This window comes from Chitinophaga sp. 22308 (genome assembly GCF_052045305.1).
GTDB lineage: Bacteria > Bacteroidota > Bacteroidia > Chitinophagales > Chitinophagaceae > Chitinophaga > Chitinophaga varians_A.
Genome location: NZ_JBQEOP010000003.1, coordinates 293,185 through 350,502 on the forward strand (window position 1 = coordinate 293,185; position 57,318 = coordinate 350,502).

The 57,318-nt window shown below is 49.3% G+C and carries 56 protein-coding genes and 1 tRNA gene (2 of these 57 cut by a window edge); 33 read left to right on the forward strand and 24 right to left on the reverse strand.

Annotation, left to right across the window (positions count from 1 at the left end):
• The 6 genes from eno to ACTJJS_RS12895 form a co-directional block, all read left to right on the forward strand.
• Positions 1-992, forward strand: partial view of a phosphopyruvate hydratase gene (gene eno / locus ACTJJS_RS12870; protein ID WP_168871266.1) — the 3' portion only. 298 nt of this gene lie to the left of the window's left edge; 992 of the gene's 1,290 nt are visible here — the last part of the coding sequence; its start codon lies beyond the left edge, outside the window; the stop codon is at positions 990-992.
• A gap of 65 nt (positions 993-1,057) precedes the next feature.
• The gene (locus ACTJJS_RS12875) at positions 1,058-1,369 is read left to right on the forward strand and encodes an FtsB family cell division protein (protein ID WP_343744788.1); all 312 of its coding nucleotides are present in this window, start codon (positions 1,058-1,060) and stop codon (positions 1,367-1,369) included.
• Positions 1,370-1,478: 109 nt separating this feature from the next.
• Entirely contained in the window at positions 1,479-1,691 is a 213-nt protein-coding gene (locus ACTJJS_RS12880) for a hypothetical protein (protein ID WP_168871264.1), read from the forward strand.
• A gap of 90 nt (positions 1,692-1,781) precedes the next feature.
• Entirely contained in the window at positions 1,782-2,429 is a 648-nt protein-coding gene (nth, locus tag ACTJJS_RS12885; RefSeq protein ID WP_440663961.1) for an endonuclease III, read from the forward strand.
• 34 nt (positions 2,430-2,463) lie between these two features.
• Positions 2,464-3,183, forward strand: a complete 720-nt coding sequence (locus ACTJJS_RS12890; RefSeq protein ID WP_440663962.1) for a YqjF family protein — start codon at positions 2,464-2,466, stop codon at positions 3,181-3,183.
• A 116-nt stretch (positions 3,184-3,299) separates the two neighbouring features.
• The gene (locus ACTJJS_RS12895; protein WP_168871261.1) at positions 3,300-4,505 is read left to right on the forward strand and encodes a nucleoside permease; all 1,206 of its coding nucleotides are present in this window, start codon (positions 3,300-3,302) and stop codon (positions 4,503-4,505) included.
• 141 nt (positions 4,506-4,646) lie between these two features.
• Here the strand turns inward: ACTJJS_RS12895 and ACTJJS_RS12900 are convergent, their stop codons facing one another.
• Together ACTJJS_RS12900 and ACTJJS_RS12905 are read right to left on the reverse strand one after the other, a co-directional pair.
• Complete coding sequence (locus tag ACTJJS_RS12900; protein WP_168871260.1) at positions 4,647-5,237, reverse strand: DUF6134 family protein; 591 nt, start codon at positions 5,235-5,237, stop codon at positions 4,647-4,649.
• A 182-nt stretch (positions 5,238-5,419) separates the two neighbouring features.
• The gene (locus ACTJJS_RS12905; protein ID WP_440663964.1) at positions 5,420-7,267 is read right to left on the reverse strand and encodes a 2-oxoacid:acceptor oxidoreductase subunit alpha; all 1,848 of its coding nucleotides are present in this window, start codon (positions 7,265-7,267) and stop codon (positions 5,420-5,422) included.
• Positions 7,268-7,566: 299 nt separating this feature from the next.
• On the opposite strand from ACTJJS_RS12905, the gene ACTJJS_RS12910 reads away from it, so the two are divergent.
• The 3 genes from ACTJJS_RS12910 (at position 7,567) to ACTJJS_RS12920 (ending at position 9,748) form a co-directional block, all read left to right on the forward strand.
• Positions 7,567-8,307, forward strand: coding sequence for a Bax inhibitor-1/YccA family protein (locus ACTJJS_RS12910; RefSeq protein ID WP_440663965.1), 741 nt, complete (start codon positions 7,567-7,569; stop codon positions 8,305-8,307).
• Between the two features lie 228 nt (positions 8,308-8,535).
• Positions 8,536-8,853: a carboxypeptidase-like regulatory domain-containing protein gene (locus ACTJJS_RS12915; protein ID WP_168871258.1), complete on the forward strand. Its 318-nt coding sequence runs from the start codon at positions 8,536-8,538 to the stop codon at positions 8,851-8,853.
• A gap of 145 nt (positions 8,854-8,998) precedes the next feature.
• Positions 8,999-9,748, forward strand: a complete 750-nt coding sequence (locus ACTJJS_RS12920; protein ID WP_440663966.1) for a head GIN domain-containing protein — start codon at positions 8,999-9,001, stop codon at positions 9,746-9,748.
• Positions 9,749-9,984: 236 nt separating this feature from the next.
• Here the strand turns inward: ACTJJS_RS12920 and ACTJJS_RS12925 are convergent, their stop codons facing one another.
• From ACTJJS_RS12925 to ACTJJS_RS12950, 6 genes are all read right to left on the reverse strand, one after another.
• Positions 9,985-11,331, reverse strand: coding sequence for a 2'-5' RNA ligase family protein (locus tag ACTJJS_RS12925; protein WP_440663967.1), 1,347 nt, complete (start codon positions 11,329-11,331; stop codon positions 9,985-9,987).
• Positions 11,332-11,340: 9 nt separating this feature from the next.
• Positions 11,341-12,609 carry a kynureninase gene (kynU, locus tag ACTJJS_RS12930; RefSeq protein WP_168871256.1) on the reverse strand — a complete coding sequence of 423 codons (1,269 nt, stop codon included), beginning with the start codon at positions 12,607-12,609 and terminating at the stop codon, positions 11,341-11,343.
• 408 nt (positions 12,610-13,017) lie between these two features.
• Entirely contained in the window at positions 13,018-16,578 is a 3,561-nt protein-coding gene (locus tag ACTJJS_RS12935) for an efflux RND transporter permease subunit (RefSeq protein ID WP_440663968.1), read from the reverse strand.
• 30 nt (positions 16,579-16,608) lie between these two features.
• On the reverse strand, positions 16,609-17,718 hold the full coding sequence (locus tag ACTJJS_RS12940; RefSeq protein WP_440663969.1) for an efflux RND transporter periplasmic adaptor subunit: 1,110 nt from the start codon (positions 17,716-17,718) through the stop codon (positions 16,609-16,611).
• A gap of 37 nt (positions 17,719-17,755) precedes the next feature.
• Positions 17,756-19,117 (reverse strand): TolC family protein, encoded by a 1,362-nt coding sequence (locus ACTJJS_RS12945; protein ID WP_168871253.1) that lies wholly within the window; start codon positions 19,115-19,117, stop codon positions 17,756-17,758.
• A gap of 4 nt (positions 19,118-19,121) precedes the next feature.
• On the reverse strand, positions 19,122-19,733 hold the full coding sequence (locus tag ACTJJS_RS12950; protein WP_440663970.1) for a TetR/AcrR family transcriptional regulator: 612 nt from the start codon (positions 19,731-19,733) through the stop codon (positions 19,122-19,124).
• Positions 19,734-19,961: 228 nt separating this feature from the next.
• On the opposite strand from ACTJJS_RS12950, the gene ACTJJS_RS12955 reads away from it, so the two are divergent.
• From ACTJJS_RS12955 to ACTJJS_RS13000, 10 genes are all read left to right on the forward strand, one after another.
• Positions 19,962-20,570, forward strand: a complete 609-nt coding sequence (locus tag ACTJJS_RS12955; RefSeq protein ID WP_168871251.1) for a DUF502 domain-containing protein — start codon at positions 19,962-19,964, stop codon at positions 20,568-20,570.
• Positions 20,571-20,676: 106 nt separating this feature from the next.
• Complete coding sequence (locus ACTJJS_RS12960) at positions 20,677-21,663, forward strand: zinc dependent phospholipase C family protein (protein WP_440663971.1); 987 nt, start codon at positions 20,677-20,679, stop codon at positions 21,661-21,663.
• 192 nt (positions 21,664-21,855) lie between these two features.
• Positions 21,856-22,926: a 3-phosphoserine/phosphohydroxythreonine transaminase gene (gene serC, locus ACTJJS_RS12965; RefSeq protein ID WP_168871249.1), complete on the forward strand. Its 1,071-nt coding sequence runs from the start codon at positions 21,856-21,858 to the stop codon at positions 22,924-22,926.
• Positions 22,927-23,050: 124 nt separating this feature from the next.
• Positions 23,051-24,295 (forward strand): DUF1015 domain-containing protein, encoded by a 1,245-nt coding sequence (locus ACTJJS_RS12970; protein WP_440663973.1) that lies wholly within the window; start codon positions 23,051-23,053, stop codon positions 24,293-24,295.
• A 299-nt stretch (positions 24,296-24,594) separates the two neighbouring features.
• Positions 24,595-25,674, forward strand: coding sequence for a tetratricopeptide repeat protein (locus tag ACTJJS_RS12975; protein ID WP_440663975.1), 1,080 nt, complete (start codon positions 24,595-24,597; stop codon positions 25,672-25,674).
• Positions 25,675-25,814: 140 nt separating this feature from the next.
• Complete coding sequence (gene paaN / locus ACTJJS_RS12980; RefSeq protein ID WP_440663976.1) at positions 25,815-27,470, forward strand: phenylacetic acid degradation protein PaaN; 1,656 nt, start codon at positions 25,815-25,817, stop codon at positions 27,468-27,470.
• 65 nt (positions 27,471-27,535) lie between these two features.
• Positions 27,536-28,198, forward strand: coding sequence for a YceI family protein (locus ACTJJS_RS12985; protein ID WP_440663978.1), 663 nt, complete (start codon positions 27,536-27,538; stop codon positions 28,196-28,198).
• Positions 28,199-28,282: 84 nt separating this feature from the next.
• Entirely contained in the window at positions 28,283-28,537 is a 255-nt protein-coding gene (locus tag ACTJJS_RS12990) for a 2TM domain-containing protein (protein WP_168871244.1), read from the forward strand.
• 31 nt (positions 28,538-28,568) lie between these two features.
• Entirely contained in the window at positions 28,569-30,383 is a 1,815-nt protein-coding gene (locus ACTJJS_RS12995; protein WP_440663980.1) for an AMP-dependent synthetase/ligase, read from the forward strand.
• 57 nt (positions 30,384-30,440) lie between these two features.
• Positions 30,441-30,512, forward strand: a tRNA-Arg gene (locus tag ACTJJS_RS13000).
• Positions 30,513-30,635: 123 nt separating this feature from the next.
• On the opposite strand, the gene ACTJJS_RS13005 is transcribed toward ACTJJS_RS13000, so the two are convergent.
• Entirely contained in the window at positions 30,636-30,833 is a 198-nt protein-coding gene (locus ACTJJS_RS13005) for a hypothetical protein (RefSeq protein ID WP_440663982.1), read from the reverse strand.
• A gap of 113 nt (positions 30,834-30,946) precedes the next feature.
• Positions 30,947-31,651 (reverse strand): hypothetical protein, encoded by a 705-nt coding sequence (locus ACTJJS_RS13010; protein WP_440663983.1) that lies wholly within the window; start codon positions 31,649-31,651, stop codon positions 30,947-30,949.
• A 152-nt stretch (positions 31,652-31,803) separates the two neighbouring features.
• On the opposite strand from ACTJJS_RS13010, the gene ACTJJS_RS13015 reads away from it, so the two are divergent.
• Entirely contained in the window at positions 31,804-32,385 is a 582-nt protein-coding gene (locus ACTJJS_RS13015) for a hypothetical protein (protein WP_440663985.1), read from the forward strand.
• A gap of 217 nt (positions 32,386-32,602) precedes the next feature.
• Positions 32,603-33,061: a 2'-5' RNA ligase family protein gene (locus ACTJJS_RS13020; protein WP_440663987.1), complete on the forward strand. Its 459-nt coding sequence runs from the start codon at positions 32,603-32,605 to the stop codon at positions 33,059-33,061.
• Here ACTJJS_RS13020 and ACTJJS_RS13025 read toward each other — a convergent pair.
• On the reverse strand, positions 33,051-33,746 hold the full coding sequence (locus ACTJJS_RS13025; protein WP_440663989.1) for a hypothetical protein: 696 nt from the start codon (positions 33,744-33,746) through the stop codon (positions 33,051-33,053). The genes ACTJJS_RS13020 and ACTJJS_RS13025 overlap by 11 nt on opposite strands.
• A 4-nt stretch (positions 33,747-33,750) precedes the next feature.
• On the reverse strand, positions 33,751-34,722 hold the full coding sequence (locus tag ACTJJS_RS13030; RefSeq protein ID WP_440663991.1) for a hypothetical protein: 972 nt from the start codon (positions 34,720-34,722) through the stop codon (positions 33,751-33,753).
• A 68-nt stretch (positions 34,723-34,790) separates the two neighbouring features.
• On the opposite strand from ACTJJS_RS13030, the gene ACTJJS_RS13035 reads away from it, so the two are divergent.
• The 3 genes from ACTJJS_RS13035 (at position 34,791) to ACTJJS_RS13045 (ending at position 37,772) form a co-directional block, all read left to right on the forward strand.
• Positions 34,791-35,510, forward strand: a complete 720-nt coding sequence (locus tag ACTJJS_RS13035) for a hypothetical protein (protein ID WP_440663992.1) — start codon at positions 34,791-34,793, stop codon at positions 35,508-35,510.
• 92 nt (positions 35,511-35,602) lie between these two features.
• On the forward strand, positions 35,603-37,198 hold the full coding sequence (locus ACTJJS_RS13040) for a Na+/H+ antiporter (protein ID WP_440663994.1): 1,596 nt from the start codon (positions 35,603-35,605) through the stop codon (positions 37,196-37,198).
• Between the two features lie 10 nt (positions 37,199-37,208).
• On the forward strand, positions 37,209-37,772 hold the full coding sequence (locus ACTJJS_RS13045; RefSeq protein ID WP_440663996.1) for a hypothetical protein: 564 nt from the start codon (positions 37,209-37,211) through the stop codon (positions 37,770-37,772).
• A gap of 272 nt (positions 37,773-38,044) precedes the next feature.
• Here the strand turns inward: ACTJJS_RS13045 and ACTJJS_RS13050 are convergent, their stop codons facing one another.
• On the reverse strand, positions 38,045-38,443 hold the full coding sequence (locus tag ACTJJS_RS13050; RefSeq protein WP_440663998.1) for a DoxX family membrane protein: 399 nt from the start codon (positions 38,441-38,443) through the stop codon (positions 38,045-38,047).
• Positions 38,444-38,526: 83 nt separating this feature from the next.
• On the opposite strand from ACTJJS_RS13050, the gene ACTJJS_RS13055 reads away from it, so the two are divergent.
• Complete coding sequence (locus ACTJJS_RS13055; RefSeq protein WP_343744764.1) at positions 38,527-39,378, forward strand: AraC family transcriptional regulator; 852 nt, start codon at positions 38,527-38,529, stop codon at positions 39,376-39,378.
• Positions 39,379-39,433: 55 nt separating this feature from the next.
• Here the strand turns inward: ACTJJS_RS13055 and ACTJJS_RS13060 are convergent, their stop codons facing one another.
• Positions 39,434-39,718 carry a hypothetical protein gene (locus ACTJJS_RS13060; protein ID WP_168871231.1) on the reverse strand — a complete coding sequence of 95 codons (285 nt, stop codon included), beginning with the start codon at positions 39,716-39,718 and terminating at the stop codon, positions 39,434-39,436.
• Between the two features lie 128 nt (positions 39,719-39,846).
• Here ACTJJS_RS13060 and ACTJJS_RS13065 point away from each other — a divergent pair, with 128 nt between their 5' ends.
• Positions 39,847-40,434 carry an SMI1/KNR4 family protein gene (locus ACTJJS_RS13065; protein ID WP_440664000.1) on the forward strand — a complete coding sequence of 196 codons (588 nt, stop codon included), beginning with the start codon at positions 39,847-39,849 and terminating at the stop codon, positions 40,432-40,434.
• On the opposite strand, the gene ACTJJS_RS13070 is transcribed toward ACTJJS_RS13065, so the two are convergent.
• Positions 40,422-41,420, reverse strand: a complete 999-nt coding sequence (locus ACTJJS_RS13070) for an AraC family transcriptional regulator (protein WP_440664002.1) — start codon at positions 41,418-41,420, stop codon at positions 40,422-40,424. The two genes, ACTJJS_RS13065 and ACTJJS_RS13070, sit on opposite strands and share 13 nt — an antisense overlap.
• Before the next feature lie 151 nt (positions 41,421-41,571).
• On the opposite strand from ACTJJS_RS13070, the gene ACTJJS_RS13075 reads away from it, so the two are divergent.
• Complete coding sequence (locus tag ACTJJS_RS13075; RefSeq protein ID WP_440664004.1) at positions 41,572-41,967, forward strand: nuclear transport factor 2 family protein; 396 nt, start codon at positions 41,572-41,574, stop codon at positions 41,965-41,967.
• A gap of 108 nt (positions 41,968-42,075) precedes the next feature.
• Here the strand turns inward: ACTJJS_RS13075 and ACTJJS_RS13080 are convergent, their stop codons facing one another.
• A complete protein-coding gene (locus ACTJJS_RS13080) occupies positions 42,076-42,678 on the reverse strand; it encodes a hypothetical protein (RefSeq protein ID WP_440664006.1) in 603 nt (200 codons plus the stop codon).
• A gap of 203 nt (positions 42,679-42,881) precedes the next feature.
• On the opposite strand from ACTJJS_RS13080, the gene ACTJJS_RS13085 reads away from it, so the two are divergent.
• The gene (locus ACTJJS_RS13085; RefSeq protein ID WP_440664007.1) at positions 42,882-43,187 is read left to right on the forward strand and encodes a hypothetical protein; all 306 of its coding nucleotides are present in this window, start codon (positions 42,882-42,884) and stop codon (positions 43,185-43,187) included.
• A gap of 97 nt (positions 43,188-43,284) precedes the next feature.
• On the opposite strand, the gene ACTJJS_RS13090 is transcribed toward ACTJJS_RS13085, so the two are convergent.
• From ACTJJS_RS13090 to ACTJJS_RS13125, 8 genes are all read right to left on the reverse strand, one after another.
• Complete coding sequence (locus ACTJJS_RS13090; RefSeq protein WP_168871225.1) at positions 43,285-44,505, reverse strand: ABC transporter permease; 1,221 nt, start codon at positions 44,503-44,505, stop codon at positions 43,285-43,287.
• Between the two features lie 9 nt (positions 44,506-44,514).
• Positions 44,515-45,261, reverse strand: coding sequence for an ABC transporter ATP-binding protein (locus ACTJJS_RS13095; protein ID WP_168871224.1), 747 nt, complete (start codon positions 45,259-45,261; stop codon positions 44,515-44,517).
• Positions 45,258-46,490 (reverse strand): efflux RND transporter periplasmic adaptor subunit, encoded by a 1,233-nt coding sequence (locus ACTJJS_RS13100; protein WP_440664010.1) that lies wholly within the window; start codon positions 46,488-46,490, stop codon positions 45,258-45,260. The genes ACTJJS_RS13095 and ACTJJS_RS13100 overlap by 4 nt, the downstream gene beginning before the upstream one ends.
• A gap of 13 nt (positions 46,491-46,503) precedes the next feature.
• The gene (locus ACTJJS_RS13105) at positions 46,504-47,781 is read right to left on the reverse strand and encodes a TolC family protein (RefSeq protein WP_440664012.1); all 1,278 of its coding nucleotides are present in this window, start codon (positions 47,779-47,781) and stop codon (positions 46,504-46,506) included.
• A gap of 214 nt (positions 47,782-47,995) precedes the next feature.
• Positions 47,996-48,457: a DUF983 domain-containing protein gene (locus ACTJJS_RS13110; RefSeq protein ID WP_440664014.1), complete on the reverse strand. Its 462-nt coding sequence runs from the start codon at positions 48,455-48,457 to the stop codon at positions 47,996-47,998.
• Between the two features lie 18 nt (positions 48,458-48,475).
• Entirely contained in the window at positions 48,476-49,354 is an 879-nt protein-coding gene (locus tag ACTJJS_RS13115) for an AraC family transcriptional regulator (protein WP_440664016.1), read from the reverse strand.
• Between the two features lie 343 nt (positions 49,355-49,697).
• Positions 49,698-52,091 (reverse strand): alpha/beta hydrolase family protein, encoded by a 2,394-nt coding sequence (locus ACTJJS_RS13120; protein WP_440664018.1) that lies wholly within the window; start codon positions 52,089-52,091, stop codon positions 49,698-49,700.
• Between the two features lie 88 nt (positions 52,092-52,179).
• Positions 52,180-52,869, reverse strand: coding sequence for a sterol desaturase family protein (locus tag ACTJJS_RS13125; protein WP_440664020.1), 690 nt, complete (start codon positions 52,867-52,869; stop codon positions 52,180-52,182).
• A gap of 78 nt (positions 52,870-52,947) precedes the next feature.
• Here ACTJJS_RS13125 and ACTJJS_RS13130 point away from each other — a divergent pair, with 78 nt between their 5' ends.
• The 5 genes from ACTJJS_RS13130 to ACTJJS_RS13150 form a co-directional block, all read left to right on the forward strand.
• Positions 52,948-53,622 carry a FadR/GntR family transcriptional regulator gene (locus ACTJJS_RS13130; RefSeq protein ID WP_168871219.1) on the forward strand — a complete coding sequence of 225 codons (675 nt, stop codon included), beginning with the start codon at positions 52,948-52,950 and terminating at the stop codon, positions 53,620-53,622.
• 86 nt (positions 53,623-53,708) lie between these two features.
• Positions 53,709-54,935, forward strand: coding sequence for an MFS transporter (locus ACTJJS_RS13135; protein WP_343744762.1), 1,227 nt, complete (start codon positions 53,709-53,711; stop codon positions 54,933-54,935).
• Between the two features lie 85 nt (positions 54,936-55,020).
• Positions 55,021-55,917 (forward strand): EamA family transporter, encoded by an 897-nt coding sequence (locus ACTJJS_RS13140; protein WP_440664022.1) that lies wholly within the window; start codon positions 55,021-55,023, stop codon positions 55,915-55,917.
• A gap of 72 nt (positions 55,918-55,989) precedes the next feature.
• Entirely contained in the window at positions 55,990-56,640 is a 651-nt protein-coding gene (locus ACTJJS_RS13145; RefSeq protein ID WP_168871216.1) for a tetratricopeptide repeat protein, read from the forward strand.
• A gap of 98 nt (positions 56,641-56,738) precedes the next feature.
• Positions 56,739-57,318, forward strand: the 5' end (the start) of a protein-coding gene (locus ACTJJS_RS13150; protein ID WP_440664025.1) for a TonB-dependent receptor. It continues 1,361 nt past the right edge of the window; only the first 580 of its 1,941 coding nucleotides appear in the window; the start codon lies at positions 56,739-56,741; its stop codon lies off the right edge, out of view.

Sequence of the window (57,318 nt, forward strand, 5' to 3'; positions counted from 1 at the left end):
CCCCTAATAAAGCCAAACTGGGCGCTAACGCCACCCTGGCTGTGAGCATGGCCGTAGCCAAAGCAGCAGCAGAAGAATGCAACCAGCCCCTGTACCGCTACCTGGGCGGCGTAAACGCCTTCACTCTGCCAATTCCCCTGATGAACATCATCAACGGTGGCGCACACGCTGACAATAAAATTGATTTCCAGGAGTTTATGATCGTTCCGATCGGCGCTTCCACTTTCTCTGAAGGTCTCCGCTGGGGCGTGGAAGTATTCCACAAACTGAAATCTGTACTGAAAGGCAAAGGCTACAGCACCAACGTAGGTGACGAAGGCGGTTTCGCTCCTGAAATCCAGAGCAACGAAGAAGCAATCGAAACTGTACTGGAAGCTATCAAAGCAGCAGGTTACACTCCGGGCGAACAAATCGCTATCGCCCTGGATGCCGCCAGCAGCGAGATGTACAACGAAGAAACCAAAAAATACAAGTTCTATAAGAGCTCCCAGAAAGAAATCACCAGCGATGAAATGGTGGCTTACTGGACTGAATGGTGCAGCAAATACCCTATCGTTTCTATCGAAGACGGTATGGCAGAAGACGACTGGGACGGCTGGAAAAAACTGACCGAGTCAGTAGGCAGCCGCGTACAGCTGGTAGGTGACGACCTGTTCGTGACCAACGTAAAACGCCTGAAAGAAGGTATCGACAAAAACATCGGCAACAGCATCCTGATCAAAGTAAACCAGATCGGTACTGTTACAGAAACCATCGATGCAGTGAACATGGCCCACAAAGCCGGTTATACTTCCATCATGAGCCACCGTTCCGGCGAAACTGAAGATACGACCATCGCTGACCTCGCAGTAGCACTGAACTGCGGCCAGATCAAAACCGGTTCTGCCTCCCGCACCGACCGTATGGCCAAATACAACCAGCTGCTCCGCATCGAGGAAGAACTGGGCGAAGTAGCGATCTATCCTACCAACGCCATCAGCGTGAAAAAATAATAAACCATTTTATTTAGGGATTTTTTGCATCGCCTCCGTGATGCAAAAAATCCCTAAATTGCATTATGTCTTTTCTTAAATCCATAAAACTGCCGCGCTACATAAAGAACAAATTCTTTATTACAGGCCTTGCTTTCGTTATATGGATCGCCTTTCTGGACAAGACCAACCTGATGTACCAGTACCAGTTCCAGTCTGAAGTCAACAAGCTGGAAAACCAGAAAGAGTTTTTTATCAAAGAGATCAAACAAACCAAAGAAGAACAGCAGGAGCTGCTGTCCAGCCCTGAGAAACTGGAGAAATTCGCCCGTGAGAAATACTTTATGAAGAAAGACAATGAAGACCTGTTCATTATCAGCCCCGCCCCCCAGCAGTAATTGTTTCTGATCTCCCCGTAATCATAAAATTTTATCTTAAATTAACAATACATTGCACCCTTCTGTCGTTATAAAGTAGGATACGATTCTCTTAACAAATCTATATTGCATGAGTAATTTTACACTATCTCCCCTCTCCACCTTGTGTCTTGTTACTGCTAGCGATCTCAAACGTTCACAACAGGAAGTATCATTGACCCGGGAAGAGCAGGCTTGCTTCGAGGACACCAAAGCCGTCCTCGACACTGTCCGTTTTTCTCCCAGGGCCGCCACACTCCGGTTGATCTTTGACTACGCTGCCAGTAAACCGGAGAAACCATAACCCGGTACACACCCTGAGACCTTACATACCTGTCGATTGTGCTGCAACTTCCACGTGCGGTTATCGACCCATTTTTCCTATTTTTACGGCATGACCAAAAAAGAGCGTTTTGCATTCGTTATCAGCTATTTCGAGCAACATGCACCTCATGCCGAAACAGAACTGATTTATGACAATCCTTACCAGCTGCTGGTAGCCGTAATCCTCTCCGCCCAATGTACCGACAAACGGGTGAATATGACCACTCCTGCCATATTTGACCGCTATCCGGACCTTGAAGCGCTGAGTAAAGCCACTTTCGACGACCTGTTCCCGCTCATCCGCAGTATCAGTTATCCTAACAATAAAACCAAACACCTGATCGGGATGGCACAGATGGTCATGGACGACTTCAACGGAGAAATACCCAGCACGGTACCAGAGCTGATAAAACTGCCCGGCGTGGGGCGTAAAACAGCCAATGTGATCACCTCGGTGGTGCATCAGCAACCCAATATGGCAGTAGACACCCATGTATTCAGGGTATCAGCCCGCATAGGCCTCACCACCAATGCCAAAACACCACTGCAAACCGAACTGCAGCTGCTAAAATATATCCCGAAGGAAAAAGTATATATTGCCCATCACTGGCTGATATTGCATGGCCGTTATATCTGTGTGGCCCGTAATCCCAAATGCGGGGAATGCGGTCTGCGCCCGGCCTGTAAATATTACCAGCAAATCACCAAGGCACAATAAACAGCTGCCGTATATTCAGTCCTAAATCGTTTGTATGCGCCCATTCCTTACTGCCAGCTGGCGTAACCTGCTCATGCTCAATTTCGCCGCGGATGCCAACACGCTCCGGCCCTATCTCCCGGCCCATACCGAGCCGGACACCTGGAACAATATTCACTATGTAAGTCTCGTCGGCTTCCTGTTCCAGGACACGAAAGTCAAAGGCATCGGTTTTCCCGGCCATCGCACATTTGAAGAGGTAAACCTTCGCTTTTACGTGCGTTATAAAGACCAGGGCCAGTGGAAACGCGGCGTGGTATTTATCCGTGAACTGGTGCCCAAGCCGCTGATCACCCTGGTGGCCAATACCCTCTATAAAGAAAACTACGCTACCCACAGGATGAGCCACCGCTGGGAGCAACCTGACACTGATACCCTCCACGTCCGGTACGAATGGGATGTAGCCGGTCAGACCAACTTCCTGAAGGCCACCGCGTTTGCCACGCCGCAGCCACTGGTGGAAGGCAGTGAGGCCGCCTTTATCACGGAACACTACTGGGGCTACACCCGCCTGGACCATCAGACTACGGGCGAGTACGAAGTGGCGCACCCGAAATGGGACCTTCACCCTGTGATTGATTACGACTACCGCTGCCACGCTTCCCGGCTCTACGGCCCGGCCTTCGCCCCTGTACTGGAACAGGCGCCGGTATCCGCTCTGCTGGCCAATGGTTCGCCGATCGCCGTCATGCATGGCCGGAAACTGCGGTCCTGAACTGCCGGAAACCCCGTTCGTTTTTTTCTTCCATCATAAATTTTGAAGCGATTTATAATAATTTGCTATCTTAAGCAGTTCATTCAGATGCAATTAAATAAAGCTAAAAAAACGTTATGAAATCAGCCGTAAGAGTACAATTGTCCTTCATGATGTTCCTCGAATTCTTTATCTGGGGAGCATGGTTTGTGACATTAGGTACGTTCGTGTTAAAAAATCTGCAGGACACCAATGCCAACCAGGTGAGCGTTGCGTTCCTCACCCAATCTATTGGGGCGGTTATTGCGCCTTTTATCGTGGGTATTATTGCGGACCGTTTTATTTCCGCCCAGGTGATCCTGGGTGCCATTCACCTGATCGGTGCAGCGCTGTTATGGACCTGCTCCGGCATGACCAGCTTTGACAGCTTCTATCCTGTATTGTTGGTGTACATGATTCTGTATATGCCTACGCTGGCACTGGTAAACTCCATCTCCTTCCGGCAGATGAGCGATCCCAGCAAAGACTTTTCCACGATCCGTGTGTTCGGCACTATTGGCTGGATCATAGCCGGCCTGCTGATCGGCTGGCTCAACTGGGAGAAGAACAACACGCTGGGCCTCACTTTCAAGATGGCCGCCGGCGCCTCCCTGCTGCTGGGCCTTTTCAGCTTTACGCTGCCTAAAACACCTCCGTTGAAAAAAGGCACACAGATTTCCGTGAAAGAAATCCTCGGACTGGATGCTATCCGGATGCTGAAGAACCGCTCTTACCTGCTGTTTTTCATCGCCTCCATTGCTATCTGTATTCCGTTGGCGTTTTACTACAACTTCACCAATCCGTTCCTGAACGAGATCGGTATGACAGCTGCTGCCGGCAAGCAGTCCCTTGGCCAGATGTCTGAATTTTTCTTCATGCTGGTGATGCCGCTTTTCTTCTCCCGTCTGGGTGTTAAAAAGATGCTCGCACTGGGTATGCTGGCATGGGTACTGCGTTACGTGCTGTTTGCCTACGGTAATGTGGACTCCAACTACTGGATGCTGATTGTGGGTATTGTGCTGCATGGTATCTGTTACGACTTCTTCTTCGTTACCGGTCAGATCTACACCGATAAACTGGCAGGAGAAGAATTCAAGAGCTCCGCACAGGGCTTCGTCACGCTGGCCACCTATGGTGTGGGCATGCTGATCGGTTTCCTGATCTCCGGTCCTATCGTAGAGTCTTATAAAACTGCCGGCGGTCACAACTGGCAGGGTGTCTGGCTGATTCCTGCCGGTATCGCTGCTGCTGTACTGGTATTGTTCATGCTGCTCTTCCAGGACAAAACGGAAAAAACCGCCTGATTTTTCAGATACTATCATCGGAACAAAAAAATGCAGCGAGGCAAGGCTTCGCTGCATTTTTTTTACCATAGTCGTTGAACTGGAAATATGGCAGGGTAAAGAAGGCGTCGGATTTCGTTGAATGATAAAATACCCAGATAATCAAATTGTCTTAATGAACAGCGCTCTGCCAAAAGTATGGTTCACTTCCACTTCCGTCAATACTCCATTGGAATACTTATAGATATTCTTTTTCCCTTCCGGCAGTACCAGCTCATACTGCCCGCTTCCCAGGGGGTGCAGCGGCAGGAATTTCCCCAGTGCTTCAGAGAAAATGCGGGACACCTGTTTCGGTTCTGAGAAATAAAGATCAGCCACACAATGGGCTATTTCCGTATTATCTATCACCGAACGGGCGCCATTGAGCATCACCGTATAGTCGTTTCCGTTACGACGCGTGGTCGTTTCCTTGTCCTCCCCTTTTTTACCCGCCACGCGGGTGGATTTGGCGAGGGTGAGCACGTTATTATCGTACTCATTGAGGATGTCGCTGTTGATCTTCGCCAATAGCGTCTGGATACGGGTTTTAATTGTGATACTCTTGGCAGATCCACTTACTTTACGTTGTGCTTCGATAGTACCCACCGCATGATTGGCGATCCGGACTTCAAAAGTGGTCGTCTGGGCATGTACCGGGAGGTAGAATACAGCTACCGCTACAACGCATAACAATACACGAAAAAGGCATTTCATAAATAGAGACTTAAACCAAAAAATTAACATCAGAGGGGAGGTAGCTGTAATAGTCCCCTTATTGAAAATACAAAAAATCCCTGAAGTTTGACGCCTGCCCTGTCCTGTTCATACAGCAGGGGCGCAGTGGAGATATTTTCCGCTGCGCCCCTGGCCTATATAACGTATTAATGTATGTTTTCTTATAACATTTCCTTAATGCGGGTAATCAATTCCCCTTTGGTGATGGGCACGCCCATGATTTTATGGTATCCCTGTGCATCAATCAGGTATTGGTCACGGATGATTTTGATCAGCTGACCGTTGTTGATTTCCGGTATCAGTACTTTATCGTAGCTGTGGAGGATTTCACCCAGATTTTTAGGGAACGGGCGCATATGGCGGATGTGGGCATGGGCCACCTGATGGCCTTCAGCCAGCAGGTCCAGCACAGCACTTTTAATGGCGCCGAAGGTGGAGCCCCAGCCGAGCACCAGTACTTTTCCTTTTTCCGGGCCGACTTCAATTTTTTGTGGCGGAATATGGTCTGCGATCTTATCTACCTTTTCCTGGCGGATTTTCACCATGAGCTGGTGGTTTTCAGGATCGTAGCTAACGTTACCGGTGATATTCTGTTTTTCAAGGCCGCCGATGCGGTGTTCCAGGCCAGGGGTGCCGGGCACGGCCCAGGGGCGTACCAGATTCTCATCGCGGTGGTAGGGCAGGAAATTCTCCTCTCCTTCTTCCAGCTGTTTTTTGAATTTCACTTCGATGGCCGGAAGGTCAGCGCTTTTCGGGAAACGCCATGGCTCTGCACCGTTGGCGATGTAGCCGTCGCTGAGGAAGATCACAGGCGTCATGTGCTGTACCGAGATTTTGAAGGCTTCAAAAATGGCATCGAAGCAGTCCGCCGGCGTGGAAGCAGAGATGATCGGCATCGGACATTCACCATTACGGCCATAATAAGCCTGCAACAGGTCTGATTGTTCCGTTTTGGTAGGCAGGCCGGTAGAAGGTCCTCCACGCTGGATATCAATGATCAGCAGCGGGATTTCGAGCATTACCGCCAGGCCCATGGCTTCGCCTTTCAGGGCCATACCGGGACCGGAAGTGGTGGTTACGCCCATGTGGCCGCCATAGGAGGCGCCAATGGCAGATGTGATGCCCGCTATCTCGTCTTCCGCCTGGAAGGTGCGGATACCGAAATTCTTGAAGCGGCTCAGTTCATGCAGGATATCAGAAGCCGGCGTGATGGGATAGGTGCCCAGGAACATCGGCAGATTGGCTTTTTGAGAGGCAGCTACCAGGCCGTAGGCCAGCGCCGTGTTACCGGTAATGCTGCGGTAAGTGCCTGGCTCCATGCGGGCCTTCTCCACGCGGTAGCGGGTGGTGAAGGCTTCCACGGTATCAGCGAAGTTATAACCAGCATGCAGCACTTTCAGGTTACTTTCCAGGATTTCCGGTTTTTTGCCGAATTTCTCTTTGAGGAAAGCCTCTGTATTGTCCATGTTACGGTCGTACAGCCAGTAAAGGAAGCCCAGCACAAACATGTTTTTGGCGCGGTCTTTCTCTTTCATGCCCAGCGTGGAGTCTTTCAGGGCCTCACGGGTCATCTTGGTGACGTCCATGGTATGAAGCTGGTAGTTGGCCAGAGAGCCGTCTTCCAGCGGATTGATGCCTTCGGGGTAATTGGCCAGCCGGAGGTTTTTAGCATCGAAGCCATCAGTGTTGGCGATGATGATGCCTCCTTTTTTGAGTCCTTTCAGGTTCGCTTTGAGCGCGGCGGCGTTCATGGCCACCAGCACGTCGCAGGCGTCGCCCGGGGTAAATATCCTGTTCGAAGAAAAATGAAGCTGGAAACCGCTCACACCTGGCAGGGTGCCCTGTGGGGCCCGTATTTCGGCCGGAAAGTCCGGGAACGTGCTCAGGTCATTGCCGATCAACGCGGTGTTATTGGAAAACTGGCTACCTGTCAACTGCATCCCGTCTCCACTGTCGCCTGCAAATTTTATCACTACATCATCCAGTTGTTGAATCGAAGTATTAGACATCTATTATTCTTTTAAGGTATCTTAGTATAAGGTATTCTGTATAAAGGTGTAAATTTAGGCAATCGGCGGATGTTATTGGCCAAACCTGCGCAAAATCATGTTTATCTCCCTACAAAAGTACACAAATCCAGTAGACTATTGCCGCCGAAAACGGCCATTCACATTACTTCTTGTTATGGGTGATAACTATAGGTTATTGGCCAATAAATGCTAATTTTAATACAAATTCAGCGGTAACGGGCGCTGGATGTCAAATCAAATCGTATTTTTATTCCGTTAATAATTTTAAACTGTATTTTATGGCATTGTTTCAATCGAACAACCCTGTACTCAAAGAAAGTATTTTCAACAAGGCTGCCCATGCTGATGGTTCTACCATGACCATCCGTGGCACTATTAACAAGATGGCTTTTCTGCTGATCATGCTGATGGCGGCGGCAGTTTTTTCTTATGGTCAATTTTTAAAAGGCAGCTCCAACGTGCTTCCGTTAGTATTCGGCGGCGCCATTGGTGGTTTCATACTGGCACTGGTTATTATCTTCAAGAAAGAGTGGTCCGGTTACCTGGCCCCGGCCTATGCGCTGGCGGAAGGTCTTTTCCTGGGTGGTATCTCTGCAATGTTTAACGCGCAGTGGCAGGGCATCGTGTTGCAGGCTGTAGGTCTCACTTTCGGTACCTTCATCGCTATGCTGGTATTGTACCGTACCGGTGTGATCCGCGCTACGGAGCGTTTCAAATCCATCATCATCACCGCTACCCTTGGCATCGGTATCTTTTACCTGATTGCGATGGTACTGCGTTTATTCCATATCGATATGCCCCTGATCCACAGCAGCGGCACCTTCGGCATTGTGTTCTCCCTGATCGTGGTAGCTATCGCGGCGCTGAACTTGATCCTGGACTTCGATATGATCGAGCAGGGCGCAGCTATGGGCGCACCTAAATATTTCGAGTGGTATGGTTCATTCGGCCTGCTGGTGACCCTGGTGTGGTTGTACCTCGAAATCCTGCGCTTGCTGAGTAAATTAAACAGAAGATAAACGATCGTTTTTCATCTTATAACAAAAGTCTTCCGGTGTACCGGAAGACTTTTTTGTTTTGTTAATGTCTTCCAAAAGATTTGTTAAAGCGATTTCGCCCGCGGTTTTATGGCACCGTGTTTGCAAAACTACCATCAAGTTCTTTACATCAAAAAAGCGATAGCAAATATGCTGACACCTTTACTTTAACCATAGAGTCTTTATTGTCTAACTGTTAAATCGTGTGCTATGAAAAAATTGAAAGTAACTATGTTGGCATTGGCGGCAGTAGCGTTTGGAAGCTTTGCTTTCAAAGGAATTGATGGTGGTACCATCGCGGGTAAAGTAACACCTGCGGACGGCGCTACTGAAGCACTGGCTATCACTGGAACAGATACGTTAAAATCACCCATTAATGATGGTGCCTTTAACTTTCAAAATGCCAAATCAGGGACCTATACGGTAATTGTGGGCGCGAAAGCACCTTTTAAACCAGCCACCATTACCGAAGTAAAAGTAGAAGATGGAAAGTCTACTGATTTAGGAGAAATCAAATTGACAAATTAATCAAGAGCAATAGTTGGTTTTCATAGGGGTTAATCAAAAGCCGGTTCCGTACGTCTGTACGGCCGGCTTATTTTTTTTAGGTACCTAGTAGGGGTAATTGTTTCTTCAGCCGTCATTTTTGCATAGCCCCCTAAAAATGACTTTTATGAAGAAACAAGCAATCATCACCTACACCAGTCTCAGTGTGAGCTGGTTATTACTGATGCTGGCGATCTTTACCCTTATCCTGAGCAGTTGTGCCAGGGACCAGATAGCCGGATCAGGCAATATCGTTGCGGAAACCCGCAACACCTCTCCTTTTTCAGAGGTGGAAATATCCGGTCCGTTTGAAGTGCATCTAATCCAGGACAGTACGGCTGCTGTTGAGATCAAGGCAGAAGACAATGTCATTGCCGCTGTTGAGACCAATACCAGCAACAATACGCTTTTCATCCGGTTGCGGAACCGCGTCAAGCTGTGGCGTCATATGCCTATCCAGGTATATGTACACAGCCGTAGTTACCAACGCATCAACTTTGCCGGTTCCGGCTACCTTGATAATAAGGACACCTTACGGAGTTCTAATTTTTCGTATCAGATCAATGGCAGCGGCAATGCGGCATTGGCGCTTGCCGTGCAGGAGCTGCATACACGCATTAATGGCTCGGGCAGTCTCGATATCAAGGGAACGGCTATTTCCCTCAGTAGTGACATTAACGGCAGCGGCAGGGTCCGGGCGCTGGACCTGGACACGCAGCGGGCCGATATTACTATCAGGGCTTCGGGCGATCATTCTATCAGTGTCCGGGATGCTTTGACGGTAGGCATTTACGGCAGCGGCGATGTAGTTTACGCCGGCAATCCACAGAAAGTACAAACCGATATTAAAGGATCAGGTAAGGTAAAAAAGATCTGATTCGTATAACCTGCACTGTTATACTGTTTAAATGCACAGTATATACAACAGAAGGGTCTCTGCAGCTGTAGCGGAGGCCCTTTTTTATTTACTCATTTTGATATTTCGTTGTTTACATATTGGGGGTTCAGGGCAGTGGGTATTGCATTATTGAACAAGCTGAATTCCGGGCAAAAAATTAGCCATTTGGGAATCCCCAAATGGCTAAATATCTAAATAACTAAATTTCTAAATGATTATGCGCCGCCCAGTTTGCATTTCTGCAGCACTTCCCAGGATTTGCCGTTATGACGCAGGAAGTAGAGGTTGTTTACTTTGAAAGTAGCCTCATATTCCTTGTTTTCATATTCAGGCCATGCCTTGTTGAACTGCTCATCGTCCAGGTCTTTGAAGGCCACGGTCACGTGAGGTGTGAATCCGGTACGTGCCAGCATGGTGCTGAAGCCAAATTCCTTACGCAGGAAGTTGATCAGCTGACGATGCATGGTAGCCATGGTTTCGCTTTTTTCCACGTTGATGAACAGGACGCGGTTTTGTTTGTTCGGGAAGGTACCGAAACCTTTCAGGGACACTTCGAAAGGAGCCTGTGTTTTTGCGAATTCCGTCAGTTCATCGCAGAAGGCTTTTTCCAGTGCCGGATCGGCTGTAAAAGGTACCTGCAGGGTGATATGCGGCAATACTTTCAATGCGTACATTGGTCCGTATTGTTCAGCAAATTCCTGTTTTATTTTGATGATTTCCTTACCTACTTCTGCAGTTGGCAGCAGTGCGATAAAGTATATCTTATTATCAGGTTTGGGTTCGAAGCGTCTGTTTTGGCCTCCGGGACGTGGTCTTCCACCACCGCCGCGGTTAAAGCCGCCACCACCGCCACCGCGGTTGTAGCCACCGCCACCACCGCCACGGTTGTAGCCTCCACCGCCGCCGCCACGGTCGTATCCACCGCCGCCGCCACCGCGATTGTAGCCGCCACCACCGCCGCCACGGTCGTAACCACCACCGCCACCGCGGTTGTAGCCTCCACCGCCGCCGCCACGGTCGTAACCGCCGCCGCCGCCACCGCGATCGTAGCCGCCGCCACCGCCGCGATCGTAACCACCACCGCCACCGCGGTTATAGCCACCACCACCGCCGCCGCGGTCGTAACCACCGCCACCGCCACGGTCATATCCACCGCCGCCGCGATCGTAACCACCACCGCTGCCACGGTCATATCCGCCGCCGCCGCGATCGTAACCACCACCGCCGCCGCCACGGTCGTAACCGCCGCCGCCACGATTGTAGCCGCCACCTTCACCGCCGCGGTCATATCCACCGCCACGGTCGTAGCCGCCGCCACCTTCACGATTGTAACCACCGCCATCGCGGTTGTAATCTGTACGGGGGCGATACCCACCCTCGCGATTGTAGTCAGTGCGTGGACGACGTTCTGTGTTGTCGCCACCATTGTAGTCGGGTTTTCCACCCTCCCGCTCATTGTTTAAGTTGGGTCTGTAGTCACCTCTCTCCTTGTTGGGATCATTCTCTTTGTTGGTATCAGAAGAGTAGGGCCTGCGGGGGCGTTCGTTTCTCTCAAAATTCATCTTACTTAATTAAGCGTTTGAAGCAATATTAGCTATGATTTCATAAAAATGAAACACATCCTGATAAGAGTTATACATCGGCGCCGGTGAAACCCTGATGACTCCGGGTTCTCTCCAGTCAACGATTATACCGGCATCCGTCATTTGCTGATGTATCTCTTTTCCTTTTTCCAGGAACAGCAAAGATAGTTGTGCGCCACGTTCATTACAATTTTTAGGTGTAATAATTTCAAAATTAATGCCTTTCAACTGCTGCAGCAAAAACGCCAGGTAATTGGTCAGTCCCTGGCTTTTTTCTCTCAAAGCGCCGATACCGGCTGCTTCAAATAGTTCGAGGGATGCTTTCAGGCTTACCATATTGAAAACCTGTGCGGTACTTTGTTGCCATCCTTCGGCTTCTTTCTTAGGCACAAACCCTTTTTCCATTTTAAAACGTGCACTCTCTTCGTTGCCCCACCAGCCACCCAGGCGGAGAAATCCGCGGTCGCTGGCATATTTTTCATGCACAAAGGCGCCTCCTACCGCGCCGGGACCACCATTCAGGTACTTGTATGAACACCAAACGGCAAAATCTACGTCCCAATTGTGCAAAGACACCGGAATATTTCCTGCTACGTGTGCCAGATCGAAACCGGCGTAAGCTCCTGCCTGATGAGCAGCGGCTGTAATAGCGGGTATATCAAAATATTGTCCGGTGTAATAATTAATCCCTCCGAATAAAACTAATGCTAAGCTATCACTTTCCTTGTTAATAATATCTAAAATATCTTCTAATCTTATCAAATGTTCTCCGGCCCTGGGAGAAACCTCGACAATGGCCGTTTCCGGGTCAAAACCATGAAACCTGACCTGTGTCTCCACTGCGTATTGGTCGCTTGGAAAGGCCCCTGCCTCCATTAACACTTTAAACCGCTGTTTGGTTGGCCGGTAAAAACTCAACATCATCAGATGAAGGTTCACAGTGAGTGTATTCATCACCGTTAGTTCCTGCTGGCTCGCCCCCATTATGGCTGTGAGTGGCTTACTGCAATACTGCTGATAATAAAGCCAGGGATTCTTGGCCGCCCAATATCCTTCAACCGCACACTGCTGCCAATCTGCCAATTCCTGTTCTATCGCTGATTTTACATTTTTAGGCTGTAATCCGAGTGAATTGCCACATAAATAAATTGCGTCCTTTCCTTTTCGTTGGGGAAAATAAAACTGCTCCCTGAATTTATTTAATGGATCCTGCCGGTCCTGCTCTTTAGCAAATGCTAAGGTTGCTACGTACTCCATGGTCTTCCAATCTTTTGCCAGTCTTCCTAGTTTTAATGGCTGAGGGTATCCCGTGTTGATACCAGTGTCTTTCCTTCGCTAAAATCTATAATTCTAATCTAGATAAAACAGGCAATCCTGTATAACTGTTTAAAACAGACTGTTTTCTGTCAAAAATTTAACGTCCGATAATCATATGGCATATAAGACTAAGGCTGTATATAGCTAGTAACGTGAACGCTCTTAGGGTCAAATGTAACAATAGCTATCGAATTGCCCACCATCCCGATTGTTAAAATTTGTTAACAACAATAAAAATATGGTTTCGTCCACAATATACAAAAAAAAATCCGTCCTGAAGAATCAGGACGGAGACTGTTAACCTACAACTGTTACACTGTATTACTAAAAGATGTAATTATCAAGTACTTAATTCACGGAAACACCGCCCACTTTGGCATTTTTCCGCAAAATCTCCTCCTGCTGCTCCTTTTCAGGCGCCGGGAAGAAATTATAAGGTTTGGCCGACATATACTTCGGATCATGCAGCTTCTTCACCTCTTCCTTCTTCATAAATAACTTTAATATCAGCACCAGGAAAGGCACATATTTCAGCCCCCTGGACATTTTATAGCGGTCCAGCACATCAATGGAACGCTTGTTCATCGCGTACATCACCGGCACCAGGATGAGGGTCAGGAAAGTCGCAAAAATCAACCCGAACACCATGGTCCAGGCCAGCGGCCCCCAGAATGCCACGTTATCCCCACCGAAGAAAATATGCGGTTTAAACTCACTGAACAGGGTGGCAAAGTCAATATTAAACCCTACTGCCAGCGGAATCAGCCCCAGAATAGCGGCAATCGCAGTCAGCAATACCGGCGTCATACGGGTTTTGCCCGCTTCCACCACGGCATCATATACCGGCATGTTCTGCATCACCAGCAGGTCAGTAAATTCCACCAACACAATCCCGTTACGCACCACGATACCCGCCAGGGCCATAATACCTACCCCGGTCATCACAATGGAGATGTCCATTTTGAAGATGGAGAAGCCCAGGAACACCCCGATAATACTGAACAGGATCTCCATAAAGATCACCAACGGACGGCCAATGGAGTTGAACTGCGTTACCATGATCATCAGGATCAAGCCAAATGCGCCGAGCATCGCCATCAGGAGGAAGTCCATGGTCTCCTTCTGATCTTCCTGCTCACCGGTCATCTTAATGGTCACAGAATTAGGGTGACTGAAATCATGCAGCGCTGTCTCAATGTGCTGTACCACCTCATTGGCATTGAAGCCGGTCAACACGTTGGAATACAAGGTGATCACACGTTTCTGGTCAATACGCTTGATACCGGCATACGTATTGGAATAATGAATGTCCGCTACCGCTGACAACGGCACCTGGCGCACAGCCCCTCCCATGTTCATATCCCGGTAAACCAGGTTGAGGTTCATCAGGTTATTGATATTGTTACGCTGATTTTCCTGCAGCCGCACCATGATCTTGTATTCGTCTTTGGCATCCCTGATCTTGGACGCTTCAAATCCAAACAACGCGGTACGCAGGGCGCCACCGATCTGGCGGGTGGAAATACCTTCGTTATTGGCCCTTTCGCGGTCGATATTCACCACGATCTCCGGCTTGTTCGCTTCAAAGTCGCTTTTCAGTTCTTCCACGCCGTCAACGTGCAGGGAGTCCAAATAACGTTTAAGCCTAAACGAAGAATTGGTCAGTTCATCAAAATTATCACCGGTAATTTCGATATTGATCGGTTTACCGGTAGGAGGACCGCCCTGTTCCTGTTCTACCGTGATATTAGTGCCCGGGATGCCTTTTACGGCGTTACGGATTTTATCGAGATATTGTACGGTAGACTGCCCGTTACGTGCGCCGAATTCCACGAAAGCCACGGTCACCTTACCTTTCTGCGGCTGGGTGCTCATGTCCATCTGCGACGGGTCACCGGCGCCTTTGGCCACATTGGAAATGATAGACTCCACAATGGGATTGTTGGCACCTACTACTTTCGTAATGCGGTCTTCCACAATATGTGTAATGGAATCTGTATATTTTTGATCGGTGCCGTTAGGCAACTCGATATAGGTGTAGATAAAGTTAGGATCAGCCTGCGGGAAGAACACCACTTTCGGGTTACGGATACCCGTCAGGATAATGCTGAAGATCAGCAGGGCGAAGGTAGCCACCAGGATCCATACCGGACGCCAGCCAACGAGGCACCATTTCAGGATATGCTTGTAACGCTCCTGTACCTTAGGCCAGAACTTGTGCTGGAAGTGACGCGCCACGCCGCCCAGCCAGAAACGCTCCAGGGCGATCATCAGGTAAGCGAAGATCACAAAGTTGCCCACGCCCACGCTGCCATTGGCATAGCCGATGAGGGCTATCGCTGCAAACACGGCGGTCAGTATCTGGAACTTACGGTCAAACTTAGGTTTAGGATGGTCTTCTCCTTCATGCCTGTCCATGAAATCGACCGCAAACACCGGGTTAATGATGTATGCCACCACCAACGATGCACCCAATGTAGTGATCAGCGTCACCGGCAGGTAGAACATGAACTTACCGATAACGCCTGGCCAGAATAACAGCGGTACGAATGGCGCCAATACCGTCAGGGTTCCTGACAACACCGGCAAAAACACCTCTCCCGCCGCTATCTTGGCGGCTCTTACTATACCCAGGTCTTTTCTTTCATTAAAAATACGGTGTACGTTTTCAATCACCACAATGGCATCGTCTACCACAATACCCAATGCCAGCAAGAAGGAGAACAACACCATCATATTGAGGGTAAACCCATACATGGGCATCAGCAGGAAGGCGATGAACATGGAGATGGGCACCGACAGCGCCACGAAAATAGCGTTTACCGCTCCCATGAAGAACATAAGGATAACGGTTACCAGAATGAAGCCGATAATAATGGTATTGATCAGGTCATGCAGGGTTACGCGGGTGGATTTGGACTGGTCAGCCGTGATGGTCACGTGCAGGCCTTTCGGGAAGTAGTTGGCTTCCATGTCGGCCTTGATGGCCTGTATCTTATCTGACGCATCGATCAGGTTTTTACCGCTTTGTTTGATCACATTGAGCGTGATCACGTTTTTACCGGCGAGGCGGGCATAACTTTCCTGTTCGAGGAAACCGTCCACCACGTTGGCGATATCTTTCAGGTAAACGATAGCGCCGGACTGTCCGCGCACGATGATATTACCGATCTTAGCCGGGTCTTTGTACTCTCCTTTTACGCTGAGGGTGCGTTTCTGGCCATCCATAGATACCAGGCCGCCGGAGATGGTGATATTCTCGCCCTGGATGGCGCCGATGATATCATCAAAACCGATCCTGGCGGCATCCATTTTATATTTATCGACATTGATCTGTATCTCCCTTTCCAGTTCACCTACCAGGTCTACACGGGTGATTTCATTGAGTGCTTCGATCCGGTCTTTCATATCGTCTGCATAACGTTTGAGTGTTTGCAGGTCGAAGTCGCCGGAGAGGTTCACGTTCATGATGGGAATCTGGGACACGTCAATTTTCACGATCTGCGGTTCCTGTGTGAGGTCTTTCGGCAGGTCTTTTTTGGCGTCGTCCACTTTTTCCCTTACCTGTTGGCGGGCCGCTTCGATATCTTCATTGGCGTTGAATTCGATGGTGATGGCGGAGAAGTCCTGCATGGAAGTGCTTTTGATCTTCTTTACGCCGGATATGCCGTTGAGCTGTTTCTCGATGGGCTTTGTCACCAGTGTTTCCATATCTTCCGGGGAAGTGCCGGCATAGATGGTATTGATATAGAACTGCGGGAACACCACTTCGGGGAACTGTTCCTTTGGCAGGTTGATATAAGAAAGAATACCCGCCAGCGCGATGATAATGGTGGCCACGTAAATGCTCACCTTATTATCAATGGACCAGCTGGTGGGTTTAAATTCTTTATGGAGATTGTCTTGCATAAACTTGTTTTTGGCTGTTAGTGGTCAGCATTACAGTTTGATCAGGTCATTATCATTGAGGCCCTGGTAGCCGGTGGTGATGATTTTATCACCGGTTTTCAGGCCATCTTTGATTTCAGCCTTATCGTTATAGGTGCGTCCCACTTCGATGGTCCTGCGCAGGGAGGCCAGCTGGCCATTTTGGGATTCCGCCACCATGACGAATGGTTTACCGGAAGAGTACTGGATCAGGTTTACCGGTATTACCACAGCGTTGCTGGCAGTATAGTCCACGATTTTGATATGGGCGATCATATTAGGGCGCAGGGCGTTATCGGGTTTCAGCGGCACTTCTATTTTGATGGTACGGCTGAGCGGGTCGATAGTCCTTGAAGCAAAGGCTATAGTGGTTTTTATTTCGCGGTTGATGTCCGGGAAAGCGATGATAACGCGGTCGCCTGTTTTGAGAAGACCGGCATATGCTTCCGCCACGTTGGCCGTCACTTTCAGGTTATTGGCGTTTACCACGCGGAAGGTGGGATTGCCGGGAGCAGCATTATCGCCCACTTTGGCGATCACGGCATCTACTGTGCCGCTGATAGGCGCAATGATGCGGGTTTGGGCCAGCTGGTCCTGCAGGGTGGCCATTTTCCTGTCCAGTGCTTCTTTCTGGTTTTTAGCGTTGAGATATTGTACTTCAGAACCTATTTTCTGTGACCAGAGATTCTTTTGTTTTTCATAGAGCGTATTGGCGAGATCCATCTGGGTACGCAGTTCAGCCATATTTGCTTTCAGCACCTGGTCATCCACCTGGGCCAGTGTCTGGCCTTTGCTGACCTGCTGGCCTTCCCGTACGTATATTGCCGTGATTACGCCCATGGCGCGGGCGGACACGTTCACGTTTTCCCGCGCGTCCACGCTGCCCTGTACATCGATATAGTGCTCAAATACGGTGTCTTTCACTTCAGACACTGTCACATCTTTTTTTCTGGCTACGCTATCTTTTTTACCAACTTCTTTCTCGAGGGCGGCGATTTTAGAATCGATGGCAGCTCTCTCCTGTTTCAGTTTTTCCAGTTGTTGTGTTTTGTTGCCACCGCCGCCGCAGGCAGCTATTAAAACGGCGAGCACCGGGACCGTGAAAAGATATCTTTTATTCATATAGCTAGTAGTGATAGGTGATTGAAAAGGTTTTGCACTATAGTTTACCATAAGCTTTGAGCAGGTCTATCCTGGCTACGATAGCGTTGTACAGTGCGGTAAAATAATTGTTCTGGGCGGTGAGCAGGTCATTTTCCGCTGTCGACATTTCCAGGCTGGAGCCCACGCCTTCGCGGTATTTGATCTGGGTGGTGTTATGCACGTCTTCCGCGAGCTGCATGTTTTTTTCCTGTGCCTGCAGGCTCAGTACGTTGTTGCGGAAAGTAGAAGCCGATTGTTCTCTTTCGAGATCTATGCCCAGTTTGGCGTTTTCGATGGCCACTTCACTTTTCTTTACGTTCAGCAGTGCCTGGTCCACCTGTCTTCTTCGCTGCATGCCGCTGAAGATGGGTACTGAGAGGTTAAGGCCGGTGTTGAGGTAACCATACCACATCTGTGTTTTAAAGTAGTCGAACCTGTCGCTGCCGCGCAAGGCGCCGGTAGCGGCGAAGAGTTGCAATGAAGGCAGGCCTTTCATGCGGTATCTTTTCAGGTCGTATTCGTTGGCTTTCTTTTGTGTTTCGAGCAACTGGTATTCGATACGCTGGGAGTAATCGAATTTGTCCATGTCAGGAATGTTTTCAGCGATCCTTTCGGTAGACAGGGTATCGGTGAGCACAACCTCCTGTTTCAGCGGCATGCCCATCTGGTATTTGAGCGCGGCCACTCCCAGTTCCACGAGGTTGCGGAGTTTGGTCTGTTCAGTCTGAAGGTTGGTGTATTGCACCACGAGGCGGTCTACGTCCAGTTTTTCCACCAGGCCGTTTTTATTGATTTCCCTGGTATCGCTGAGGAGTTTTTCCAGGGTGGTAATATTGTTTGTCAGGATAGATAATGCTTTCCTGGCAGACAGTACATTATAATAGGCTTTATATACGTTGGCTTTCACATCGATTTGTGATTTGGCCACATTTTTTGACACCAGGTCTTCCAGTGTTTTGCGGGCTTGCAGGGCCACGAGTACGCTGGGGTCGAAGAGGGTTTGGGTGAGCCTCACTTCGCCCATAAGGTTTTGCGGCAACTGGAAGGTGATGACAGCGAAGGAGTCTTTGGGCGCTCCCGGCATGAAGTTGCTCACGCCAAACATTTGTTTCTGGAGGATCGGGTTGTACTGATACTGGCCGGTACCGGTGATAGTGGGCAGGGCCAATCCGCTAACCTCTTTGTTTTTGGCCAGCTGGATCAGTTCATCCAGTTTGGCCGTTTTTACGGCTGACTGGTTAGCCAAGGCATAGTCCACTGCTTCCCGGGCCGACAGGCGGACAGGCTCCTGGGAGATGGTCTGGGCGCCGGCGCTGATGGCCGCTGCGAGCAGTCCCACCATGGAAGCCATGCCGGTGAGCCTTCTGATACGTTGCATAGTATTATATGTTTTGCGATAGTTGTTTGTACTTTTCGATGAGCTTATATCCTTTAGCAGAGGCTACGCCGTACAGAAAATTTTCCAGCAGTACTTTTTGTACCCTGGTCATGTCGGAGTTGCCTGGAAATGCTTCGGGCTGAAAGCTGAGCATACATCCGTAAACGCGGTATTGAGTCAGTGTTCTGATGTCGAGGTCCGGCCGATAGAGTCCTTCATTGATGCCACGTTCCATGTTTTCGCGGATAGTGTTTGTCAATGATTTGTTCTGATAGTTCAAAAACACCTGATAGGCTTTAGCATGGAACTTTTGCAGGTCGAGCAGGACGACCGGGTTCATATTGCGCAGGCGGCGGTCCAGCATGTCCATTACGAGGAACAGTTCTTCTATGGCGTCAGCTGATTTTTCGCGGTCTGTCAGGCATTCCTTTTCCACGATGCCGATAAAACGGGTAATCGCCTGTGTTACCAGGTCGTCTTTATCCATGAAGTGGGCATAGAGGGTCTTTTTGGAGATGCCCATTTTCTCAGCGATGTCATCCATGGTAATAGACCTGGTGCCATATTGTCGAAACAGGCCGAAAGCCGTGTCCATGATACGTTCCTGCGGTTCCATAAGAGTGCTTTAACAGGCTTTGTGATGCGAAGACAAAACTATGGAAACTTTTTAAACTTCCAAAGTTTCCAGTAATTATTTTTTATATGTGGCAACATCTTTTCATGGAGACAGGCAGTGGGGCGGCGGGTGCCGGGGAGATATGGAAAAACCTTTACAGACAGGCAATGTTGCGGACAGGTAATCTTCCGCTTATTTGTCTAATTTTGTGCCTTCATTCCTTTTGCCATGTCGCCAAAACTCAGATTAAAAGTGTTTGCGTCCCGTTTATTGCGGTATTTCTTCCAGGGCCTGTTGATACTGGCCCCTATCGGGATCACTGCACTGACCTTATATTGGGCGTTTGTTACTATTGACAATCTTATTCCGAAGGAGATCATTCCTGAGGACACCTCATTCAACTTTCTAAAATACAAGGGCGTAGGTTTCGCGTTGGTATTGATACTGGTGGTAGTGGTAGGGTACCTGAGCTCTTCCTTTATTATCGGGCGGATTTTTGATTTGTTTGACCACCTGCTGGAGCGTACGCCTTTCATCAAATACATCTATACTTCCATTAAGGACGTATTTGACGCATTTGTCGGAGAGAAGAAAAAATTCGATCATCCGGTGCTGGTGCAGATTTACGGCCTGGACGTTTGGGAGATGGGATTTATCACCCAGACGGACGTGAGCAGTCTTGGTATGGAAGGTTATATGGCCGTATATGTGCCGCATGCCTATGCCATTACCGGGAAAGTGTTTATTGTACCGAAAGAGCGGGTAAAACCGCTGGAGAATATTTCAGCCGGCGAGGCTATGAAATTTGCCGTGAGTGGCGGCGTTACGAACATTTAGTCATCGGGGCATTTTGAAATTTAGTTATTTAATTCCTGTGGAAGCCTTGGCTGGCTTGAATTAAATAACTAAATTTCAAAATAACCGAATTTCTAAATTGTTTGTTATGTTGACCCATATCCTGAAACAGCGTCCTGCTGTGAGTTTCACTATTGTATTATTGTTTTGCGTTCAATCTGCCGGAGGCTGGGGATTCTTTGCCCATGAGCGGATCAACCGGCTGGCGGTGTTCTGCCTACCTCCTGAGATGTTGGTATTGTACAAGCCGCACCTGGAATATCTGCGTGTGCATGCCACCGATCCGGACAAGCGCCGGTACGTGGTGGCGGCCGAGGCGCCGCGGCACTACCTGGACATTGACGTGCTGGACCAGCCGCCTTACCGGGAGATACCACGCAGCTGGCAGGAAGCGGTGGCGCGGTATGGCGCTGACTCGTTGCAGCGCAACGGCATATTGCCATGGCACCTTGAAAAGATGATGCTGATGCTGACAAAGGCTTTCCGGGAGAAGGACCAGCAGCGGATACTGCAGCTGTCGGCCGAAGCGGGGCATTACGTAGCGGATGCGCATGTGCCATTGCATGCCTGCTCCAACCATAACGGGCAATTCACCGGCCAGACGGGCATCCATGGGTTATGGGAATCGCGCATTCCCGAGCTGCTGGCAGATGCAGAGTTTGACTATTGGGCCGGTAAGGCGCGTTACATCACCGACTGGCGGACATTCGTCTGGCAGATTGTTACCAGTAGCGGCCTGGCGGCAGACACGGTATTAAAAAAAGAAAAATGGTTATGTGAACACACGCCACCGGCGCAGCGTTATGCATATGAGATCAGGAACGGTGTGTTAACGAGGACTTACGCTGAAGGTTATACGAAAGCATATCATCAGCTGCTGAATGGTATGACAGAGCGGCGAATGAAACAAGCCATTGCAGCGGTGGCTGCCTGCTGGTATACCGCCTGGGTAAATGCAGGGCAGCCCTCTTTGCAGGAGCTTCATCACACAAACCTTACGGAGAGCGAGTTACAGGAGTTTGAACAGCTGCAACAACGATGGACAGAGGGACGCATGCTGGGCAGAACAGAATAAACGGGCAAAATATTTAGGCTAATACAGAATAATTGGAAAAGAAATTTTATCTTTGTTCCTACCGTCTTTTAACCTATCCTACACCACGCGCCTTACAGGTTTTAAAACACCCGTGCCGTTTTTTTTCCGTTTCCTTAGAAAAACCAAAACAAAGTGGAAAGATCAAAAAATGAATTTAATCTAGATCGTAACATGAAGGTGCATAATTTTAACGCAGGTCCTTCTGTATTGCCCAACGAGGTATTATACAAAGCCAGTAAAGCCCTGATAGACTTTGAGGGATCAGGGATGTCCATACTGGAGATTGGCCACAGAACGGAGCCGTTTATAGCGGTGATGGAAGAGGCGCGTAACCTGGTTAGGGAACTGATGCAGCTTGATGACGACTTCGAGGTGCTGTATTTACACGGCGGTGCCACCACGCAGTTTATGCAGGTGCCCATGAACCTGCTGGAAAGCAGTGAGACAGCCGCTTATGTAGACACCGGCGTTTGGTCCAACAAGGCCATCAAAGAAGCGAAATTGTTTGGCTTCGTAGATGTAGTAGCCAGCTCCAAAGACAGTAACTACAACCACATCCCCAAGCAGTTCAACATTCCCCCACAGGCGAGCTACCTGCACATTACCACTAACAATACCATCTATGGTACACAGTGGCATATGACCCCGGTAACAGACGTACCCCTGATCGCGGATATGAGCAGCGACATTATGAGCCGCTCCATGGATTTCAACAAGTACTCTCTGATTTATGCCGGTGTTCAGAAGAACATGGGCGCAGCCGGTGCCACCATGGTAGCCATCCGTAAAAGCATGCTTGGTAAAGTAACGCGTAAAATCCCTGCTATACTGGATTATAAAAACCATATAGACAATGGGTCCATGCTGAATACCCCTCCCGTATTTGCGGTATATATCTCCATGCTCACCCTTCGCTGGTTAAAAGAGCAGGGTGGTATACCTGCCATCGAAAAAATCAACCAGAAAAAGGCAGCCCTGCTGTACGATGAAATTGACCATAACCCGCTGTTCCGCGGTACGGTGGCCAAAGAAGACCGCAGCCTGATGAACGCCTGTTTCATTATGGACAAGCCTGAAATGGAAGATGAATTCCTGAAATTCTGTAAGAAAGAAGATATCGTTGGTATTAAGGGCCACCGCCTCTCCGGTGGTTTCCGGGTATCCATGTACAATGCGTTGCCCTACGAAAGTGTAGAAGTAATGGTAGAAGCCATGAAGTACTTCTCCCTGAAAAAAGCTTAAGTCACCACGGCTATTACGAAACAGGAATAACGATGATTTAACTGAACCATCATTTCAGTTTGATCATCGTTATTCGCATTTCGTAATTTTTATTATTACTTTTACCCTCATCTACATTTTTATCATGGCTATTATCAGACCTTTCAAAGGATTAAGGCCCAAAGAAGAACTGGCGGCGCAAGTAGCTGCAAGGCCTTATGACGTACTCAGTTCGGACGAAGCTAAAGCTGCCGCTGCCGGTAATCCGTATTCGTATTATCATGTTTCAAAATCTGAAATAGATCTGCCGGAAGGGATAGACACCCACAGCCAGCAGGTATACGATAAAGCAGCTGAAAACCTGCAACACCTGGTTAAAGAAGGTGTACTGTTCCAGGAAGCACAACCTGCCTATTACATCTATAAACTGGTAATGAACGGCCGTGCCCAGACAGGCCTGGTATGCGTCTCTTCCGTAGACGATTACAATAAAGGCATTATCAAAAAACATGAGTTTACGCGCCCGGACAAAGAACTGGACCGTATCAACCATATTAAAACCACGCTGGCCCAGACAGGCAACGTTTTCCTGGCATACAACGACGTGCCGGAAGTAAACGCCCTGATAGACCACTGGCAAAACAACAACAAGCCGGTATACGACTTCACGGCCGACGACGGTATCCAGCACACCATCTGGGTGATCAATACCCCGGCTGCCGTACAGGAAATCACTACCCTGTTTGCTGAAAAAGTGCCCTGCACCTATATCGCCGACGGGCACCACCGTGCTGCTTCCGCCAGCCTGGTGCAGAAAGAATTCCAGGAAAAAGGCACCATCACCTCTGTGGAAAATCCGGTGAACTATTTCCTGACCACCATCTTCCCCGCCAGCCAGCTGGCCATCCTGGACTATAACCGCCTGGTAAAAGACCTCAATGGCTTAAGCAAAGCTGAACTGCTGTCGCGCCTCGACTACGACTTTACCGTGGAAGAAATTGGCCACCAGCCACAACAGCCGTCCATGCTACATGAATTCAGCATGTACCTCGAAGGGGCCTGGTACCGCCTGGTAGCCAAAGAAGGCACCTACACCACCGATCCGATCGGTATCCTGGACGTGACCATCCTGTCTAACAATATCCTGGACAAACACCTCGGCATCAAAGACCAACGCACCGATAAACGCATCGACTTCGTTGGCGGCATCCGCGGCTTACAGGAACTGGTAAAACGCGTGGACAGCGGTGAAATGAAAGTAGCTTTCGCCCTCTACCCAGTTACCATTCAGCAGCTGTTCGATATCGCTGACAGCGGTAATGTAATGCCTCCGAAAAGCACCTGGTTTGAACCGAAGCTGCGCGACGGTTTGATCACGCATGTGATTTAATCAACATATTCTCAATACCCGCTCCCCCGGCCTGCCGCCGGGGGAGTGGTTTTCGCCCCGGTAGCTATGTCTGCTTAGTCCTCCTCCCTTCCACTGGTCAGCCCCTCGCATACACCTATAGCAGACGGGAACATTCAGCTTACTGCTGCTGTGTTGCTCATAAAAATGTCAAACCAAAAGAATAAATAAAATATTTAATATAAACTTTCCTGTCCCTATTTATTTTTGCCCGGAGATTGATCAGCGGCACATTACCCCATTTTCCTTACTTTTACAACAAACGACAGACAGGAATGCATATGAGGTCTTCTTTATTGAAAGCAGTATTTGTTGCGGGGGTATTATTTTCACAAGTGGCGGTAGCACAGGACGCGAATGAATTATACAAGACCGCTACCAACTTCATGCGTAACGGGGATTACTCCAATGCTGTGCTGGTATTAAACCAGGCGTTACAGTTGGACCCGGACAATTTCGAATACAGGAAACAGCTGGGTTTTACCTTTTATCTGAAAGGAGACCTTATCAAAGCCAAAAGTGTGATTGAGCCGCTGCTCAGCAGAAAAGAAGCGGACGTGCAGGTATTTCAGATTGCCGGTAACATCTACCAGGGACGGGACGAGTCGAAAACAGCACAACGGATGTACGAAAAAGCCATCCGTAAATTCCCCAACAGCGGTGAACTGTATAACGACAACGGCACCCTGCTGATGACCTTCAAGATGTATGACGGCGCACTGCGTTCCTGGTTAAAAGGCATTGAACAGGACCCCACTTTTCCCGGCAACTATTACAATGCCACCAAGACCTACTACTATAGCAACAACCCATTGTGGTGTGTGTTATACGGAGAAACCTTCATGAACATGGAGAGTTTCACCACCCGGACCGCTGAAATCAGGAACATTGTACTGGAATCGTACAAAAAACTGTTCAACGATCCGAGCCTGTTTGACAGCATGGTCCCCGAAGAAGAAGGTAAAAAGAGTAAGAAAAGCAGAGGGGACAATGGCTTTTCACAGGCCTTCAAACAGTGCATGGGCAAACAGCTGAGCGTGATAACCGGCGGTGTGGACCCCGACGCGCTGATCATGGCCCGCACACGTTTCCTGCTGGACTGGTTCAATTCCTATAGCGGCAACTACCCTTATGCACTTTTCGACTTCCAGCAAAAGATGCTGCAGCAGGGCATGTTTGAATCCTATAATCAATGGCTGTTTGGCCCTGCCGCTAATCAGGCTGGCTACAAAGCATGGGTAACACTACATAAACAGGAGTACGACGACTTCCTGAAATATCAGCGTAACCATCCGCTGAAGCCAAGACCAGATGAATATTACAATGATGGAAGATTCACGCTGATCAATGCGGGATATTAATATTTGATTCCGAGGGCTGAAGCCCCGGGCCACATGCCATAGCAGAAGCTGTAGAATTGAGCAAGAGAGGCGTTTTTTCAAGCTTTTTCCGGCCGGGATGATAACCACCCCGGCTGTCTGAATAATCTCAAAATCTGAATATGCTCGCTACGAAACACCAAAACACGATTGATGCCGCTGTTAAAGCGAATCACGAAAGAACCTTCTATTCGCACTATCCGGAGCACCCCAAAGCCTACGGGGAAGAAGCCCATGCAAAAGGCGTACAGAGCTATCAGCAGTTGCTGAACAAGCCCTTTAAACAACTGATGCAAACCGGTGAAACCGGCTGGACGGGAGAAGAAGTGTCACCCTATACACAGGAGGTGCTGGGCGTTACCTATCCGACTTTTGCCGTAGGCGACCTGGTAAAACAGGCAACCGAAGCTTCCCATGCCTGGGGCCGTACATCCGTCGCCGAAAGAGCCGGCGTACTAACGGAAACGCTTGAACGAATCAAGGACTACTTTTTCGATATTGCCAATGCAACGATGCATACCACAGGCCAGAGCTTTATGATGAGCTTCCAGGCTTCAGGGCCGCACGCCAACGACCGTGCCCTCGAAGCCATCGCCACCGGTTACCATGAGTTGCAACGCTACCCGCCTGTACTGGAATGGGAAAAGCCCATGGGCAAATTCAGCATCCGGCTGAAGAAAATTTTCCGTGCGATCCCGAAAGGTGTTGGCGTTGTGATCGGTTGCTCCACCTTCCCGGTATGGAACACGCTGCCGGGAATGTACGCCAACCTGATCACCGGCAACCCGGTGATCGTAAAACCGCATCCACGGGCTATTCTGCCTATCGCCATTGCAGTAAGCGCCATACAACAGGTGTTACAGGAAAACGGGCACGACCCGCTGCTGTGTCAGCTGGCACCCGACAGCACCGAGCATCTTATCGCCAAAAAACTGGCAGAGCATCCGGACGTAAAACTGATAGACTATACTGGCAGCAGCGCTTTTGGCAATTATGTGGAATCCCTTCCGGGGAAGACCGTTTTTACGGAGAAAGCGGGCGTCAATTCCGTATTGCTTGACAGCGTAAAGGACCTGGACCCGGTGATTCAGAACCTCGCATTTTCCGTGAGCCTGTATTCCGGACAGATGTGTACCGCTCCGCAGAACTTCTTTATTCCTGAAGCCGGTATCGCCACCGCAGCAGGACAGGTGAGTTTCAACGAGGTGGTGCAACGGTTCAGGGATGCTATCGTGGCGCTGGCCAACAATCCGAAAATGGGCGCCGGCACACTGGGTGCCCTTCAGAATGAAAACACCCTGCTGCGCGCGCAGGAAGCACAGCAGCTGGGTGGTAAAGTAGTACTGGCAGGTACGGCTGTCAACAACGAAGAATTCAGCAAAGCGAGGGTGTTTGCCCCTACCCTCATTGAAGTGAGCAGTGCTGATACCAATATTTACGAGAAAGAGCTGTTTGGGCCTGTCGTGCTGATCGTAAAAACAAAAGATACCGCACATACCATTCAGCTGGCCAAACAGATGGCGCAGAAGCTCGGCGCTATCACGTGTGCGGCCTATACCACCGATGCTGCCACCAAAGAAAAAATTGCCGATGAAATGAACAGCGTATTCACACCTGTTTCTTTCAACCTGACCGGTTTTATCTGGGTAAACCAGCATGCCGCCTTTTCCGACTTCCACGTAAGTGGAGGCAATCCGGCCGGCAATGCCAGCTTCACCAATCAGGAATTTATCATCAAACGATTTGTATGGGTGGGCAACCGTGAACTGATAGAATAGATTAATCATGCCGGCGTTCCAGGTCGCCCCGGAACGCCGGGCATTATAAATGCAGGGAGATATTTATGAAAAGTATTGTATTATTTCTTTTACTGTCCGGTATCCTGGTGGCCTGTGAGCAGGCACCCAAAGCTGACAAGGCTGCCGCCAGCAATCCACAGGCCGTGAAAGTAGGCACTGGTAACGCTTACCTGGCGGACACCTCGACCTCTCTGATAGAATGGATAGGTACCAAACCTACCGGCAAACACCATGGCACCCTGCGGCTTGCCGGCGGGGCCATCTATGTAAAAGATACCCTCATCACCGGCGCCCAGTTGGTGATCAATATGCACACCCTGCAGAATATAGACCTCGCCGGTGACAGCGCCATGAAAAACAAACTGGAAAGGGAACTGAAAAGCAGTTCTTTTTTCGATGTTGATAAATTTCCCACCGCCACTTTTGAAATGACCGGTATCAATTCCTACTACCCAGCAGTAGGTGAAGAAGTGGAGCTAAAAGACGCCACCCACGTTATTTCCGGCAACCTAACGCTTAAAGGCGTCGTAAAAAACATCTCCTTTCCTGCGCGTGTTACTATAGACAGTCATCATCTTACCGCTGTCGCCAATTTTAATATCGATCGTACCCTATGGGGAATTAACTACCGTGCAGACAAATCTTTACAGGACAAACTGATCAATTCACAGGTGAACATCGGGTTTCATATCAGCGCATCGAGATAGACCATATTTTTCGTTTTTTCCACCAGGAAGCCGATAAAATATTTTAAATTGAGTAAAGCCGCCTCACATATAAAACCACTTCAAATGGAAACTACCCAGCAAAGAGATGAACGTCTCTGGCGCATTGCAAAAGCCAGGGCTGGCTTCAAATGTCATCTTATCATTTATCTGGTGATTAATATGGGACTGTGGGCTGTGTGGTTACTTTCCGACCGGGACATGCCCGGAAGCGCACCCTGGCCACTGGGGCCCGCGCTGGGATGGGGCGTCGCACTTACCCTTCAATATTTCAATACTTATCATAAAGGCTCTTTCGACGATACGCTGAAAAGAATATAAGCACGCATAGCACACTCAAAAAAACAGCATAATGGACCGACCGCAGCGACTATTTGACGTCATCCGGTATCAGCTGGACAACTATCCCAAAGAGGATATGCTTGCCGGCAAGGAAAACGGACAATGGAGAAAATACAGCACACAGGAAGTAGCTGCCATCACCCGCAAATTCAGCTCAGGCTTACTCAGGCTGGGTATCCGGGCAGGCATCAAAACAAATGAAGAGAAAGACAAAATAGCGATCATCTCACCCAACCGACCAGAGTGGCTATTGACAGACCTCTCCTGTCAACAGATTGGCGCCGTCCTCACTCCTATTTACCCGACGATCAGTCAACATGAGCTGGAATATGTGCTCAACGACGCAGCTGCCCGTATCCTGTTTGTCAGTGATGAGGAACTGCTGCAAAAAGTACTGGCCGCCCGGGATAAATTTCCCACTATCCGTGAGATCTTTACCTTCAACCAGGTGCCCGGCGCCCGCCACTGGACAGAAGTGCTGTCCCTCGCTGATGAAAACGACTACCCGCTGATCGATGAAGTGCAGCAAAACATATCCCCGGAGGAACTGGTCACCATCATCTATACCTCCGGTACCACCGGCACCCCTAAAGGCGTTATGCTCTCCCACCACAACGTGATGAGCAACGTACTGGCCTGTCAGCCTTACCTGCCGGTCAGCAAAAACGCGCGTGCCCTCAGTTTCCTGCCGCTCAATCATATTTTTGAGCGGATGGTCACCTACCTCTACCTGACCGCCGGTGTGCCGGTGTATTACGCTGAAAGCACCGACAAAATCGCTGATAACCTGAAAGAGGTTAAGCCTACCATTTTTACCACCGTGCCACGGCTGCTGGAAAAGGTATATGAGAAAATCATGGCCACCGGGCTGGAGCTCAAAGGCATCAAACGAGCGCTCTTCTTCTGGGCCGTGGACCTGGGCAAACGTTATGAGATCAATCATCAGCAGGGCTTTTGGTACGACCTTCAGCTGAAACTGGCCAACAAACTTGTCTTCAGCAAATGGCGCGCCGCCCTCGGTGGTAATATCCAATGTATCGTTAACGGTGCCGCCGCCTGCCAGGTCAGACTGCTGAAAATATTCACTTCCGCCGGTATCCCCATCCTGGAAGGTTATGGTCTTACCGAAACATCCCCGGTGATCAGCGTTAACCGTTTCAATGTGGAAGACCGTATGTTCGGCACCGTAGGACCAGTCATCAGCAATGTGGAAGTAAAGATCGCAGAAGACGGGGAAATACTCTGTAAAGGCCCCAGTGTTACCATTGGCTATTATAAGCATCCGGAGCTTACCGCCGACGCCATCACCGATGGCTGGTTCCATACCGGCGATATCGGCGTGCTGATAGACAATAAGTTCCTGAAAATCACCGACCGCAAAAAGGAACTGTTTAAAACTTCCGGTGGTAAGTTCGTCGCCCCCCAGCCGATAGAAAACAAATTCAAGGAATCTCCCTATATAGAACAGATCATGGTGGTAGGCGAAGACCGCAAATTTACCGCAGCACTGATTGTGCCTGCCTTCGATAATCTTCGCAGCTGGGCCCAGAAAAGAGGCATTTCCGCCGGCAGCAACGAAGAACTGCTGCAGCGCAAGGAAGTGCTGGACCTCTATAAACAGGCCGTGGATAAGTACAACCAGTTCTTTAACCACATCGAACAGGTGAAAAAGTTCCAGCTGCTGCCACGCGAATGGACAGTTGACGCCGGCGAGCTGACACCCACCCTGAAGGCCAAAAGGAAGGTGATCCTTGAAAAGTACAAAAAGGAAATAGACAGTATTTATGCCCCTTCAAATGGGAAAGTTGATATAGAAAGTCTTTAAATATTAATTTAAAACCCTTACTTTTGCAACCCGATACCCCCAAAAGGGCATCAGGATGGTCCCGTAGTTCAATGGATAGAATAGAAGTTTCCTAAACTTTAGATACAGGTTCGATCCCTGTCGGGACTACTAAAAGGCTTATTCGCCCAATTTCAGTAAGGCTGGAATTGGGCGTTTTTCATTTTTTTCAGCCTTGCCTTATTACCAGGAAAAGGAGCCACCCTAAGGTGGCTGTAAGCTGTATCTACTACATTAGCAAGCAGTCAGTGGCAGCGTATTAGTAGGGCATTTAAAATCTTTTGTTCTCGGCGGGCAGATCTGACAGGTTTCGGTGATAGTTGCCCCGCCTTTGATAGCATCTGCGTTGATAGTGCTATCCTTCCCAAGAAGCAGCGCAATGTTTGTCTTTTTTAAGGATAGTTTTGCCCGCAATTTGTTTTGCTTTTTCATACAGTACATTTTTGGTGAACCATAAAGCTCGCTTTATTTGCTGCGAGTTCTTTTCAGTACTGGCAAGGATTCTACCGATAAAGACCTATTCAGGGGAACATTAACCAGGCATGTTATCTGACAACAACATTTCTGTCTCCCTTCGCCAGATTAGACAATGCAATCAATCCCGCACCGGCTATAATAGCGCCGCCCACAAACGGGAAGCCGGCACCTACCAGGTCTTCCATGGAAGAAGAGAATAAAAACGGAAAACAATATATCATTCCAAAGACACCCAATGTAATAGCAGCATATGCACCGGCTTTGGCAATTCCGGCGGTAATAATGCGCTGACGTATTGCTGGAGCATAGTGAAAGACAGCCTCCCGGAGGGCAGCCGTATTACAATGTGCGAACTCCTCAATAGTCCACGTGCTGATTGGCCTCGCCTGCTGCCCATCCAGGTAATCCATGTACAACCTGCGCCATAGGTCTGGCAGGAATAAGGCACCGAAAATAAATATTGCGAAACTGGGCAGTGTGTAGTTGCCATTGCCCAGCATAAAAGCCTGTAACCGGATTTCATCTACCGGCGTCATTTTAAACCCGAGCAGCACATGTTTTAAATCGTGGCTCTCATACCCCGGCACCAGCCGCAGACCATTACGCTGCAGGCATTCGGCAATGTCTTTCCCCAACGTACCATCAGGCAACTCGTTCAGTTCTCTTGCTTTTTCTTCATATACTGCTATATCGTAGAACTGTTCGATAGTCCATACCGACAAATGAAAAGACTTACAGATAATACTTCTCGCGATTAGCTGAAAAACATTCATAGTTCAGGAACTTTTAATGACCAGATACAGAATAACAAACAATATAAATATAATATTTCCACAAAGTATTCAAAAAAACAATGCGGCCGAACAAATCCTGTATTAAACTGTATCTATAGGTATAGTTCATTGACCCCAAATACCCATTCGTTATGAACAGGCCCGAAATACCTTTATACCAAACCAACCCGGAACTATTTAAAACCTATCTGTTGGACCACCATTCCTCCGACGAGATTGTAGTAGTCAAAGGCGTCACGATGGATGACCATCTTCTTAAATCCGAGCTACACATCAAAGTGCTTGTCGGGTTCCAGATAGAAGCCTGCATTAAGTTTAAACAGACCACCGCCGTACAGGTGCTGACCCGTTTGAGAAGACGTATCCGGCGTTTTATGCATTCCTCCCGCATGGCTGCGGTCATCCAGAAGATAGAACGCAGTTTCTCCAGGGCGGTCCCGTCCTTGTATGAGCAGGACCCGGCCCTGTTTGAGAGTTTCGTCCTGGAAGACTTTCTTTCCCGTTCCACGATAAGTGATATCCCGGGCATTACCCAAAGAGACAGAATGCTGCGGATCGAAATAATATTGTTTATTCTGGATGATGAAATTATCCGGCTTAGCGCCTTTGTAAAGCAACGGAGCGTACGGGCGGTACGGGCAGAGCACCGGCAGAAAGTAAACCTTATATTGGCAGCCTACAGCAGGTTGTTGCCGGCAGCACAAGGCAACTAAACACAGCCCATTCTCCAAAAACAAACTTTGTTAGTTATCCGTACTTTTAGTAATTTCAAGTACTACCTGCTACCCCATTATTTCACCACATTTATTGTCATGTCAAATGTTCTTCGATATGCCGAGGGTGAACTATGCACAGCTGTCATTATTTAGTTTTTATGAGTACTTTCTGCTCCTTTCTCCCGGACCGGGCATTGTACGCAAAGTAGCTGTTATGAAAAGCAGGCTGGCTACTATGATCAAAATACCTTCCTACAATCTAAGGTCGATTGCCCATATTTCTTTGATGAAATTTTCGTGTACGGAAGATGACCAGGCGATTATCCGGCAGGTGGCTCATGCAGTAACAGGCTTTAAGGAATTCAGGGTACAGCTTAATGACGCCGGTATTTTCCATCATGGCCCCACGGCCACCTTAATGTTACAACCGGTCAACGGCGATGCAATCAGCAGCCTGCATGGCAGGATAAGCAGTACTTTCTGCCACCGTCACAGCAACCTCACGCCGCATATTACCATCGCGCGGAACGTAGCCCGTGAAGAACTGCTGAAGGTCAATCTGCATGATTTTGGTTGCCATGACAGCTTCTGCTGCGATAAAGTGACTATACTGAAAAAAGCTATGGATGCGCCTCATTACGAAATCCTGCAGGAAGTAGCGTTTATTCCCTGAAAAACTTGTCGATGCTACCATCCTGATGAAAACTGATGGCATACCGTTCCCGGCTGCCACTGATGGAGGTAGGGTACCAGGCAAGACCTTTCCCACGGACGATACCGTAAATATGTGTGGGCGGCTTCGCCCCCTCAATGGTTGCTGATTTCTCCACAATATTTTTATATATCCTTGCTATGCTGGTGAAGTCAATCTCATCCAGCGGAAGCAGCTTTTCTTCTACTTTATTGCGGACAGACAGTTGTACCGGTTCCGGCCCTTTCCATTGTCCATCGGCAAAGTGCCATGCATCCACATAGTCGGGGTTCTCCGGATGGCGAAGCTGCAGGTTGATTCTGCCATCATCATATGTATGGATATCATCGTAGAGGTACATCTTTTTCCCCCTGTAGGCAGGCAGGGCCAACAGGCTTTTTTCCGCCTCTCTTAATCCCGCTTCATCAGACAGAAAATTTAGCTTGCGGGTGGCATTACGGGAAGAATAAGTAGTACGCACGGTGTCTCTGGAAACGTGGGACTCAATTGTAACAGATGATGTTACCGGGCTGCTATGGCTGGTGTTAGCCGGACCTTCTTCTTTTTTTTCCTTGAACGTGTCGTTGAAAGTATCCATCAGCTGGTTGCAGGAAAAGCATCCCAGTATCAATAGTATTCCTAAAACCTTGTGTCTATTCGTTAACATAAAATTAATTTAGACCAGCCAGATCATCTGCAAACGCCACTTCTGACGGTTTATCCTTCAGGTAAAATATGGAAACAGTTTCCTGGCGGACCATTCCCAAATCAATAAGTGACACTATCTTTTTCAGGGTAGCCGTATACGTTTTACCATAGGTGTCCTGATAACGCAGTTCAAACTTCACCTGTGGCTGTTCATTGATGTAAGTGCCCGTCTGTGTGGCAGATACCACCTCCGCCATCGTCTGAACACCATAATATTTGATATGCAGTAATGTATCAGGATCACCGCCCGAGAACAGCTTCAACAGCATCCCCAGGCCCCAGCGGCTCACGAAAAGAATCAGCGGACACAATACCAACGGATGGTACACCTTCATGAAACGCCAGCCATAACCATTGCTTTCCATGTTGTAGGAAAAATAGTAGTACCACACAATAGCCCCCACAAGCCCCAGCCAGACCAGCACCAGCAGCGCCATCCGGCCAGCCTTCACGCCAGCCTGGGTGGTATCCACAATCAGGTAAGGTCGCAATTTCAGGCTTTTATCAATCATCAGGTGGATAATCCGGCCTTTTTCATAGCGCATTTCTCCGGGCCTCGAATCAGCCAGTTCCAGATTTTCTGTGATTTCTGTACCCACAAAATTACGCAGACTGAGCGTCATCTTCTTCATTATCATATCACCGTTCAAGTGTTTACCGTCCTTACTATCCACAATACGCGCTTCACGTTTTTCACCTTCGCGCAACAGATAGCTGACATTCTGTTTCATTTTAAACGGCAACAGTATCCAGTTACGGAACCACCGCAGTACCAGTATTCCCCAGAGTATCAATGATAACAGCAGCCACGTAATGGCCAGCCAGGGGCTGGTATCTGTGAGGCCTTCCCGTGTGTTATAATAAATCAGCATGGGAAACGGGATAGCAAAAAAGAGCATGTATACTACCCAGAAATATGACCAGAATCCTTTCATGATACGAATTTAAACTAAAACGGTCAATATTAACTTTTCCTTTACGAAAGCGTTTATATCTTTCCGTTATGCGGACACTGAGGCATATCGTTTTGTTGGCGCTGCTGCTGTTGGCATTGTCGCACGTGCATGCCCAGAGCCCTGTGCAGGGAACGATCTTCCGGGAAGACAGCATACCTGCAGCGGGTATAACGGTACTGAATAAACGTACACAGTCCGCCGTCATCAGCGATGAACAGGGACGCTATCAACTGAACGCACGAAAAGGCGACACCTTGCTATTGAAAGCACTGGGTTTTGTGCCACTGCTTTACATCGTCAGCAAGGACAGAACAAGCGTTACCCATCAGCTGCAATCCCAGCCACTGGAGCTGAAAGCCATCAACATTATACATTACAACTATCTGCGCGATTCGCTGCGTCTGCGGCAGGAGTTCAGGAGAGAATTCGACTTCCGCCGCCCGCGATGGAATGAAGTGATTGTCTCTGCCGGGCCATTGATCGCTGTTAATATCAATCAGCTATACAAAGCGGTATCTTTCAACAAGAATAAAAAGAAGGAAAAATTCAGAAAAATACTGCTGGACAAGGAAAAAGAAAACCTGGTGGAACAAAAGTTTAACCCTTCGCTGGTACAACGCCTTACCGGAATGGACGGCGACAGCCTTTCGCAGTTTATGCTGCGATATCAGCCATCGTATGATTTCGTAAAAGACATCAGTGATTATGATTTGTACGTCTATATCAGGCAGCAGTATAATGAATTCAGACAATCAGCCACAAAATAACCAGCCCTCTCTGACAAACCGAAAAATCCATATAGTTCACCAGGAAATTTATAACACAATTTCTTAATTTACCGACAAATAGTTGTCCTGGTATGCACCACTCATTGCTCCTTGTCCTTACTTTGTTGTTTGTAGTCTTTATGCTGGTGATGCTGGGCCAGCGGTTAAAGATCTCTTATCCTATTTTCCTGGTGCTGGCGGGACTTGGAATTGGTTTTATTCCTGGTTTGCCGAAGATAGAAATAGACCCCGACCTTGTTTTTACGATTTTCCTGCCACCTTTGCTATATGAAGCCGCCTGGTATACTTCCTGGAATGACTTCTGGAAATGGAAGCGGCCTATTATGATGCTGGCTTTCGGCGCAGTTATTTTCACGTCCTGTATTGTCGCGTATGTTTCCCATTCGATGATACCCGGGTTTACGCTGGCGCTGGGCTTTCTGCTGGGCGGCATTATCTCTCCGCCGGATGCAGTGGCAGCGACCAGCGTATTGAAGCACCTGAAAGTCCCTAAGCGGGCCATGACCGTCCTCGAAGGCGAAAGCCTGATCAACGACGCATCCAGCCTGATTATTTTCCGGTTTGCCGCGTTGGCGGTGGTCTCCGGGCAATTTGTGATACATCAGGCTATCAGTGATTTCTTTTTATCCGCCGGCATGGGCATCCTGATAGGACTTGCAGTGGCAAATATCATGTATGCTATTCACCGATGGCTGCCTACCACGCCCAGTATAGACTCTGCACTTACGCTGATGACGCCATACTTTATATACCTGGCGGCGGAGCAGTTTCATTTTTCCGGTGTACTGGCTGTTGTTAGCGGAGGACTGTTCCTCTCCTACCGCTCACATGCCATCTTCCCGGACGGCGCCACCCGTATGCAGATGCTGGGGGTATGGAGCACACTGATCTTTGTGCTTAATGGCATCATTTTCATGCTGATAGGGCTGGAACTGCCCACTATCGTGCATGCGCTGGGCGACTACTCCATCGGCGATGCTATCCGGTATGGACTGGTGATTGCTTTCCTTACTATACTGGTGCGGTTGTTCTGGGTATATCCGGGCGCTTTCATTCCGCGGATGCTGAGCAAAAAAATCCGGACACAGGAAGCCAGTCCGGGCTGGAAAGGGCCGCTGGTAGTAGGATGGGCAGGCATGCGCGGCGTGGTCTCACTGGCGTCCGCTTTATCTGTCCCGTTACTGTTCCCCCACCGTAACCTGATTGTGTTTATCACTTTTATCGTGATTCTGGTGACGTTGGTATTTCAGGGGCTCACGCTTCCCTGGCTTATAAAACTCATTAAAGTGGGTGAGATAGATGATATTACACCATTGGCGGAACAGGAAGCAGGCATGCGCCTCGCGATGATGAAAGTGGCCCTTCAGCGGCTGGAAGAGAAATATTCCTTTGAAGCAAACGACAATGAACTGGTCGGTTTTCTCAAAAAAGACCTGGAACATAATATCAGCAGCACTTCCGCGCGATTGGAATCACTGGAATGTGACGATACCGAAAAAACCGAAGTGGAACTGTATCATGCCGTGCTAATGGATATTTACGCACAACAACGGCAGGAACTGTTCAGGTTACGGCAGCACAACACCTTTAGCGATGAGGTGATCCGCAGCCAGGAGACGCAGCTGGACCTTGATGAAATGAAAATCCGACACCCCGGTCACGAATAAACGTTGCCTTATGAAACTAACGCTCACCCGTACACGGTTGTTAACGTTCCTCTTCATGATAGCGGTAGTGCTGAAAATAATCTCACTACTGGTATCAGGCCATGAACATCCTCTCACCGATAAAATTTTATCGGGGCTTACGCTCGATCTGTTGTTATTACGTTTGATCATACTGGTACACGGCGCCTACGGCCATTATCAGCAACTCAGGCAACAATATCCGTTACAGGATTTCCCGGAATTACTATCCGCAGCACTGCAGCCCCTGATCAGAAATGATAAAGTATGCCGTGTGTTGGTAACAGAAACCACGCTGGCGTACTACGCCATATTCAGATGGAAAAAGCAGGCATCGACGCCTGCTTTTTCCTGGTACAGCCGGCAGGGAGCCGCCGCCGTATATGGCATTTTTATTTTTCTGTTATTACTGGAGATGACCGGCATGGGATTGTTATTATCCCGGCTGAATTATCCTGTATTACACCCGGGTAATGCTGGCCGCAGGTGCCTATTCCGTTGTATTTCTGCTGGCGCACCTGAAGGCAATTTGTTATCGGCCTGTACAACTGGATGATAACTGCATCCTGCTTCGTTATGGCATCATCACATCATTACATATCCCGTTTGATCAGGTGAGGGCTGTCAGGGATTTGCGAAGATTGCCTCCGGCCGACAATACTGTCCTGCAGCTTTCCCTGCTGAAAGCTTTTGAGCCGGGGAATGTGGCACTAGAGTTAAAACAACCCATTTCGTTGTACTTGCTTTTTAAACAAAAGAAAGCAGTAAAACAATTTATCTTCCGGCTGGACGACCCCGCCTCTTTCAGGAAAGCACTGGAGTCACGGATTACTTGCTGATAACCTTGTCCAGCGCAAAACCGTTGTATTTGATAAATACCAGCAGCACCGCAAAAAATGCTGCATGTATCATCTGTGAAGGCAGGGCGCCCCAGTCTTCTATCAGGGTGGTGCCTAGTATCAGCATAATCATAACCACCGCACCGGCAATGAGCGACAAGCGGGTAAACAGCCCAAGTATCAACAGCAGCCCTATCACAAACTCCGCAATAGGAAGAATATAGCTGAAAGGCACTACCAGGGCGCCGGGCAACATGGATTTTTCAAAAGAAGCCGTCATCCAGTGGCTGAACCCGTTCAGCTTGGGAAGCCTTACCAGGCCGTGGCCAAACATGCTGGCTCCTACCGCCAGCCTTAACAGTACAAAGGCAATTGTGTTGTTTTCCATTACAGTAATTTTATATATCAAAGATCAGCATCTCCCTGTAAAATTCTTTGTACAAATTCTGGATCATTCAGTAATTTTATAAGATGATACAGGAGAATTTATACCAGCCTTTTGAGATCGAATACCGGGAATGTACCGAGTGCCCTATAGATGCACACAAACACAATTTTTTCGAACTGGTGTACATCGTGGAAGGCAGTGGAGTACAGTGTGTTAACAAGAACCAGCTGCCCTACAGCGCCGATAAACTGTTTCTGGTGATGCCGCAGGACTGCCATTCGTTTGAAGTAAAGGACAGTACTAAATTTTTCTTTATCCGCTTTAATGACGTCTACCTGAAAAACCAGCCCAAGGAATGGATACAGCAGCTGGAATTTATTTTCCAGAACAACAACCACCTGCCGGGCTGCATCCTCAAAAACAAAACCGACAAACCGCTGGTAAAATCACTGATAGAAGCACTTATCCGGGAACAGGTAAATCAACAGCCCTATCATAAAGCCCTATCACAGCAGATGGTCAACACTATACTACTTGTGGTGGCACGGAATATCTCCAGCCAGTTGCCCGAACCCTCACGGCAACCGGGCAAAAGCGACGCATCGCTAAATATACTGCACTATATCCACGAAAATATATATTCTCCTGAAAAATTAAGGGCCGAACAGATCGCCACCCACTTTAATATATCACCGACCTACCTGAGTGAGTACTTCAAACGTAACAACGGCGACAGCCTGCAACAATATATCATGCAGTACAAGCTAAAGCTGGTGGAAACAAGGCTGCAATACAGCAGCATGCGGGTAGGGGAAATAGCGTATGAACTGGGCTTTACCGATGAAAGTCACCTGAACAGAATGTTCAAAAAATACAAAGGGGTCAATCCATCCGCATTCAGAAAGGAATTGCAGTTACAATTGCAACCTGGCTGATCATGCAACAAAAAAGCGCCCGCAATGGCGGACGCTTTTTAATTTCTTACAGTTACTATTCTTCGTCTTCTTCATCTTCGCTGCCGTCGTCTTCCAGCCATTCCATGTAAGAGTAGTACCAGTCTTCCAGTTGTTCAAGCAATTCCTGTTTCTTTTCCGGAGAATCTTTGTAGAACGCTTCCACGTCATCAATTTCTTCAACGATGTCGATGTAAGCAGTTTCTTCGTCTTCTTCTACACGTTTGGCAAAGAAGCGGGGTTTCTCGGTATGAAAAATATATTCATTTTCCGGATCTGTAACAGGATCGTCTGCGATCAGAAATTTAGGTAACTGTGCCATAGTGGTATATTTTCGTTTAAATGATGCTGGTTACAAAAGTAGGTATTTCTTTCACGCGTCCGTAACATCTACCGCTTTTATTTATGGCGGAATTTTTACATCTTTATAGTCGGTTAAACCCATACCATATGCAAGAATACTGGACAAGATGGGAAAATTGGATGAGACAGCAGGCCCCCAGGCTGCTCAATGTACTAAACCCCGGGGCACCCTACGGTGCGATGGAATCGCTTGAAAAACTCACAGAAACAGCTATCCCGGCTGATTTCAAGGATTTCTACGCCATCCATGACGGTCAACATAAAGCCCGGCCCGGCCTGATAGATGGCGACCAGCTGTTACCAGTGGAAGAGATCACCAACAAATGGCACTATTGGCACGACCTGGTCGCTTCCGGCACCTACACGTATAACGACGAGCCTATTGCGTCCGAGCCCGACACCGGCATCCGGGCCGACTGGTGGAATCCCCACTGGCTACCCTTTACAGCCGATGGCTTCGGCAACTTTCTCTGCATAGACCTCGACCCTGCCCCCGAAGGCAACTATGGTCAGATCATCACCCTCTGGCACGATGACGGGCACCGTGAAATCGTAGCTCGTTCCTTCCGGGAATGGATCAATAACTACCTTGACGCCCTCGAAAGAGGGGATTATATTTTTGTTAAGAAGTGGGGCATCGTACATAAAAACACCACTTTCAACTACAACGACTGATATTGTAGCGGACTGCTGCCTGTCCACCGCCGGAAAGCACGGGTAAAGGCGCTCATTTCATTATACCCCAGCATATACGAAATATCTTTCAGCGGATAACTACCCGCAGAGATATAATACAACGCCAGTGATTTCCTCACCGCATCGGCGATCTCCTGATATTTCACCCCTTCTTCTTTCAGCTTACGTTGCAGGCTCCGTGGGCTCAGGTTAAAATTAGCCGCCATCTCTTCCAGCGATATAATGCCCAGATAAGAGTTGGCCAGCAGGTAATTATACACCCTCGTCTGCAGGTTATTCACCGTTTTTGATGGCTGCTGCGCCATGGACGCCACTTTCTTTAACAACATATTTTGCAGTTCATAGTTGGCCGATAGGATCGGCTCTTCCCAATAACGGGCGTCAAACACCAAAGCGTATTCACCGGCACGCTTTACCGGCCTGCAACGGAATATCTGTTCATATGCTGTTATGTCCGGTACATTATAAGGCAGTCTCACTGCCAGCGGCGCAATTTTCTCCAGCATCAGGCCCGTCACTTCATGAATGGTAATGACCATCAGCAGCTCCATGAGGTTCCTGAAGGCCATCGTAGGCTCGTTAATATTACCCGCAGCCGGGATAAACCGCACGGTGAAGTTTTTATTGTTCCTCGCGATCTCCAGCCGGCACTGGTCTGTCAGGTGGCCCGCCAGCGCCGCCGCGTGTGTCAGCGCCTCTCCCACAGTAGCGCTGGTCTGAACGATCTGGCCTACTATGCCTAACGCTGCCGGCTGTACGGAAGCAGCAAAATGCAACGCAAACAGCGGGTCCCCTGACAGCTGCGCCCCATGCAACCATAGTGCGTCCAGCTGCTGCTGCGTGACCGGCGGCGCATCAGTTTTCTTTAATGTTTTCAGGTTGATGCCTGCCAGCTGACAGAGCTTTGCTGCATCTATATCGCGCTGCACAGCATAAGCGATGACGGCTAATACTATTTGTTTCATAGGTTAAAGTTATTTATCCCTCACCGGATAAAAAACAGGTTGTCGTGAAATGACAAGCGTTTGTCGTGAAATGATAAACATACAGGATGATAGTGGTAGTAGCTTTGTATCATCAAACAAACAATAAACCATCACACAAAAAACGATAATCATGGAAAATCAGACTTTATCCGTAGTAAAAGCATTCGTAGCAGCAGTACAGCAGGTAGATCTCGAGAAACTAGGCTCATTGCTCCACCCTGAAATCAAATGGCAGCAACCGGGCACTAACCGTTTTTCCGGTACTAAAAGCTCTGCCGGCGAAGTGTTCCAGATGGTGGGCGGCATGTTCGAAGTTTCTGCCAATACCATGACGCTGGCGGAGGTGAAATCCATCACTGTTAATGGTGACCAGGCAGCGGTGTTATTAACCTGGAAGGCGACCAGGCCAGGCGCCACGCTGGACACTGATAACGTAGACGTATATACGGTGAAAGACGGCCAGATCATAGCAGCCAAAATATTCGCAGCAGATCCGGCGCATGAAGATCAGTTCTGGGGAAACTAAGGGCCATCCCCGGAATAGCACAACCCTTCAGGAAACGGGCTTCCTGAAGGGTTGTGCGTTATTAAAATGGAATACAGGAATAATTAAGACAAGTGCAATAACCAATTGTTAGAACCAACGTTTCTTCTTCACCTGACGACGTTCTTCATCAGTAGGATATACCGGGTCTACTATTGCCTGACGCAGCATTACCCCGCCAACCTTACCGGAAAGACTGGTATTGTTTGTCAGGTCCTGCGACTTTATTATGGCAACAGCTCCCATTGTAAAGTTACAGCGTATGATAGTGCCAGTCGCCACCACTACTAATTCCGGCAAATTGTAAGTCTTCATGGGCTGTGTCACCGTGTCTTCCGGCACTGGCGCCAGCTGCATTTGCACTTCTTCCAGGCCGCGCGCTTCCGCATAACTATGGTTGGCAATCCCGGTGATAAGACCGGCTGTCAACACCAAGGCTGGTAAAAAATTTTTGCGGGGAGAAGCCGGTGGGTTGATAAGTCTGTTCAGCTGGTTATCCTGAAAACGGCCACAAACCTTTCCCCTGCTGTTATTGATAACAGCAAAAATTTCAGCATCCGTCATGAAGGAGAAGTCTATTACGGTTTTAGCACAACTATCGCAGTGTTTACCCGCAGCAGTATTGGTCATTTTATCCCAATTCTCCCCGCAAGGTGTAGGAACAGACAGGTACAGACCATTCGAATATCTCATAGACACAGGTTATCGTTAATCAATATACGAAAAAGTCCTGATACCGCCACGGGGAAAATCCCCGACATTATCTTCCAACATAAAAAAGAAATATTTGTAATTAACTATCTTTCAAACGGCAGGCTTTTATAAACAGGAATGGCATCAAAATTGAATTTACAAGCACTACAATCATGTTTTTAAACTATAAAAAGACAATAATCATGAGAGCTCCAAAAACAATTTCCGCCGCGCTGTTCGCCCTCGCTTTTGGCGCAGTGGCTACCTTGCCTGCACAGGCTGTATTTGCACAAAACAAACTCGACAGCACCGCTAAAAAAGTAGGCAATAAAACAGCATCCATCGCCGTAAAAGGCGCCTCCGCCGTTACAGATAAAATTTACAAGGGCAAAGAAGGCCCGCACGGAGAAACGGTATACATCAACAGAAAAGACCAGAAATACATTGTGGACGAAAAAGGCAAGAAAGTATACCTGAAACCTTCACAGATTCATAATAAGAAAGAGTAGTTTGTAAGTTAAAATTGTGTTCCAAAACCGTCGGGATAGTTTTCCCGGCGGTTTTTTATTTTTCCGGCAGAAACAGAATCATGAAATTATCAAGCCCTTATTCATAGCGCAAAGCCTCTATCGGGTCCAGGCGGGAGGCTGCCTGCGCCGGATAATAACCGAAGAAAACACCGGTAAGCGCACACACCATAAAAGACAGGATGATAGACGATTCTGACACAATAGTAGGCCAGCCCAGTGTCAAAGTAATTACTTTGGCGGTGGTAAGCCCCAGGATCACCCCGATAATACCACCGGTAACACTGATGATAATAGCCTCCACCAGGAACTGTAACAGGATATCGATCCCTCTCGCGCCAATGGACATACGTAGTCCTATCTCCCGCGTACGTTCCGTTACCGACACATACATAATGTTCATAATCCCGATACCGCCAATGACCAGCGAAATACCAGCTATGGCCGTCAGCAGTATCGTCAGCAGACTGCTGGTGGAGCTCAGTGTTTTGATCAGTTCCTCCATGGTACGGACCTGGAAGTTATTTTCATCGGCCGGGCGGAGCCGGTGTGTTTCCCGCAGTATATCTGTGATCTCGTCGGTAGCCTGCGCAGAAGTGCCTTCGCTCACAGCAGAGGCATAGATGCTCTGAAAATAGATGGTGGCCAGAATTCGCTTCTGTACAGTGGTATAGGGCGTAAGAATAATATCGTCCTGGTCCTGTCCGAATGAGCTCTGTCCTTTAGGCACTAATGTGCCGATCACCTGCAGCGGAATGGAATTGAGCCGGATTACTTTTCCCACCGGGCTTTCACCGCTGGGAAACAGGTTGTTGATCACCGTTTGTCCGAGCACACATACTTTTGCGGCTGTGGCCACGTCGGCATCTGTGAAACTAACGCCATCGGCTATCTCCAGTTTCCGGATATCGAAATAGGATGGCGCCACGCCCTGTAAGCTGGTAGGCCAGTTCAGCGCTCCGTAGATAGCCTGCCCTTTGGTGGCGGAAACAGGCGACACCGCACTTACATGCTCAGCGTTTTTCTGTATGGCTTTCACGTCCACAATAGTGAGCGACTGAAAACTGGCCCCTTCGATGCGCACACCGCCGGACACGTTACTGGACGGCAGTATCGTGATCATGTTAGACCCCATGGCGCTCAGCTGTGACTGGATACTTTCTTTGGAGCCTTCCCCGATGGCCACCATGGCAATCACCGCCGCCACACCGATAATAATACCGAGCATGGTAAGGAAGGCCCGCAGCTTATTACGCTGCAAAGCCCTTAAAGCGATCCGTATGAGGTTGATAGCACTCATGCTGTCATATTAATAATCATCCGCCGGCGGCAGCGCTTCCAGCGCTTCTTTAGCCGAACGTACATTTTCATTAACGGTATCTTTTACCACCTTGCCGTCGCGCAGCATCACCGTACGGCTGCTGAAAGCGGCGATGTCCGGCTCATGGGTGACAAACACTATGGTTTTACCTTCTTTGTTAAGCTCCTGCATCAGTAACATGATTTCGTAGGATGTGCGCGTATCCAGGTTGCCTGTCGCTTCGTCCGCCAGTATCATCACCGGCTGGTTCACCAGCGCACGGGCAATGGCCACCCGTTGCTGTTGCCCGCCGGAAAGCTGGCTGGGCGTATGGTCCAGCCGGTCGGCCAGCTTCACGGCCTCGAGGGCCTTAACGGCCTTATCTTTTCTCTCCGAAGCCGACAGGGAAGGGTTGTAGAACAAAGGCAGCTCCACATTCTCCAGCGCGGAAGTACGGGGCAGCAGGTTATAAGCCTGAAACACAAATCCGATCTTGCGGTTGCGCAGCCGTGCCAGCTCGTTACGGGAAAGATTACCCACGTCCACGCCGTCCAGCAGGTAGTTGCCGGCCGTAGGCTTGTCAAGGCAGCCCAGCAGGTTGAGCAGCGTGGTTTTACCTGAACCACTGCTTCCCATAATGGTCACAAACTCACCGGCATGGACATCGAAGGAGACGCCTTTCAGCGCCCGGACCGTTTCTGTGCCCATTACAAATTCACGCTTTATCTGCTGAAGCTCGAGGATTTTGTTGTTCATCGCCTGCGCCCTCCTCCCATCCTGGGCAAGAACGGGCTTTTGTTGCCGGCTGCGGCCGCAGGGCCGGTGCTGCCGTTGACGGCCGTCACTACTATGTCCTGCGGCGTCAGTCCGTGTATGACTTCAATCTGCGTATTATCATTCAAACCGGTACGGATATGTTTCTGCAACAGGGTATCTCCACGCAGCACCCACACATAATTGGACGACCCTACCCTTTGCACGCTTTTGAACTTACCGGTAGTATCGGCAGGTGTGGCACGCCGTTGCTGCCTGCCTACAGCGCTGACGATCACATAGTCTTTCAACAGCGCTGAGTCCGGGCGGAATTTGAGGGCTTTCACCGGCAACAGCAATACACTGTCCTTTTCCGCGGTGTAGATAGTCACGTTGGCCGTCATGCCCGGTTTCAGCTTCATGGATTCATTGGAGGCGTTGATGATGGTGTTATACGTGACCACGTTTGACGATACGGAAGGTTGCAGCCGTATTTCCTGTACTTTGCCGGCAAACACATCTTCCAGATATGCATCAACGGTAAAGGTTACACGCTGTGAGTCTTTCACGTTACCGATGTCGGCCTCGTCCACACTGGCCTCTACCTGCATTTTCGTAATATCCTTGGCGATCACAAACAAGGTAGGCGTATTGAAACTGGCCGCCACCGTTTGTCCTACGCTCACGCTCCGGTTAAGCACAACACCGTTGATCGGGGAGATAATATCTGTAAACGAGAGGTTTTTCAGGGCCGATGCCAGCTGTGCATTCACACTGGCCACCTGTGCTTTTGCCTGCCCAAGCTGATTGTAAGCCACGTCATAGTCCGCTTTGGCAATAGCGCCTGTTTTATACAGCAGTTCCTGCCGGTGGAAATTGTTGTTCTGATAATCCAGGTTCGACTGGGATACCTGCAGATTGGCCCGGTACTGGTCTACCTGTGCCTGAAACAATACTTTGTCCAGTTCACCCAGCTTCTCTCCTTTTTTTACCTGGGAGTTAAAGTCCACATACAGGTACTTCAGCGTACCGGACACCTGGGCGCCCACCGCAACAGTGTCTACCGGTTGTATGGTGCCGGTGGCAGTAACGGTGGTGGCTATATGACCATAGGTGGGTTGGACGGTATCAAACGCTATCGGCTGACGCTTCTTCCTGATAAAAACAAACCAGATGACCAGCGCCACCAGCAGGATAACCGCCACGATGATAACCTTTTTATATTTTCTCATACGTCAATTGCATTTATAGTTTTACAGGTACGCCCCTGTAAAAATCATATATCCTGATTGTCAATGCCGCATTGTATTTAGCCTGTATATAAGCCTGAAAAGCCTGTATGTACAGGTTTTTCTGTTGAAGAAAGTCTACCATATTGGCCACGCCTACTTTCAGCTGTTCGGTAGCGATACGGTAACTTTCCGTCGCATAACGCAGTTGCTCCACGGACGCATCATACTGGCCCTGTGCGTTCTGCACATTGATATAGGCCTGTTCCACCGTCTGCGACAGGTTTGTGCGTGTATCCTTCAGCGTTAGTTTCGACTGATCTACCTCCAGTTTGGATTTCTCCACATTGGTTTTGTTGAGCCTGCGGGTGAATATGGGGACAGACAGCGTAAGGCCTATTTGCTGATAGAAGTTATTGTCCAGTTGCTTGAAAAAGTTGTTTGCAGGGTCTCTGAGGTAAGAGCTGCCCAGTGCGCCGCCGGCGCTGAGTATAGGCAGGAACCCCGCCCTGGCTTTGGCCAGGTCCAGCGATGATACATCGACACCCAGTTCTGCGCTTTTTACTTCCGGCCTGTTGGCCAGCGCGGTGTCCTGCGCTGCCTGTAGCGGTACTACCAGATGGCTGGACACCAGCGTGTCCGGCGAAAAGATATCAAAATCGTAGGGGCTGGGCAGTTGCAATAATTGTTTGAGCGTCAGTTTATTGAGCCGGTGTTGATTTTCAGCGGTAACGAGATTATAACGGTCTGCGGCGAGTTGCGATTGCAGCGACGCCAGGTCTTTCAGGGCGATGCTTCCCACATCATAGCGTTGTTGTGCCTGTTGCACCTGTGCTTCAGAGGTGGTAACGAGATCTTTCACATAAACGATATTTTCCCGGGCCAACAGGATATTGAGGTAAGCCTGTGTAATCTGGATGGTCATGTTATTGACCTGCTGCGCGATGTTGAGGTCCGCCACCTGTGTCAGCAGTCCTTTTTGTTTGATGTCGTAGTTGAGGTATCCGCCCTGATAGAGGGTGACATTGGAATTGACGGAGTAGTTTCCGGAGAATGCGCCTTCATAGGGCATATTACCACTGGCCGTGAGGGTTTTACGGCCTGTCAGCGTTTGGGACGCCGAACCGGTAAGATTGGGCAACCTGGACGCTTTTGACAGCAGGAGGTCCTGTTCGCTGCTCATCCGGCTCAGCCGAAGGCTGTTGAGCTGGATGTTGTTTTGCATGGCGTAGTTCAGACAATCCTGTAGACTCCAGATAGCCGGCAGCGACGTTTGTGCGCTATCCTGGGCCATCAGCGGATTGTTGTAATACGTCCATAAGGACAGACATAACAAAGTAACAAACCGCCGGGGAAACATCATCGTGTAATCATTGCTGTTAGTAAAAAAGCTAATGACAGATACGGAGTTAAATAGTTATCCTAATATAACAAAAAACGAAGACCCGGGCAAAAAATACCCGGGCCATCGTTTTTTCATTCGTTATACTTAATCCTACTATCCTTTGTTAAATGGCATTTTTGAAAGTGGCGTTCATCCTGCCGGTACCTTCAGGAGGCCCCTGTTGCCAGTCTTCGTCATATCTCACGAAAAAGGCCATCCAGATGGTCCTGGACCAGCGCATCAGCACCGGCTGAAGGCATAGCAGCAGTATGCCGTTAAAGCCCAGCCACCAGTAGATACTGTTGTCGTAGATAGAAAAGCCGACAAACAGCCACCAGGCAATCAGACTGGCCACACAGACAGCGATTGAGAGCGCATAGCTCACATAGCCGGTACCGTAGTAAAACCCTACCTCCACTTCTACCTGCTGACCGCATTCCGGACATTTTTCCGGCATCTTCATACAGTTCTTCAGGTCATAGGGGTTTTTGCTGAGGAAAATAGAACCTCTTCTGCAGCGTGCACATTTGTTGGTGAATACGCTTTTGAAAATGTTCGGTTTCTCATGTTTTTTATCTGCACACATATATTGAAGCTTTTATTGTCAGGAAATATTCTTCCGGAATTCTTCAGGTGTCACGCCTTCATATTTCTTGAAGAACTTCGTGAAGTAGGAATTATCGCCAAAGCTCAGCTGGTAGGCAATTGTAGAGATACTGATATCTACATTGATCAACAATCTTTTTGCTTCCAGCAACACCCGGTCGCGGATAATTTCCCCGGCCGATTTGCCCAGCATATGCCGGCAGAAAGCGTTGAGATAATTGGGTGTTACATACAGCAGCGCAGCATAGTCTTTCGGCAATCTCAGCTGCATATAGTGCTGCTCCACCAGTTTACGGAAATTGCGCAGCAACACATAGTTGTGCGGCGGCTCCTGCGGGGAACCACTGTTGCGTGTCACCCGGCTGACTTTCACAAACATCTCCAGCATGAGAAGCCGTAACATATCATGACTGTAGGCCTCGGTACCGTCCATTTCCAGCAGCATTTTTTCAAACAATGCCACTACACGGGCCCTGGCTTCCTCCGGCAGCATCACCACACCCTCAGCACTTACACCGCTGAAAAACGGGAACCGCTCCACATAGCCGGCATCCTGCAAAAAAGCATTAAAAAAACCAGCCGCCACATTCACCACATATCCTTCAATCTGTCCTTCAAAAAACCAGCTGTGCACCTGCCCCGGCACCATAAAGTACAATTGACCGGGTTCTACCGGAAAACGCTCAAAATCGATCGTATGGGAACCTCTTCCACCGGTAAAAAATGCCAGGTGGTAAAAAGAATGCCGGTGCGGGAATTTGATGTCCGGATGTGCAGCCAGGTAGTCGGTAAATCTTGCCACCAGAATCTCTTCTGAAGCGGGTTTACCCATTCCCAGCGAACAGATGTCATATGTATGGATATGTGCCTTTGACATGATATCACAAAGGTACAGGGCGGACGGGGAAATTGATTGTGTTATATGGGGCTTCAATGGTACTTTTTACCTATTACACATATTTGCGGATTTTTTATTATATTAAAAAACCCAGGGCTTCAGCCCTGGGCTACGTTCTGTTTTAGATTTGTTTTAAGGTGGAGTTTAATACTATGCTGTAAAACCATTAGCGAAAAACGGCTCTGATGCCTTACGCCATCAGAGTTTTGACTAAGATGTTAAACGGCAGTTTATAGTTGAAACACTAACCCATTAATAAGAAATATCACTAATAAACACGCCTGAAACAGAACGTAGCCCAGGGCTTCAGCCCTGGGACAGATTATTTCACGTATTTCATCAGCCAGTTGTCCATTTCCCACAGCATGTGCAGGATGCTTTCCTTAGCGGCATAGCCATGGCTTTCCTGTGGCAGGAACACCAGGCGGGCGGTGCCTCCGTTGCCTTTCAGGGCGTTATACAGCCTTTCGCTCTGGATAGGGAAGGTACCGGAGTTATTGTCTGCTTCGCCATGGATCATGAGCAGCGGCGTTTTCAGCTTGTCAGCGTAGGAAAACGGCGACATTTTATAGTATACGTCGGGCGCCTGCCAGTAGGTGCGTTGCTCATTCTGGAAGCCAAAAGGCGTCAGGGTACGGTTATAGGCGCCGCTACGGGCGATACCGGCCTTGAACAGGTTCGTATGTGCGAGCAGGTTAGCTGTCATAAATGCGCCATAGGAATGGCCGCCAACAGCGATACGGTCCTTGTCGCCAACACCCATTCCGGTAATTTTATCCACTGCTGCTTCGGCGTTCATGACCAGCTGCTCCACGAAGTTGTCATTCGGTTCTTTATCCCCTTCCCCTACGATCGGCATTTCGGTGGCGTCCATCACGGCGAAGCCGCGGGTTACCCAGAAAATAGGAGAACCGTAGGTCACCCGGGTGAACCTATAGGCGGAACCTCTTACCTGTGCCGCATCGGAAGCGGATTTGTACTCGCGGGGATATGCCCACATCAGTACCGGTAACCGGCCGTCTTTTGCGGCATCGTATCCTTTGGGCAGGTACAACATGGCAGTGAGGTCTACGCCGTCTTTACGTTTGTATTTCAGCAGTTGCTTCTGCACACCTTCCAGTAGAGGCTGCGGGTGCGGGAAATTGGTCAGCGCTATAGCAGCAGATTTCTTTTTCAGGTTCTGCAGGTAATAATTCACTGGTGTCGACGCTGATTCGCGGGCCACCACGATCACTTGTTTGGCCGGGTCTATCACTTCCGCCACCTGTTCGTAGTAAGGTGCCTGAGAACGCCACAGGATGTTCTGTTTTCCGTTTTTCAGGCTGAAGCTGGAGAGGAACGGACGGTCACCTTCCGGTGAAGCGCCTGGCGCGATCATCAGCAGTTCGCTGGCCGGAGACACATACAGTACGGATCTGTTGTATTCGTTTTTCACCATAACCGGTTCACCGGGATCGTTGTAGCGGTCATTCACAGAGCGGTCAATGATGGCCACCGGGTCTTGTCCGGGATGGGACGGGGCGATGCGGCTGATTTTAATGGTCTGTTTGGTGCTGTTGCCTTCTGTCACGAGGGCCAGCTGGCTGTTGCCCCAGATAAGGCCGTCGAAGCGGTCTTTTGTTTTCACCAGTTCTGCCGGTGCGGCGGTGAACGGAGCATCGAGGGTGTATACCACATCGCGGAAAGGCACTTCTTTTTTAGGATCACCGCCATCGAGGGCCTGTATCCAGCAGATGGTGGCCGGCGCGTCGTTGCGCCACTGATGGCCACGGGGATAATTGCTGGTAGCATCGAAGCCTTTGGGCCGTACTTCATCCAGCGGATTTTTGGCGAGTTGTTTTACCAGAGCGCCCTGAAGGTCCCAGATGCTGATCTCTGAAGGGAAACGGCCTGCCCCCACGAGGTAAGAGTAAGGGCGGCTCAACTGGCGTACCAGCAAATATTGTTTATCAGGAGATGGTGTGATATCAGTATATACAGCAGGTTTACCGATGACTTTTTCGCCGGCGGCGCTGATGATGACAGGTTCTGACTGGAAATAGTAGTCGAACAGCTGTTCGTCGTAAGGATTTTTCAGCATGTCCTGGTAGGTGGCTGCCGGAGCGGCTTTACCGGAAGTTTGCTGCACGGTAGGGCCTTCCGGCGCCAGCGGTTTTTCCGGTGCAGTGCCGATGCCGGCAGGTACAGACAGTACCAGTATGCGGTCTTCATCCATCCAGCGGAAAGCACCGCCAAAGGTATCGTTCAGGCGGCGGGTGCTGATTTGTTTTGCTTCACCGGTGGCCACATCCGCCTTCCACAGCGTGATGCTGTTGTTGGTGGTGACGGTGAAAGCGAAGCTCTTTTTCAGCGGAGACCAGGTAACGTTGCCGATGCGGGCGCCCGCAGGCACGCCTGTCACGGCATATTCCCTTTTACCGGTGATTTCTTTGATGCGGATACCCGTTACATAGCTGGCGCGGCTCGGGCCAAAATTAGCAGGATTGATGCGGTAGCCGGCCAACCGGTATTCCGGCTGTGACAGTTCTTCGATGGTAGGGAATCCGGTGCGGTCCATGATGAGCATCAGGTCGCCCCTGCTGAAGTTGACAGCGGGGGAAGGAGCGGCCATGGCCAGTTCTACAATGCTTTGTGCAGGTGTCTGGTATTTCAGCGCATCCTGTGCATAGGCACGGAAGGTGATGAACACAGACAGTGTCAGTACTAATTTTCTCATACAGCAGTTTGATTCTGAAAAAATGAATCCGGCCAAAATAGTACATTATTCCGTTTATCTGAAGGGTGTTATTTAAACGGTAAGGCGCCTACCGCTTCAGCGTGCCGAATAGGCGGTCCCACAGGCTGGTATAGAACCCGTAGTTATAATGTTCCTGCCGGTGATGATCATGGTGAAAAGTGGAAGTGCCCAGGTATTTTAATACCGGCCATTGCCGCATCTTTTCAGGCAGGGGTTCTATCCCCAGATGGCCGGTCATACCGAAGATCACGTTGATGGCGAGATAGATGACAATACCGTACAGGTTCATGTTGAATGGCAGCAGCACCAGCAGCCAGAGCGTGCCAAAGCTGAGAGTTTCCAATGGATGCAGCACAAACAGGTCAATAGGTACGGGGTCTGTTGCCTCATGATGCAGGCGGTGCAGCAGGCGGTATAAAAATGTCTGGTGAATGAGGTAATGGAAAACATACATGAGCAGGTCCATCACTAGAAACAGCGCCAGGGCGTCTGTGATCACGCGCCATGACAACGTTTCATGAACACGGACATGTCCGTGTTTCCACAGCCAGTACCCTGCAAAGGTGACGAGGGTATTGAGCAGGGTGGTGACGATACAGATACGCCACTGGTGGCGGGTGTAATCAAACATCTGCCGTATAGGCCGGCGCAACAGGTAGTTGCCCCAGGCCAGTACGCCAAGAACGATCAGGGCATTTTCTGTCAAAAAGAAAAACCACAGTTGCCAGACAGGTATATGAAGCAGTTGTTCAATCATTTTTTTTCGGTGCCATTCATTGGCAGTAAAATTACCAAATACCAAAATCTTTCATTACCTTTGCAAACATCTGATGATATGATGAATACAGGACCAGCACCACTAAAGCGTCAAAACCTTGCGGAAGAAGTGGCCGACAGGCTGCAGGAATTGATATTTTCCGGCAAGTACACCACCGGGCAGCGGCTGCCGACGGAACCGGAACTCATGCAACAATTTGGCGTGGGCCGCTCGAGTATACGCGAAGCGGTAAAGATATTGGCCAACAAAGGGCTGGTAAAGGTACAACAAGGGCTTGGCACTTTTGTCATATCACAGATCGGCAGCGGAGAGCCGCTGGGCCAGCGGCTGCAACGGGCTGACTTTGAGGAGCTGAACGAAGTAAGACTGCTGCTGGAAGTAAAAATTGCTGAAAGGGCTGCTATTCACCGTAATAACAAGGACATAGAAAAGATGAAAGGTTTCCTGAAGAAACGTTTCACCACAGCCACTGCCAACGAGCTGGAACCTTGTATCCAGGCGGATATCAACTTCCATACGGCGATTGCGGAAGCATCCAAAAATGAGATCATGCTGGACCTTTACCGGACGGTGGCCACCCACCTGAAAGCATCATTTGTAGCGCGCTACAGCAATACCGACTCGTTTGTGGAATCACAATCGTTGCACGACGCACTGCTGCAAAGCATCGTCGACAAAGACGCTAAAAAAGCATTGCTCTGGGCCACTAAAATCAGTACCCAAAGCAAGTAGCCGTCAGGCTGCGTTGTTTCAATGCCCGCAGCCATAATTTTTTTTAACCTTAAACATCAGATGATCTGACCTTCAAACAAGAAACCATGACCACTATTACACAGGAATCCGCTACATCGGCTTCCAAACAAGTAGCACAGCAGACGGTTTTTCCCATACTGATTGCGCTCAGCTTCACGCATCTGCTGAATGACACCTTACAGTCGCTTATACCGGCCATTTATCCCTTGGTCCGGAATACCATGAAGCTGAATTTTACACAGATAGGCCTGATCACGCTGACCTTCCAGTTGTCAGCCTCTATTCTGCAACCGCTGGTAGGCCTGTTCACCGATAAAAGGCCGCAGCCGTTTTCCCTGGCAGTAGGCATGGCCTTCAGCCTGATAGGGCTGGTGAGCCTTTCCATGGCCAATTCTCTCCCGCTGTTGCTGGTGTCTGTAGCCCTGGTAGGCATCGGTTCTTCCGTATTCCATCCGGAAGCGTCACGCCTGGCGCATATGGCCTCCGGTGGCAAGCACGGTATGGCACAGTCATTATTTCAGGTAGGCGGCAACGCCGGCAGTTCATTGGGCCCCTTGCTGGCGGCCATGATCATCGTGCCGTTCGGGCAGTTTCACCTGATCTGGTTTTCCGCACTGGCCCTGCTGGCCATCTTCGTAATGATTTACATCGGCAACTGGTACAAAAGCAATACCCACCGGATTAAACCGAAGAAAGCAGTGCAACAGCTAAAGCAGCAAAATCTGCCTCCTGTAAGGGTGGTTATTTCGCTGGGTATCCTGCTGATGCTGATTTTCTCCAAGTATTTCTACATGGCCAGCATGACCAACTACTACACCTTTTACCTGATAGACCGTTTCGGCGTATCTATTCAGAGCTCACAGGTATACCTGTTCATCTTCCTGTTTTCCGTGGCTGCCGGCACTTTCTTCGGAGGACCGGTGGGCGACCGTATCGGGCGGAAATACGTTATCTGGATATCTATTCTGGGCGCTGCGCCATTTGCGCTGCTGTTGCCATATGCCAATCTTTTCTGGACCGCCGTATTGAGTGTATTCATTGGCGTTATCCTCTCCTCCGCCTTTTCTGCCATCCTGGTATATGCGCAGGAACTGGTGCCCGGTAAAGTGGGCATGATTGCCGGCCTCTTTTTCGGCCTGGCGTTTGGCATGGCCGGCGTGGCTTCTGCCCTGCTGGGCAAGCTGGCCGATGCCACCAGTATCGGGTATGTATACCAGGTATGTTCCTATCTTCCTTTGATAGGGCTCCTGACAGGCTTCCTTCCTAATCTGGAGAAGAAAGAAAAACAATAACTTTGATTTTCGGTTTTTTGATTTTTTGATTTTCGGTTTTGAGAATTATTAAATCTCAAAACCGAAAATCAAAAAACTATTCAGTATGTGGAAAGGTATTCTGCTGGTGCTGTTGGGCGCCTGCAGCTTTGGAATTTTATCGACGATTGTCAAGCTGGGCTACCAGGAAGGTTTTACCCTGGGCGAGCTATGCAGCGTACAAGCCGGCTTTGGCATGCTGGCGCTATGGGCGCTTCACCTTATATCAGGCCGTACTACCTATGGCCTGCAGAACAGGGAAGCACGTACGTGTTTTATACTGGGCAGCTCTACCGGCCTTGTCAGCATTACCTATTATCAAAGTGTGCAATATATCCCGGCCAGTATCGCTATCATCCTGCTGATGCAGTTCACCTGGATGAGCATGCTGGCAGAATGGCTTATCTATAAAAAGCGGCCCACCGCTATTCAATGGGTGGCAGTTGCCTTTATCCTGGGCGGCACCCTGCTGGCCGGCGGCCTGTTTAACAGCAACGGCCTTCACCTCGACTGGCGGGGCATCGGGTTTGGCATGCTGGCAGCGCTCTTTTACACTACGTTCATCGTGGTCAGCGGCCGTGTGGGACAGTCCCTTACGCCGGTACTGAAGAGCGCCTGGATCGTTACCGGCGCTTTCCTGATCATCACAGTGCTGTTCCCGCCGGTTTACCTGTGGAACGGCCGGATCACTGGTACTCCCCTCTGGATGTGGGGTATGCCGCTGGCGCTTTTCGGGACAGTATTGCCGCCATTTCTGTTTTCCAAGGGCATGCCACAAACGGGCGTATCGCTGGGCGCCATTCTCAGCGCCGCAGAGCTGCCGGTAGCCACCATTGCGGCCACCCTGTTCCTGCACGAGCGGGTCACGCCGGTACAGATAGCCGGCGTTTTCATTATCCTGGCGGCCATTGTGGCGGCCAATCTGAAAAAACCAAAAGCGGCCCGTCTAAAAGCGAACTATTAAACCCATGAGGTGTTTTTTTTATTTATCTTTGCCCCCGCTATTAGAAACAAGTGACTTACGAACAGTTTTTTCATGAAAGCATTTAACTTTTTTATTCTATATCGTTTCCCGATCGGGATCGTGTTATTGGTAGCCGGTATCGCCCTTGGGTTATCGGTAGGATGGTGGGAAGCGACCGTTGTGCTGCTGATCGCCGTTATCTGCATTGTAACGCACCTCCTGTTTGGTCCTATGCGGATGGTACAGGAAGCGGTGGAAGCCGGTGACATTGAGCGTGCCACTGCGCTCATGAACAAAGTAAAATTCCCTAAACTGCTGTATAAACCGATCCGTTCTGTATACTACTTCATGCAAAGCAACATGGCCATGTACAGCAACGACCTGGACAAAGCCGAAGCGACCATCCGCCAGAGCATCCAGTCAGGCAGCCCGATGAAGGAATATGAGGGCATGCAATACTTCCAGCTGGGCACCATCGCCTATCAGAAGAACGACCTGAAAACTGCTGACCAGAACCTGAAGAAAGCCGTGCGCATGGGTTTACCTGACAAAGAAAACACCGCTGCCGCCCTGCTGACGCTGGCCTCCATTGCGATGAGCCGCCGTGACTTCAAATCTGCCAAAGAATACTTCCGCAGGGCCAAGGCGCAAAAGCCTACCACTGCGCAGATCGTAAGCCAGATCAAGGAAATGGACAAGTACATCTCCAGAATGCCTGGATGATCAGACAAACATATTTAGAAAGTAAGGCTGGATGACGTATCATCCGGCCTTCTTTTTTTTATCTTGTGCATAGTGCCGAATTCGTAATTTCGCCCCCTATGAACTTAAAAATTTACACGCTTCCCCTCCTCTTCTCTTTACCCTTTTCCGCTACAGCGCAGGATTCTGTGCCCCGGATCAGCCAGTTGAACGAGGTTTCTGTCACAGCCACCAAAGGGCCGCAAAAGGCCAGTGAAACCGGTAAGGTAGTTACCATCCTTACCCATGAGTACCTGGAGAAAAACAGCGGTAAAACGATTGCCGCCATTCTTAGTCAGCAAGCCGGTATTACCATCAACGGCGCTCAGAACAACCGGGGCACTGTGCCGGAAATATACATGCGCGGCGCTTCCAACGGCAACGCCCTGGTACTGGTAGATGGCCTCCCGGTGAGCGATGCTTCCCAGATAGCCAATTCCTTTGATCTCAATTTTATTTCACCCGAGATGGTAGAGCGGATTGAAATCCTCCGTGGCAGCCAGTCCACACTCTATGGCTCCAATGCCGTGGCTGGTGTGATCAATATCATCACCCGGAAAAAGAGCGATAAGAAAATCGGCGTAACCGCCAATACCAGCTATGGCAGCTACAACAGCTTCCTGGGCAACGTCAGCGCCTATGGCAATGCCGGCAAGTTCT

Coding starts and splice junctions, on each gene's coding strand:
- ACTJJS_RS12875 (WP_343744788.1), top strand. CDS start 1,058: ATGTCTTTTCTTAAATCCATAAAACTGCCGCGCTACATAAAGAACAAA.
- ACTJJS_RS12880 (WP_168871264.1), top strand. CDS start 1,479: ATGAGTAATTTTACACTATCTCCCCTCTCCACCTTGTGTCTTGTTACT.
- nth (WP_440663961.1), top strand. CDS start 1,782: ATGACCAAAAAAGAGCGTTTTGCATTCGTTATCAGCTATTTCGAGCAA.
- ACTJJS_RS12890 (WP_440663962.1), top strand. CDS start 2,464: ATGCGCCCATTCCTTACTGCCAGCTGGCGTAACCTGCTCATGCTCAAT.
- ACTJJS_RS12895 (WP_168871261.1), top strand. CDS start 3,300: ATGAAATCAGCCGTAAGAGTACAATTGTCCTTCATGATGTTCCTCGAA.
- ACTJJS_RS12900 (WP_168871260.1), bottom strand. CDS start 5,237: ATGAAATGCCTTTTTCGTGTATTGTTATGCGTTGTAGCGGTAGCTGTA.
- ACTJJS_RS12905 (WP_440663964.1), bottom strand. CDS start 7,267: ATGTCTAATACTTCGATTCAACAACTGGATGATGTAGTGATAAAATTT.
- ACTJJS_RS12910 (WP_440663965.1), top strand. CDS start 7,567: ATGGCATTGTTTCAATCGAACAACCCTGTACTCAAAGAAAGTATTTTC.
- ACTJJS_RS12915 (WP_168871258.1), top strand. CDS start 8,536: ATGAAAAAATTGAAAGTAACTATGTTGGCATTGGCGGCAGTAGCGTTT.
- ACTJJS_RS12920 (WP_440663966.1), top strand. CDS start 8,999: ATGAAGAAACAAGCAATCATCACCTACACCAGTCTCAGTGTGAGCTGG.
- ACTJJS_RS12925 (WP_440663967.1), bottom strand. CDS start 11,331: ATGAATTTTGAGAGAAACGAACGCCCCCGCAGGCCCTACTCTTCTGAT.
- kynU (WP_168871256.1), bottom strand. CDS start 12,609: ATGGAGTACGTAGCAACCTTAGCATTTGCTAAAGAGCAGGACCGGCAG.
- ACTJJS_RS12935 (WP_440663968.1), bottom strand. CDS start 16,578: ATGCAAGACAATCTCCATAAAGAATTTAAACCCACCAGCTGGTCCATT.
- ACTJJS_RS12940 (WP_440663969.1), bottom strand. CDS start 17,718: ATGAATAAAAGATATCTTTTCACGGTCCCGGTGCTCGCCGTTTTAATA.
- ACTJJS_RS12945 (WP_168871253.1), bottom strand. CDS start 19,117: ATGCAACGTATCAGAAGGCTCACCGGCATGGCTTCCATGGTGGGACTG.
- ACTJJS_RS12950 (WP_440663970.1), bottom strand. CDS start 19,733: ATGGAACCGCAGGAACGTATCATGGACACGGCTTTCGGCCTGTTTCGA.
- ACTJJS_RS12955 (WP_168871251.1), top strand. CDS start 19,962: ATGTCGCCAAAACTCAGATTAAAAGTGTTTGCGTCCCGTTTATTGCGG.
- ACTJJS_RS12960 (WP_440663971.1), top strand. CDS start 20,677: ATGTTGACCCATATCCTGAAACAGCGTCCTGCTGTGAGTTTCACTATT.
- serC (WP_168871249.1), top strand. CDS start 21,856: ATGAAGGTGCATAATTTTAACGCAGGTCCTTCTGTATTGCCCAACGAG.
- ACTJJS_RS12970 (WP_440663973.1), top strand. CDS start 23,051: ATGGCTATTATCAGACCTTTCAAAGGATTAAGGCCCAAAGAAGAACTG.
- ACTJJS_RS12975 (WP_440663975.1), top strand. CDS start 24,595: ATGAGGTCTTCTTTATTGAAAGCAGTATTTGTTGCGGGGGTATTATTT.
- paaN (WP_440663976.1), top strand. CDS start 25,815: ATGCTCGCTACGAAACACCAAAACACGATTGATGCCGCTGTTAAAGCG.
- ACTJJS_RS12985 (WP_440663978.1), top strand. CDS start 27,536: ATGAAAAGTATTGTATTATTTCTTTTACTGTCCGGTATCCTGGTGGCC.
- ACTJJS_RS12990 (WP_168871244.1), top strand. CDS start 28,283: ATGGAAACTACCCAGCAAAGAGATGAACGTCTCTGGCGCATTGCAAAA.
- ACTJJS_RS12995 (WP_440663980.1), top strand. CDS start 28,569: ATGGACCGACCGCAGCGACTATTTGACGTCATCCGGTATCAGCTGGAC.
- ACTJJS_RS13005 (WP_440663982.1), bottom strand. CDS start 30,833: ATGAAAAAGCAAAACAAATTGCGGGCAAAACTATCCTTAAAAAAGACA.
- ACTJJS_RS13010 (WP_440663983.1), bottom strand. CDS start 31,651: ATGAATGTTTTTCAGCTAATCGCGAGAAGTATTATCTGTAAGTCTTTT.
- ACTJJS_RS13015 (WP_440663985.1), top strand. CDS start 31,804: ATGAACAGGCCCGAAATACCTTTATACCAAACCAACCCGGAACTATTT.
- ACTJJS_RS13020 (WP_440663987.1), top strand. CDS start 32,603: ATGAAAAGCAGGCTGGCTACTATGATCAAAATACCTTCCTACAATCTA.
- ACTJJS_RS13025 (WP_440663989.1), bottom strand. CDS start 33,746: ATGTTAACGAATAGACACAAGGTTTTAGGAATACTATTGATACTGGGA.
- ACTJJS_RS13030 (WP_440663991.1), bottom strand. CDS start 34,722: ATGAAAGGATTCTGGTCATATTTCTGGGTAGTATACATGCTCTTTTTT.
- ACTJJS_RS13035 (WP_440663992.1), top strand. CDS start 34,791: ATGCGGACACTGAGGCATATCGTTTTGTTGGCGCTGCTGCTGTTGGCA.
- ACTJJS_RS13040 (WP_440663994.1), top strand. CDS start 35,603: ATGCACCACTCATTGCTCCTTGTCCTTACTTTGTTGTTTGTAGTCTTT.
- ACTJJS_RS13045 (WP_440663996.1), top strand. CDS start 37,209: ATGAAACTAACGCTCACCCGTACACGGTTGTTAACGTTCCTCTTCATG.
- ACTJJS_RS13050 (WP_440663998.1), bottom strand. CDS start 38,443: ATGGAAAACAACACAATTGCCTTTGTACTGTTAAGGCTGGCGGTAGGA.
- ACTJJS_RS13055 (WP_343744764.1), top strand. CDS start 38,527: ATGATACAGGAGAATTTATACCAGCCTTTTGAGATCGAATACCGGGAA.
- ACTJJS_RS13060 (WP_168871231.1), bottom strand. CDS start 39,718: ATGGCACAGTTACCTAAATTTCTGATCGCAGACGATCCTGTTACAGAT.
- ACTJJS_RS13065 (WP_440664000.1), top strand. CDS start 39,847: ATGCAAGAATACTGGACAAGATGGGAAAATTGGATGAGACAGCAGGCC.
- ACTJJS_RS13070 (WP_440664002.1), bottom strand. CDS start 41,420: ATGAAACAAATAGTATTAGCCGTCATCGCTTATGCTGTGCAGCGCGAT.
- ACTJJS_RS13075 (WP_440664004.1), top strand. CDS start 41,572: ATGGAAAATCAGACTTTATCCGTAGTAAAAGCATTCGTAGCAGCAGTA.
- ACTJJS_RS13080 (WP_440664006.1), bottom strand. CDS start 42,678: ATGAGATATTCGAATGGTCTGTACCTGTCTGTTCCTACACCTTGCGGG.
- ACTJJS_RS13085 (WP_440664007.1), top strand. CDS start 42,882: ATGAGAGCTCCAAAAACAATTTCCGCCGCGCTGTTCGCCCTCGCTTTT.
- ACTJJS_RS13090 (WP_168871225.1), bottom strand. CDS start 44,505: ATGAGTGCTATCAACCTCATACGGATCGCTTTAAGGGCTTTGCAGCGT.
- ACTJJS_RS13095 (WP_168871224.1), bottom strand. CDS start 45,261: ATGAACAACAAAATCCTCGAGCTTCAGCAGATAAAGCGTGAATTTGTA.
- ACTJJS_RS13100 (WP_440664010.1), bottom strand. CDS start 46,490: ATGAGAAAATATAAAAAGGTTATCATCGTGGCGGTTATCCTGCTGGTG.
- ACTJJS_RS13105 (WP_440664012.1), bottom strand. CDS start 47,781: ATGGCCCAGGATAGCGCACAAACGTCGCTGCCGGCTATCTGGAGTCTA.
- ACTJJS_RS13110 (WP_440664014.1), bottom strand. CDS start 48,457: ATGTGTGCAGATAAAAAACATGAGAAACCGAACATTTTCAAAAGCGTA.
- ACTJJS_RS13115 (WP_440664016.1), bottom strand. CDS start 49,354: ATGTCAAAGGCACATATCCATACATATGACATCTGTTCGCTGGGAATG.
- ACTJJS_RS13120 (WP_440664018.1), bottom strand. CDS start 52,091: ATGAGAAAATTAGTACTGACACTGTCTGTGTTCATCACCTTCCGTGCC.
- ACTJJS_RS13125 (WP_440664020.1), bottom strand. CDS start 52,869: ATGATTGAACAACTGCTTCATATACCTGTCTGGCAACTGTGGTTTTTC.
- ACTJJS_RS13130 (WP_168871219.1), top strand. CDS start 52,948: ATGATGAATACAGGACCAGCACCACTAAAGCGTCAAAACCTTGCGGAA.
- ACTJJS_RS13135 (WP_343744762.1), top strand. CDS start 53,709: ATGACCACTATTACACAGGAATCCGCTACATCGGCTTCCAAACAAGTA.
- ACTJJS_RS13140 (WP_440664022.1), top strand. CDS start 55,021: ATGTGGAAAGGTATTCTGCTGGTGCTGTTGGGCGCCTGCAGCTTTGGA.
- ACTJJS_RS13145 (WP_168871216.1), top strand. CDS start 55,990: ATGAAAGCATTTAACTTTTTTATTCTATATCGTTTCCCGATCGGGATC.